Source organism: Saccharothrix mutabilis subsp. mutabilis (assembly GCF_039521145.1).
In the GTDB taxonomy this organism is placed as follows: domain Bacteria; phylum Actinomycetota; class Actinomycetes; order Mycobacteriales; family Pseudonocardiaceae; genus Actinosynnema; species Actinosynnema mutabilis.
This window is the reverse complement of the sequence record NZ_BAAABU010000016.1, coordinates 115343-172740: the sequence shown is the minus strand read 5'-3', so window position 1 is coordinate 172740 and position 57398 is coordinate 115343. Positions and strand designations below refer to the sequence as shown.

52 protein-coding genes and 1 tRNA gene (2 of these 53 running past the window's edge) are annotated in these 57398 nt (G+C 73.9%); 27 read left to right on the top strand and 26 right to left on the bottom strand.

Features of this window, described 5'->3' with window-relative positions; all coding sequences use genetic code 11:
* From ABD126_RS27915 to ABD126_RS27900, 4 genes are all read left to right on the top strand, one after another.
* On the top strand, nt 1-62 hold the 3' end of the coding sequence (locus tag ABD126_RS27915) for a cellulose binding domain-containing protein (protein WP_343936932.1). It extends 1219 nt beyond the left edge of the window; the window shows 62 of its 1281 coding nt (coding positions 1220-1281); its start codon lies beyond the left edge, outside the window; it ends in the stop codon at nt 60-62.
* 98 nt (nt 63-160) lie between these two features.
* Nucleotides 161-2539, top strand: a complete 2379-nt coding sequence (gene yicI, locus ABD126_RS27910) for an alpha-xylosidase (protein WP_343936931.1) — start codon at nt 161-163, stop codon at nt 2537-2539.
* A 129-nt stretch (nt 2540-2668) separates the two neighbouring features.
* On the top strand, nt 2669-3532 hold the full coding sequence (locus tag ABD126_RS27905; RefSeq protein ID WP_343936930.1) for a universal stress protein: 864 nt from the start codon (nt 2669-2671) through the stop codon (nt 3530-3532).
* A 25-nt stretch (nt 3533-3557) separates the two neighbouring features.
* Complete coding sequence (locus tag ABD126_RS27900; protein WP_343936929.1) at nt 3558-6203, top strand: cation-translocating P-type ATPase; 2646 nt, start codon at nt 3558-3560, stop codon at nt 6201-6203.
* A 114-nt stretch (nt 6204-6317) separates the two neighbouring features.
* Here ABD126_RS27900 and ABD126_RS27895 read toward each other — a convergent pair whose 3' ends face one another.
* The gene (locus tag ABD126_RS27895; protein ID WP_343936928.1) at nt 6318-6692 is read right to left on the bottom strand and encodes a CBS domain-containing protein; all 375 of its coding nucleotides are present in this window, start codon (nt 6690-6692) and stop codon (nt 6318-6320) included.
* A 170-nt stretch (nt 6693-6862) separates the two neighbouring features.
* On the opposite strand from ABD126_RS27895, the gene ABD126_RS27890 reads away from it, so the two are divergent.
* The 3 genes from ABD126_RS27890 to ABD126_RS27880 all read left to right on the top strand — a co-directional run bounded on the left by ABD126_RS27890 (nt 6863) and on the right by ABD126_RS27880 (nt 10284).
* Nucleotides 6863-8032 (top strand): globin domain-containing protein, encoded by a 1170-nt coding sequence (locus tag ABD126_RS27890; protein WP_343936927.1) that lies wholly within the window; start codon nt 6863-6865, stop codon nt 8030-8032.
* 25 nt (nt 8033-8057) lie between these two features.
* The gene (locus tag ABD126_RS27885) at nt 8058-8846 is read left to right on the top strand and encodes an alpha/beta fold hydrolase (protein ID WP_343936926.1); all 789 of its coding nucleotides are present in this window, start codon (nt 8058-8060) and stop codon (nt 8844-8846) included.
* 394 nt (nt 8847-9240) lie between these two features.
* Nucleotides 9241-10284, top strand: coding sequence for a hypothetical protein (locus tag ABD126_RS27880; protein ID WP_343936925.1), 1044 nt, complete (start codon nt 9241-9243; stop codon nt 10282-10284).
* A 208-nt stretch (nt 10285-10492) separates the two neighbouring features.
* Here ABD126_RS27880 and ABD126_RS27875 read toward each other — a convergent pair.
* The 3 genes from ABD126_RS27875 to ABD126_RS27865 form a co-directional block, all read right to left on the bottom strand.
* Nucleotides 10493-10565, bottom strand: a tRNA-Gln gene (locus ABD126_RS27875).
* A gap of 469 nt (nt 10566-11034) precedes the next feature.
* Complete coding sequence (locus ABD126_RS27870) at nt 11035-12009, bottom strand: BtrH N-terminal domain-containing protein (protein WP_343936924.1); 975 nt, start codon at nt 12007-12009, stop codon at nt 11035-11037.
* Between the two features lie 141 nt (nt 12010-12150).
* On the bottom strand, nt 12151-13290 hold the full coding sequence (locus ABD126_RS27865) for a BMP family lipoprotein (RefSeq protein WP_343936923.1): 1140 nt from the start codon (nt 13288-13290) through the stop codon (nt 12151-12153).
* 532 nt (nt 13291-13822) lie between these two features.
* On the opposite strand from ABD126_RS27865, the gene ABD126_RS27860 reads away from it, so the two are divergent.
* The gene (locus ABD126_RS27860) at nt 13823-14281 is read left to right on the top strand and encodes a hypothetical protein (RefSeq protein WP_343936922.1); all 459 of its coding nucleotides are present in this window, start codon (nt 13823-13825) and stop codon (nt 14279-14281) included.
* Between the two features lie 3 nt (nt 14282-14284).
* On the opposite strand, the gene ABD126_RS27855 is transcribed toward ABD126_RS27860, so the two are convergent.
* The gene (locus tag ABD126_RS27855; protein WP_343936921.1) at nt 14285-14713 is read right to left on the bottom strand and encodes an SRPBCC family protein; all 429 of its coding nucleotides are present in this window, start codon (nt 14711-14713) and stop codon (nt 14285-14287) included.
* A 114-nt stretch (nt 14714-14827) separates the two neighbouring features.
* Here ABD126_RS27855 and ABD126_RS27850 point away from each other — a divergent pair, with 114 nt between their 5' ends.
* Genes ABD126_RS27850 through ABD126_RS27835 form a run of 4 tightly spaced genes read left to right on the top strand, consistent with a single transcriptional unit; the run spans nt 14828 to nt 17721 of the window.
* Nucleotides 14828-15172: a lycopene cyclase domain-containing protein gene (locus tag ABD126_RS27850; RefSeq protein WP_343936920.1), complete on the top strand. Its 345-nt coding sequence runs from the start codon at nt 14828-14830 to the stop codon at nt 15170-15172.
* Complete coding sequence (locus ABD126_RS27845) at nt 15165-15482, top strand: lycopene cyclase domain-containing protein (RefSeq protein ID WP_343936919.1); 318 nt, start codon at nt 15165-15167, stop codon at nt 15480-15482. The genes ABD126_RS27850 and ABD126_RS27845 overlap by 8 nt, the downstream gene beginning before the upstream one ends.
* A 5-nt stretch (nt 15483-15487) precedes the next feature.
* A complete protein-coding gene (locus ABD126_RS27840) occupies nt 15488-16192 on the top strand; it encodes a class I SAM-dependent methyltransferase (protein WP_343936937.1) in 705 nt (234 codons plus the stop codon).
* Entirely contained in the window at nt 16192-17721 is a 1530-nt protein-coding gene (locus ABD126_RS27835; protein ID WP_343936918.1) for an FAD-dependent oxidoreductase, read from the top strand. The genes ABD126_RS27840 and ABD126_RS27835 overlap by 1 nt, the downstream gene beginning before the upstream one ends.
* 42 nt (nt 17722-17763) lie before the next feature.
* Here ABD126_RS27835 and ABD126_RS27830 read toward each other — a convergent pair whose 3' ends face one another.
* Together ABD126_RS27830 and ABD126_RS27825 are read right to left on the bottom strand one after the other, a co-directional pair.
* Nucleotides 17764-18726 (bottom strand): Rieske (2Fe-2S) protein, encoded by a 963-nt coding sequence (locus tag ABD126_RS27830; RefSeq protein ID WP_343936917.1) that lies wholly within the window; start codon nt 18724-18726, stop codon nt 17764-17766.
* Between the two features lie 22 nt (nt 18727-18748).
* Nucleotides 18749-19669 (bottom strand): phytoene/squalene synthase family protein, encoded by a 921-nt coding sequence (locus ABD126_RS27825; RefSeq protein WP_343936916.1) that lies wholly within the window; start codon nt 19667-19669, stop codon nt 18749-18751.
* A 146-nt stretch (nt 19670-19815) separates the two neighbouring features.
* On the opposite strand from ABD126_RS27825, the gene ABD126_RS27820 reads away from it, so the two are divergent.
* The 4 genes from ABD126_RS27820 (at nt 19816) to ABD126_RS27805 (ending at nt 23978) form a co-directional block, all read left to right on the top strand.
* Nucleotides 19816-20919, top strand: a complete 1104-nt coding sequence (locus tag ABD126_RS27820; RefSeq protein WP_343936915.1) for a polyprenyl synthetase family protein — start codon at nt 19816-19818, stop codon at nt 20917-20919.
* A 2-nt stretch (nt 20920-20921) separates the two neighbouring features.
* Nucleotides 20922-22358, top strand: coding sequence for a phytoene desaturase family protein (gene crtI, locus ABD126_RS27815; RefSeq protein WP_343936914.1), 1437 nt, complete (start codon nt 20922-20924; stop codon nt 22356-22358).
* Between the two features lie 43 nt (nt 22359-22401).
* Nucleotides 22402-23625 carry an NAD(P)/FAD-dependent oxidoreductase gene (locus ABD126_RS27810; protein ID WP_343936913.1) on the top strand — a complete coding sequence of 408 codons (1224 nt, stop codon included), beginning with the start codon at nt 22402-22404 and terminating at the stop codon, nt 23623-23625.
* A gap of 146 nt (nt 23626-23771) precedes the next feature.
* Nucleotides 23772-23978 carry a hypothetical protein gene (locus tag ABD126_RS27805; protein ID WP_343936912.1) on the top strand — a complete coding sequence of 69 codons (207 nt, stop codon included), beginning with the start codon at nt 23772-23774 and terminating at the stop codon, nt 23976-23978.
* A gap of 27 nt (nt 23979-24005) precedes the next feature.
* Here ABD126_RS27805 and ABD126_RS27800 read toward each other — a convergent pair whose 3' ends face one another.
* Nucleotides 24006-24854 (bottom strand): hypothetical protein, encoded by an 849-nt coding sequence (locus ABD126_RS27800; protein ID WP_343936911.1) that lies wholly within the window; start codon nt 24852-24854, stop codon nt 24006-24008.
* A 121-nt stretch (nt 24855-24975) separates the two neighbouring features.
* Between ABD126_RS27800 and ABD126_RS27795 the strand changes: the two genes are divergently transcribed.
* Entirely contained in the window at nt 24976-26664 is a 1689-nt protein-coding gene (locus tag ABD126_RS27795) for a serine/threonine-protein kinase (protein ID WP_343936910.1), read from the top strand.
* Between the two features lie 17 nt (nt 26665-26681).
* Here ABD126_RS27795 and ABD126_RS27790 read toward each other — a convergent pair whose 3' ends face one another.
* The 6 genes from ABD126_RS27790 to ABD126_RS27765 form a co-directional block, all read right to left on the bottom strand.
* Nucleotides 26682-29249 carry a CHAT domain-containing protein gene (locus ABD126_RS27790; RefSeq protein WP_343936909.1) on the bottom strand — a complete coding sequence of 856 codons (2568 nt, stop codon included), beginning with the start codon at nt 29247-29249 and terminating at the stop codon, nt 26682-26684.
* A gap of 40 nt (nt 29250-29289) precedes the next feature.
* The gene (locus tag ABD126_RS27785; RefSeq protein ID WP_343936908.1) at nt 29290-30651 is read right to left on the bottom strand and encodes a GH1 family beta-glucosidase; all 1362 of its coding nucleotides are present in this window, start codon (nt 30649-30651) and stop codon (nt 29290-29292) included.
* Nucleotides 30648-31523 carry a carbohydrate ABC transporter permease gene (locus ABD126_RS27780; RefSeq protein WP_343936907.1) on the bottom strand — a complete coding sequence of 292 codons (876 nt, stop codon included), beginning with the start codon at nt 31521-31523 and terminating at the stop codon, nt 30648-30650. The genes ABD126_RS27785 and ABD126_RS27780 overlap by 4 nt, the downstream gene beginning before the upstream one ends.
* Nucleotides 31524-31533: 10 nt before the next feature.
* On the bottom strand, nt 31534-32457 hold the full coding sequence (locus ABD126_RS27775) for a carbohydrate ABC transporter permease (RefSeq protein WP_343936906.1): 924 nt from the start codon (nt 32455-32457) through the stop codon (nt 31534-31536).
* A complete protein-coding gene (locus ABD126_RS27770; protein ID WP_343936905.1) occupies nt 32454-33695 on the bottom strand; it encodes an ABC transporter substrate-binding protein in 1242 nt (413 codons plus the stop codon). Before ABD126_RS27770 ends, ABD126_RS27775 begins: the two co-directional genes overlap by 4 nt.
* Nucleotides 33696-34085: 390 nt before the next feature.
* Nucleotides 34086-34676 carry a MerR family transcriptional regulator gene (locus tag ABD126_RS27765; protein WP_343936904.1) on the bottom strand — a complete coding sequence of 197 codons (591 nt, stop codon included), beginning with the start codon at nt 34674-34676 and terminating at the stop codon, nt 34086-34088.
* Nucleotides 34677-35083: 407 nt separating this feature from the next.
* On the opposite strand from ABD126_RS27765, the gene ABD126_RS27760 reads away from it, so the two are divergent.
* The gene (locus tag ABD126_RS27760) at nt 35084-35473 is read left to right on the top strand and encodes a hypothetical protein (protein ID WP_343936903.1); all 390 of its coding nucleotides are present in this window, start codon (nt 35084-35086) and stop codon (nt 35471-35473) included.
* 60 nt (nt 35474-35533) lie between these two features.
* On the opposite strand, the gene ABD126_RS27755 is transcribed toward ABD126_RS27760, so the two are convergent.
* The 4 genes from ABD126_RS27755 to ABD126_RS27740 form a co-directional block, all read right to left on the bottom strand.
* Entirely contained in the window at nt 35534-36793 is a 1260-nt protein-coding gene (locus ABD126_RS27755; RefSeq protein ID WP_343936902.1) for an ABC transporter permease, read from the bottom strand.
* Nucleotides 36790-37470: an ABC transporter ATP-binding protein gene (locus ABD126_RS27750; protein ID WP_343936901.1), complete on the bottom strand. Its 681-nt coding sequence runs from the start codon at nt 37468-37470 to the stop codon at nt 36790-36792. The genes ABD126_RS27755 and ABD126_RS27750 overlap by 4 nt, the downstream gene beginning before the upstream one ends.
* Complete coding sequence (locus ABD126_RS27745; protein WP_343936900.1) at nt 37467-38450, bottom strand: peptidoglycan-binding protein; 984 nt, start codon at nt 38448-38450, stop codon at nt 37467-37469. Before ABD126_RS27745 ends, ABD126_RS27750 begins: the two co-directional genes overlap by 4 nt.
* A 143-nt stretch (nt 38451-38593) precedes the next feature.
* A complete protein-coding gene (locus ABD126_RS27740; RefSeq protein ID WP_343936899.1) occupies nt 38594-39109 on the bottom strand; it encodes a hypothetical protein in 516 nt (171 codons plus the stop codon).
* 126 nt (nt 39110-39235) lie between these two features.
* On the opposite strand from ABD126_RS27740, the gene ABD126_RS27735 reads away from it, so the two are divergent.
* The 6 genes from ABD126_RS27735 to ABD126_RS27710 all read left to right on the top strand — a co-directional run bounded on the left by ABD126_RS27735 (nt 39236) and on the right by ABD126_RS27710 (nt 44043).
* Complete coding sequence (locus tag ABD126_RS27735) at nt 39236-39895, top strand: response regulator transcription factor (RefSeq protein ID WP_343936898.1); 660 nt, start codon at nt 39236-39238, stop codon at nt 39893-39895.
* Between the two features lie 50 nt (nt 39896-39945).
* On the top strand, nt 39946-41025 hold the full coding sequence (locus ABD126_RS27730) for a sensor histidine kinase (RefSeq protein ID WP_343936897.1): 1080 nt from the start codon (nt 39946-39948) through the stop codon (nt 41023-41025).
* Nucleotides 41026-41143: 118 nt separating this feature from the next.
* The gene (locus tag ABD126_RS27725; RefSeq protein WP_343936896.1) at nt 41144-41674 is read left to right on the top strand and encodes a hypothetical protein; all 531 of its coding nucleotides are present in this window, start codon (nt 41144-41146) and stop codon (nt 41672-41674) included.
* Nucleotides 41675-41777: 103 nt separating this feature from the next.
* Nucleotides 41778-42464 carry a response regulator gene (locus ABD126_RS27720; protein WP_343936895.1) on the top strand — a complete coding sequence of 229 codons (687 nt, stop codon included), beginning with the start codon at nt 41778-41780 and terminating at the stop codon, nt 42462-42464.
* Nucleotides 42461-43831: a HAMP domain-containing sensor histidine kinase gene (locus tag ABD126_RS27715; RefSeq protein ID WP_343936894.1), complete on the top strand. Its 1371-nt coding sequence runs from the start codon at nt 42461-42463 to the stop codon at nt 43829-43831. Before ABD126_RS27720 ends, ABD126_RS27715 begins: the two co-directional genes overlap by 4 nt.
* Nucleotides 43828-44043 (top strand): hypothetical protein, encoded by a 216-nt coding sequence (locus ABD126_RS27710; protein ID WP_343936893.1) that lies wholly within the window; start codon nt 43828-43830, stop codon nt 44041-44043. The genes ABD126_RS27715 and ABD126_RS27710 overlap by 4 nt, the downstream gene beginning before the upstream one ends.
* Here ABD126_RS27710 and ABD126_RS27705 read toward each other — a convergent pair whose 3' ends face one another.
* Nucleotides 44044-44253 carry a hypothetical protein gene (locus ABD126_RS27705; RefSeq protein ID WP_343936892.1) on the bottom strand — a complete coding sequence of 70 codons (210 nt, stop codon included), beginning with the start codon at nt 44251-44253 and terminating at the stop codon, nt 44044-44046.
* Between the two features lie 458 nt (nt 44254-44711).
* On the opposite strand from ABD126_RS27705, the gene ABD126_RS27700 reads away from it, so the two are divergent.
* Nucleotides 44712-46445, top strand: coding sequence for a S9 family peptidase (locus tag ABD126_RS27700; RefSeq protein ID WP_343936891.1), 1734 nt, complete (start codon nt 44712-44714; stop codon nt 46443-46445).
* On the opposite strand, the gene ABD126_RS27695 is transcribed toward ABD126_RS27700, so the two are convergent.
* The 3 genes from ABD126_RS27695 to ABD126_RS27685 form a co-directional block, all read right to left on the bottom strand.
* A complete protein-coding gene (locus ABD126_RS27695; RefSeq protein WP_425542893.1) occupies nt 46349-46969 on the bottom strand; it encodes a hypothetical protein in 621 nt (206 codons plus the stop codon). The genes ABD126_RS27700 and ABD126_RS27695 overlap by 97 nt on opposite strands.
* Before the next feature lie 625 nt (nt 46970-47594).
* Nucleotides 47595-48878: a DJ-1/PfpI family protein gene (locus ABD126_RS27690; protein WP_343936890.1), complete on the bottom strand. Its 1284-nt coding sequence runs from the start codon at nt 48876-48878 to the stop codon at nt 47595-47597.
* Nucleotides 48875-49798 (bottom strand): GlxA family transcriptional regulator, encoded by a 924-nt coding sequence (locus tag ABD126_RS27685; RefSeq protein WP_343936935.1) that lies wholly within the window; start codon nt 49796-49798, stop codon nt 48875-48877. The genes ABD126_RS27690 and ABD126_RS27685 overlap by 4 nt, the downstream gene beginning before the upstream one ends.
* Nucleotides 49799-50047: 249 nt before the next feature.
* Here ABD126_RS27685 and ABD126_RS27680 point away from each other — a divergent pair, with 249 nt between their 5' ends.
* Nucleotides 50048-54016 (top strand): hypothetical protein, encoded by a 3969-nt coding sequence (locus ABD126_RS27680; protein WP_343936889.1) that lies wholly within the window; start codon nt 50048-50050, stop codon nt 54014-54016.
* Between the two features lie 22 nt (nt 54017-54038).
* On the top strand, nt 54039-54515 hold the full coding sequence (locus tag ABD126_RS27675; protein ID WP_343936888.1) for a hypothetical protein: 477 nt from the start codon (nt 54039-54041) through the stop codon (nt 54513-54515).
* 138 nt (nt 54516-54653) lie between these two features.
* Here ABD126_RS27675 and ABD126_RS27670 read toward each other — a convergent pair whose 3' ends face one another.
* The 4 genes from ABD126_RS27670 to ABD126_RS27655 form a co-directional block, all read right to left on the bottom strand.
* Nucleotides 54654-55490: an SDR family oxidoreductase gene (locus tag ABD126_RS27670; RefSeq protein ID WP_343936887.1), complete on the bottom strand. Its 837-nt coding sequence runs from the start codon at nt 55488-55490 to the stop codon at nt 54654-54656.
* 19 nt (nt 55491-55509) lie between these two features.
* The gene (locus tag ABD126_RS27665) at nt 55510-56430 is read right to left on the bottom strand and encodes a GNAT family N-acetyltransferase (protein ID WP_343936886.1); all 921 of its coding nucleotides are present in this window, start codon (nt 56428-56430) and stop codon (nt 55510-55512) included.
* Nucleotides 56427-57023, bottom strand: a complete 597-nt coding sequence (locus tag ABD126_RS27660) for a dihydrofolate reductase family protein (protein WP_343936885.1) — start codon at nt 57021-57023, stop codon at nt 56427-56429. Before ABD126_RS27660 ends, ABD126_RS27665 begins: the two co-directional genes overlap by 4 nt.
* A gap of 141 nt (nt 57024-57164) precedes the next feature.
* On the bottom strand, nt 57165-57398 hold the end of the coding sequence (locus ABD126_RS27655) for an error-prone DNA polymerase (RefSeq protein ID WP_343936884.1). It continues 3084 nt past the right edge of the window; the window shows 234 of its 3318 coding nt (coding positions 3085-3318); the start codon falls outside the window, past its right edge; the stop codon is at nt 57165-57167.

Below are 57398 nucleotides of genomic sequence, written 5' to 3'. Positions count from 1 at the left end.
TCCTCGACCCGTCGGGCCTGGCCGCGAAGTACCCGTGGACTGTGTCGAAGAAGAACGTTTGAGCGCTTCACCTGAGCAGTGCAGCGCTATTGCGCACCACTCGCCGTCTCTTCTACGGTGATGAGTCGAAGCGCTTCGACATCGCAGGCGGGAGCGGCGTGTGAAGTTCAGTGACGGGTACTGGTTGCTGCGGCCCGGGGTCGAGGCGGCCCACCCGACGGGCGTGCACGACGTCACCGCCGGCGACGGCGAGGTCGTGGTGCACGCCGCCACCCACCCCGTCCGGCATCGCGGGGACATGCTCAAGGGCCCGATGGTCACCCTCGGGTTCAGCTCGCCGATGCCGGACGTGGTCGGGGTGCGGATCACGCACTTCGCCGGCGGAGCGCCCGAGCACCCGTCGTTCGGGCTCTCCGCCGACCCCGCGCACGAGGCCAAGGTGGTGGAGGACGACGCCGGGGTGGCGCTGACCTCCGGCTCGCTGACCGCCCGGGTGCGCCGGGGGTCGGAGTGGCGGGTCGACTTCACCGCCGACGGGCGGCTGTTGACCAGCAGCGGCGCCAAGGGCATCGGGTTCATGACGCTCGACGGCGTGCACCACGTCCGCGAGCAACTGGTGCTGGGCGTCGGGCACGCCGTGTACGGGCTGGGCGAGCGGTTCGGGCCGTTGGTGAAGAACGGCCAGACCGTGGACGTCTGGAACGCCGACGGCGGCACCAGCAGCGAGCAGGCGTACAAGAACGTCCCGTTCTTCCTGACCAACGCCGGGTACGGGGTGTTCGTCAACCACCCCGGGCACGTCTCGTTCGAGGTCGGCTCGGAGGCGGTGTCCAAGGTCGGGTTCAGCGTCGAGGGGCAGTCGCTGGAGTACTTCCTGGTCTACGGGCCCACGCCGCGGGAGATCCTGCGCAAGTACACCGCGTTGACCGGGCGGCCCGCGTTGCCGCCGGCCTGGTCGTTCGGGCTGTGGCTGTCCACGTCGTTCACCACCTCCTACGACGAGGCGACGGTGACCGGGTTCATCGACGGGATGGCCGAGCGGGACCTGCCGCTCAGCGTGTTCCACTTCGACTGCTTCTGGATGCGCGAGTTCCACTGGTGCGACTTCGAGTGGGACCCGCGCACGTTCCCCGACCCGGCGGGGATGCTGGCGCGGCTGCGCGAACGCGGCCTGCGGGTGTCGGTGTGGATCAACCCCTACATCGCGCAGCGGTCGCCGCTGTTCGCCGAGGGCGCGGCCCACGGCTACCTGCTGCGGCGGCCGTCCGGCGAGGTGTGGCAGTGGGACCTGTGGCAGCCGGGCATGGCGCTGGTGGACTTCACCAACCCGGCGGCGCGGGCGTGGTACGCGGCGAAGCTGGAAGCGTTGCTGGACCAGGGCGTGGACTGCTTCAAGACCGACTTCGGCGAGCGCGTCCCGACCGACGTGGTCTACCACGACGGGTCCGACCCGCACCGGATGCACAACTACTACACGTTCCTCTACAACCGGACCGTGTTCGACGTGCTGCGCAAGCGGCACGAGGACGCCGTGGTGTTCGCCCGGTCGGCCACCGCCGGGTCGCAGCAGTTCCCGGTGCACTGGGGCGGGGACTGCGAGGCGACCTACGAGTCGATGGCGGAGAGCCTGCGCGGCGGGCTGTCGCTGGGCCTGTCCGGGTTCGGGTACTGGAGCCACGACATCGGCGGGTTCGAGGGGACGCCGACGCCGGCGTTGTTCAAGCGGTGGATCGCGTTCGGATTGTTGTCCTCGCACAGCCGGTTGCACGGCAGCGGGTCCTACCGGGTGCCGTGGCTGTTCGACGAGGAGTCCGTCGACGTGCTGCGCCGGTTCGCCAAGCTCAAGCTGAGCCTGATGCCGTACCTGGACGCGGCGGCGCGGCAGGCCGCGGCCGAGGGCGTGCCGATGATGCGGGCGATGGTCGTGGAGTTCCCGGACGACCCCGGCTGCGCGCACCTCGAACGCCAGTACATGCTCGGCGACGACCTCCTGGTGGCACCGGTGTTCTCCGACGAGGGCGACGTGTCGTACTACGTCCCCGAGGGCGCGTGGACGCACCTGCTGACCGGCGAGGTCGTGCACGGCCCGCGCTGGGTCCGCGACCGCTGCGACTTCCTGACCGCGCCGGTGCTGGTGCGGCCCGACACGATCCTGCCCGTGGGCGCGGTGGACGACCGCCCGGACTACGACTACGCGGAGGGCGTCACGCTGCGGGCGTACCAGCTGGCCGAGGGGTCGCACACGACCGTCGTCGGCGGCACGACGTTCCGCACGGTCCGCGCGGGTGACCAGGTGCGGGTGGAGGCGGAGAACGCGCCGTCGCGGTGGCGCCTGCTGCTGGTCGGGGCCGGGTCGGTCGGGGCGGGGTCAGGCGGGGCCGGGTCGGGCGGGACCGGGTCAGGCGGGGCCGGGTCGGGCGAGGCCGGGTCGGGCGGGGCGGGGTCGCTTGAGGTGGCCGGCGGCGAGGTCATCGCCCACCCCGACGGCGTGCTGGTCGAGGTGGGCGGTGCCGCCGTGACCGTGCACGGCGTGCGCTGACGCCGTCCCCCGGGACATAATGCCCTGTCCGTTCGTGACCTCCGACCACGGATTTCCGGAACCGGTGCGAAAACACTGGTGACCGAGCCCAAGTGGTGGGCGCGGATCCGAGCACGGGGAGAAAAGGGCATGGCGGAGAAGTCGGTCGTGGTGGGGGTCGACGGGTCGTCGTCGGCCACGGCGGCGGTGCGGTGGGCGGCTCGGGAGGCGCGGCGGCGCGGGGTGGCGTTGTCGGTCGTGCACGCGTGCCTGCTGGTGCCCGCACGCGTGCCGGACCCGATCGCGCTGCCCCGCACCTACCACGAGGCGGTGCTGGAGCAGGGCCGGCGGTGGCTGGCCGAGGCCGCCGAGGAGGCCCGTCGCGTCGCGCCAGACCTGGCGGTGGAGACCGAGCTGGCGTCGGGGGACGCGGCGGAGGACCTGGTCGGCCGGTCGGCGTCGGCCCAGCTCGTGGTGCTGGGCTCGCGCGGGCTGGGCGGGTTCACCGGGCTGCTCGTCGGGTCCATCGCGGTGGCCGTGGCCACGCACGGGCACTGCCCCGTCGTCGTGGTGCGCGGCGCCGAGACCGGGTCGGGCGTCGTGGTCGGCGTGGACGGGTCGGCGGCCGGCGAGGCCGCGCTGGCGTTCGCGTTCGCCCAGGCCGCGGCCACGAGCGCGGAGCTGGTGGCGGTGCGGACCTGGTCCGACGTCTTCGTGGACACCGCGTGGCACCAGGGCCTGGTGGTGGACTGGGAGCCGATCGAGGCGGCCGAGCGGGAGCTGCTGGAGCGGCAGGTGGAGCCGCACCGCGCGGCGCACCCCGACGTGGCGGTGCGGCTCGTGGTGACCCGCGACCGGCCGGCCCACGCCCTGGTCGCGCACTCCCGCGACGCGGCGCTGGTCGTGGTCGGCTCCCGCGGGCGCGGCGGGTTCCGCGGCCTGCTGCTGGGGTCCACCAGCCAGGCGCTGATCCACCACGCCGAGTGCCCCGTCGTCGTGGTCCCGCACCACTGAGCCCGGCGGCGACACCGTGATCTCCGTGACCGCGCCCTGGCGGTCGGACACCGACGAGGTGGCCTCCGCGCTGAACGCCGACCCGCGCCGCGGCCTGGCCCCGGCCGACGCCGAGCTCAGGCTGGCCCGGTTCGGGCCCAACCGGCTGGCCGAACCGCCGGGCCGGCCGTGGTGGCGGGCGCTGGCCGCGCAGGTGGCCAACCCGTTGAACCTGGTCCTGGTCATCGCGGCGGCCCTGGCCGGAGCCGTCGAGCGCTCCTACAAGGAGGCCGTGGTCATCGGCGTCGTCCTGGCCATGAACGGCGTGCTGGGCTTCGTCCAGGAACGCCGGGCGGACCAGGCGGTCGCGGCGCTGCGCGGGATGCTCAGCCCCACCGCCAAGGCCCGGCGCGCCGGCGTGGTCGTGGAGGTGCCCGCCGACCGGCTCGTGCCCGGCGACGTCGTGCTGGTCGAGGCCGGCGACCGGGTGCCCGCGGACGGGCGGCTGGTGTCGGCGGTGAACCTGGAGGTGGACGAGTCCGGCCTGACCGGGGAGTCGTCGCCGGTGGCCAAGTCCGTCGCGCCGGTGGCCGACGTGGGGCTGCCCGACCGGTCCTGCATGCTGCACATGTCCACCACCCTGACCCGCGGCCACGGCGAACTGCTGGTCACCGCGACCGGCATGGGCACCGAGATCGGCCACGTCGCCGCGCTGCTCGAACGCACCGACACCACCCGCACGCCGCTCCAGCGGCAGCTCGACCGGCTGGGCGTCCGCCTGGCCTACCTCGCGGGCGCGGCGGTCCTGCTCGTCGCGGTGACGCGGCTGGCCACGGGCGGCAGCCTCGGCGAGGTCATCACGCTGGCGGTCGCGCTCGGGGTCGCGGCCATCCCGGAGGGCCTGCCCGCGGTCGTCACGGTCACGCTGGCGCTCGGGATGCGCCGGATGGCCCGGCGGCGCGCGATCGTCAAGCGGCTGACCGCCGTGGAGACGCTCGGCGCGACCACGGTCATCTGCACCGACAAGACCGGCACGTTGACGCTGAACCAGATGACCGCCCGCGCCCTGTGGCACGCCGGCCGCCGGTACGCGGTCAGCGGCGAGGGCTACGGCCACGACGGGACCGTCACCGCCGAGGACGGCGGGCCCGTGGGCGACCTGCGGGACGTGCTGCTGCCCGCGGTGCTGTGCAACGACGCCGTCGTGCGCGAGGGCGTGCTGGTCGGCGACCCCACCGAGGGAGCGTTGCTGGGGCTGGCGGGCAAGGCGGGGTTGGACGTGCAGGCGCTGCGGGCAGAGTTCCCGCGCGTCGCCGAGATCCCGTTCGACTCCGCTCTGAAGTACATGGCGACCTTCCACCGGCACGGCGCCGGCACGCGCGTGTACCTCAAGGGGGCCACGGACGTGCTGCTGGACATGGCCTCCCACGTGCGGCTGGCCGGCGGGGACGTGCCACTGGACGAACAGCGGCGCGCGGCCGTGCAGGAGGAGCTGCACCGGATGGCCGGGCAGGGGCAGCGGGTGCTCGGCGTCGCCGTCGGCGAGACCACCGAGGCCGACCCGACGCCGGAGGTGCCGTCCCGGCTGGTGCTCGTGGGCGTGGTCGGCCTGCTCGACCCGCCGCGCCCGGAGGCTCGGGCGGCGATCGCCGAGTGCCGCAGCGCGGGCATCGACGTCAAGATGATCACCGGCGACCACCTGGCCACCGCGACCTCCATCGCCGACACCCTCGGCATCACCGGGCGCGGCATGTCGGGCGGCGACCTGGACCGGCTCGACGACGACGGCCTGGACCGCGCCGTCGAGACGACCGACGTGTTCGCCCGCGTCGCGCCGGAGCACAAGATCCGCGTGGTGGCGGCGTTGCAGCGCCGCGGCGAGGTCGTGGCGATGACCGGCGACGGCGTGAACGACGCGCCGGCGCTCAAGGGCGCGGACATCGGCGTGGCGATGGGGGTCACCGGCACCGACGTGGCCAAGGAAGCCGCCGCGATGGTCCTCACCGACGACAACTTCGCCACCATCGTCGGCGCGGTCCGCCAGGGCCGCACGATCTACGACAACATCGTGAAGTTCGTCCGGTTCCAGGTGGGCACCAACGTGGCGGCGATCCTGACCATGGTCGCCGGCTCGGTGTTCTTCCTGGGCGACGCCGTGGTGCTGACACCGTTGATGCTGCTGTGGATCAACGTGATCGCCGACGGCCCGCCGGCCCTGGCGCTGGGCCTGGAACCCGCGCGCCCGTCGGTGATGCGCGAACCCCCGCGCCCGCCCGGCGCGCACATCCTCACCAGCGCCCGCCTGACCCGGATCGCGGCGACCGCGGCGGTGATGGTCGTCGGCACCCTGCTGGTGTTCCAGTACGGGGTGGACCGGGGCACCGCGACCGCGCAAACGTTGGCGTTCACCACTTTCGTGCTGTTCCAGGTGGTCAACATCTTCAACGTCCGCGACGAACGGGCGTCGGCCTTCGGCCCGCTGCTGCTGCACAACTGGCGGCTGTGGGCGGCGCTGGCGGCGGTGCTGGTCCTCCAGGCCTGCGCGGTCCACGTGCCACTGGCGCAGGAACTGTTCGGCACCACCGCGCTCACGCCCGCCGACTGGCTGCTGGCCGCCGGCACCGCGACCACGGTGCTGTGGGTGGAGGAGGCGCGCAAGGCGGTCGTCCGACGGCGATCCGCCGCGCTTTAGCTCCGGTGCGGCCGGCAGCGAACCGTCGCGCTTCAGCTCCGGTGCGGCCGGCGGCGAACCGTCGCGCTTCAACTCCGGTGCAAACCCTTGGGCGGCCGGGTCCCACCCGGCCGCTCAGGGCCGGTCGGATCGCGCCATCGCCCGGAGCACGTCCCGGCGCGTGACGACCCCGACCAACCGGTGGTCGGACACGATCGGCAGCCACCGCACGTGGTCCTCCAGCATCACGCGGGCGATCATGGTGACGGGCGCGTCGGGGTCCATGCACAGCACCGGCGTGCTCATCACCCCGCCCGCCGTCGTGGCGGCGCCGGCGTACCCGCCGCGCACCACGTCCTCCTCGCTGACGATCCCGACCAGCCGCTCCGCGGCGTCCACCACCGGCACCGCGGTGAACCCGCGGTCCGCCAACAGCGCGGCCACCTGCCGGATCGGCACGTCCGCGGTCACCGCGACGACCGGGCTGGTCATGACGTCCTGAGCACGCATGGGACACCTCCTCCCCCGAGGGTCCACCCGAACGGGGCGGCGCGGACAGCGTCCGGAGGCCCGCGAGCCAGGACCTCCGGGCCCGGCTCGGGCGGGACCTTGGACCCTGTCCGGTGACCGGTCCCGCGCGTCAAGGTCAACACCAAACCCCTTGTCAGGAGGACCTTTCCGTGTTGTCCGTCGGCTCCACCGACATCGTGCGCGCGACCCTGCCCGTCGTCCGCGACCACGCCGTCGAGATCACCAGCGCGTTCTACCCGTCGATGTTCGCCGCCCACCCCGAGCTGCTCGACCTGTTCAACCAGGGCAACCAGGCCGACGGGCGGCAGCGCGTCGCCCTCGCCTCCGCCGTGGTCGCCTTCGCCGAACACCTGCTCGACCCCGACGCGACGCCGTTCGACGCCATCGCCGAGCGCATCGCCCACAAGCACGTGTCGCTGGGCATCCGCGCCGAGCAGTACCCCGTCGTCGGCCGGCACCTGCTGGGCGCGGTGGCCACCGTCCTGGGCGACGCCGTCACGCCGGAGATCGCCGCCGCGTGGGACGAGGTCTACTGGCTGCTGGCCTGCCGGCTCATCGCCGCCGAAGCCCGCCTGTACCAGCGCGGCGACATCGACCCCGAAACGCCGTGGCGGCGGTGGCGGGTCGCCAAGCGGCAGGACGAAGCGGTCGACACCGTCTCCTTCACCCTGGTGCCCGACGACGGCGGCCCGGTCCCCGAGTTCCTCGCCGGCCAGTACGTCTCCGTCGCCGTGGACCTGCCCGACGGCCACCGCCAACCCCGCCAGTACACGCTGTCCCACGGGCCCGGTCGGGGCTCGCTGCGCATCACCGTGCGCCGCGTCCCCGGCGGCGCGGTGTCCAACCACCTGCACGACCACCTCCACGCCGACGACACGCTCCTGGTCGGCCCGCCCGCGGGCGACCACACCCTCGACCCCGGCACCGGCGCGGTCCTGCTCGTCAGCGCCGGCATCGGCATCACCCCCACCGCCGCCATCCTCGACCACATCGCCCGCACCCAGCCGACCCGCCGCGTCGTCGTCGCCCACGCCGAGCGCACCCCCGACCGGCACGCGCTGCGCGCCGAGGTCCTGCACACCGCCTCGAACCTCGCCGACACCGACCAGCTCACGTGGTACGAGACCGGCGGCGACGAACACCACGGCCGCATCGACGTCGACGCCCTGCCGCTGGACGACGACACGACCGCCCACCTGTGCGGCCCCGTCCCGTTCATGCGCCACATCCGCGCGGGCCTGCTCCGCCGAGGCCTTGCCGACCACCGCATCCGGTACGAGGTCTTCGGCCCCGGCATGCTGGACGACCGGGTCGGCTGAGGGCACACGACAGGAGGTGGGCCGGGTGGTCGAGACGGGCACGGTGGCGGGAGGGATGCCCTACCTGCGCACGGGATCGGGCCCGCCCCTGGTGTTCCTCCCCGGCATCACCGCCCACCACCGCGTGCCCGCGGGACCGGACCTCCGCTTCCAGCTCGCGCAGGTGCGGCCCCTGGCCCGGACCCGGGAGGTGTGGTGGCTCAACCGCCGCCCCGGCCTGCCGACCGGGACGAGCATGGCCGACCTCGCCGCCGACCACGCGGCGGCGCTGCGCGGGCTGTTCGGGGACGCCGTCGACGTCCTCGGCGTGTCCACCGGCGGCAGCGTGGCGCTCCAGCTCGCGGTGGACGCCCCCGACGTGGTGCGCCGGCTGGTCCTGGTCTCGGCCGCCTGCACGCTGGGCGAGCGCGGCCGTCGGGCGCAACGCGACGCGGCCCGCCACCTGCGCGCCGGTCGCCCCCGCCGGGCCGCCGCGGCGATGATGGGCATCATGGGCGCGGGCCCGCTCACGCGGGGTGCGGCCACGGCGGCGGGGTGGCTGCTGGGCAGCACGTTCGTGGGCCGGGGCGACCCGGACCTGCAAGCCGTGATCGACGCCGAGGACGCCTTCGACCTCTGCGACCGCCTGCCCGCCATCACCGCCCGCACGCTGCTCGTCGGCGGCGCGCACGACGGCTGCTACGGTCGCGCCCTCCTCGAACGCACCGCCGCCCGAATCCCGGGCGCCCGCCTGATCCTGTTCCCGCACAAGGGACATCTCGGCATCGGACCGGCCACGGCACGACCGGTGCTCGCCTTCCTCGACGAGCCGTGACCCCGGCGGGGCTCAACCCCGGGGCAGGATGAAGCGCCGGCCGTCCGGGTGCCGGATGGTCACGTGGGTGCCGACGAACCCTCACAACGGGTACGGGCCGAGGCGGCCCCAGGCGACCAGGACCGGGGCCGCCGCGAGACCGAGGGCACGGTCAGGGAGGCCATGACCCACTGGAGCACCCGCAACAGCGTGTCCACCGCCATCACCCCCGCGAGCGACCACACCGAGGGACGCCCGGAAGTGGTCGCCCGATCCGCCCGCCACCGAGGACCACGGCGCGTGACGCACCGGTCGGGACCGGGTCACACAATCGCATGGATGATCTTGAAATCCGTCCAAATGAGACGGTCGGGACCCCAGAATGGCCGCTGTCACCACGAAAGGCGGTCACCCCATGCGCACTCCCACGCCCGTGCACCTCGTCGGCTCACTCCCCGGACCCCTCTGCGACAAACCCGCCACGGCGATGGAGTGGTTCCTGAGCCACAGCGACGACGCGCCGTTGACCGGCCTGCCCTGCGACCGCGACCCGCGGTGGATCATCGACTGGCTGGACCACCTCGCGACCGTGCCCGCGCTGGAGCCCGTGCGGACCGGGGCCAGCACCGGCTACCACGACATGCCCACCTACCGCCTGCGCCCCGGCCACCACCTCGCGCCCGGCGACGTGGCGTGGGGCATGCCGGCCCACGTCGAGGACGCCTTCGCCGCACTGGACGCGTTGCGCCCCGGTTCACGGCTGCGCCTCCAGGTCGGCGTGCCCAACGCCTTCGACCTGGCGCTGTTCGCGTTCGGCTCGGTCGAGGACGCCCTGCGGCACCTGCCGGTCGTGCGCGGGGCGGTCAACGGCGAGGTCGCGCAGGTCGCCGCCCGGTGGGGCGACCGGGTGCAGTTCCAGCTGGAGACGCCGGCCGTGCTGGTCTCCTACCACCGCACGCCGCGCGAGGGGTGGCCCGGCCTCACGCAGCTGCTGGTGGGCGAGGTCGCGCGGGTGTTGGACACCGTGCCGCACGGGCGGTGGGTGCTGCACCTGTGCTACGGCGACCTGGGGCACGTGCCGGTGTTCCTGCCGACCGACCTGGAGCCGGCCGTCGAGTTCGTCAACGCCCTGGCCGACCACGAGTCCGACCGCAGGCTGCCGGTCCCGACCGTGCACCTGCCCGTGACCGCGGGCGACGCCGCGCCGCCCACCGACCCGGAGTTCTACCGGGCCCTGCGCCGGCTGCGGCGCGGGGTGCGGGTCATCGCCGGTGTCGTGGCCGAGAACCACCCGAGGGAGAGCCGGGAAGCGCTGGACCTGGTCGTCAACGCCCTCGGCGGCCCGGTGGCAGGCGTCGCCGCGGCCTGCGGGTACGGCCGCCGCACGCCCGAGGCGGCAGCGGCCAACCTGGCGCTCGCGGTCCGCCTGGCCCGGGAGATCAGCCCTCCCGGGGTGTGATCACCCGACGACCACGAGCCCGGCCCGAGCCGGCACCGGTCCCCGCCCAGGAGGCGAACGACCGTTCCGGCGCGACCCGGGTCGTGGACGCGGTCGGCACACCGTGACCGCACGCGGTCGCCCCGACTCGGTGAGCCGGGGCGACCTTGCCTCTCGGCCGGCCCTCCTCCGTCGCACGGACCTGGTGCCCGTCGCGTCGGCTGCCCGGCTCCCGGTCCAGGGTTCGAACCTGGGCTGGCCGGATCCAAAATCCGCCGTGCTGCCGACTACACCAACCGGGACCGTGCGTGCCGGCACCGACCCGACCGGGGTCGGCGCCCGACGTCGGATGCCCGCGAGTCGAACGCGGTGCGTCCTGATCCCAAATCAGGTGGGGTCGCCGTGCCCCTCGCATCCGTGGTATTCACAAATGATTTCGCGCGCCCTCAACAAGAAAGCCGCCCGAATCGGTTTCCCGATGGGCGGCTCCCTGTCCACAAGACCTCAAGCACAGGTCAGGGCGGGGAGTCCGCGCAGCTCAGCGGCGATTGCCGCTGGAGCGGGGATGAACCGGGCCGACTGGAGAACACGCGCAGAGCGGCACTCGCGGCACTGAGCCACGAACGGTGCGACACCCGCTTCCCCATGTCCCCGATCCTTTCTCTCGCGTTGTGACTCAAGTATGCCCGCCTGGAACTCAATGCCGCAATGCTTTTCTCGAATACTTCGAAACCGGGTCCCGCGGACGTGAATCCCGCGCCGCGGCGGGGGTCAGAGGTCGGCCAGGACCTGCATGGCGTGACGCTCCCGGTCCGCGAGGTCGGCGAGGAGCGTCGCGGCGTGGGCCAGGTGGTTCGGGTCGCGGGTCTCGCCGGCGGCGGCGATGTGGTGGGAGACCTCGGTCCACAGCGGGGCGATCTCGGCGTAGAGGCGGTGGCCGAGGCGGAGGTCGTCGGCGTCCACGATCGTGGCGGACTCGGCGAGGAAGTCGCGGTACAGGGCGCGGAACAGCGAGCCGCCGGTCCCGCCGCGCTCCATCAGGGTCGCGGCCAGCGGGAGGTCGCGGGCCGGGTCGCTTGAGCGGTCGAGCCAGCGGGTCACCTGGTGGGCCGCCTTCGCGATGCCGCGGTGGCCGAGGTTGGCGATCGGCGGGTTGAGGAAGGCGCGCGCGTTGGCGGTGACGGCCGTGCGGATGGCGGTGGCCAGGTCGGGCGGGGTGGTGGGGGTGACGGTGTAGGAGAGGTTGCGGGCGGTCATCGGGCCGCGCTCGTTGCGGGCCTGTTCCAGGCTCTTGAGGGTGGTGGTCACCTTGCCGCCCTGTTGGGCGGTGTCGATCAGGTGGGCGTGGGTGTCGTCGTAGCCGTGCATCGCGACGAAGTGGCCGCCGAAGTGGACCTTGGTGGTGAAGTAGTCGAGGTGGTAGCAGTCCAGTTGCAGGCCGACCGGGTGTCCGGCGGCGAGGGCGTCGGCGACGTTCTGCCAGGCCTTGCGGGGTGAGGCGGTCTCGTGGACGTGCAGTGCCAGGCCCAGCCGGTCGGCCGCGGTCCGGGTGAGCGCGAAGGGTTTGACGCGCCCGCCGAGGAACGGGAAGTCCAGGTTCTTGGCGTCCCAGTAGACGAAGCCGAGCCCTTCGCCGAGGCCGAACAGCATGGGCTCGGACAGGTCGAGGCCCCCGTGGCGCAGGAGAGCGCCGAGGGTGGTGGTCTCGCAGTGCTGGCCGGTGTACGAGACGTTCTCGATGATCATCGGTCTCCCGGGGGTCGCGGGGTCGGGCCCTGGCGGACCGACAGCCTGGACTCTCCCACTGTGGGAGGGTCAACCCCGAGCGACCGTTCCGGAATGAGTGAGGCGGCGGCCCGGTGAGCGCACACCGGGCCGCCCGCGCGGTCACCGCTTGTCGGCCACCTGGATCTTGCCCTCGATGATCTGGGCCTTGAAGGCTTCCAGGATGCCTTGCAGCTTCGCGTCGACCCTGCCGCCCGACGTCGCGTACCCGATGCCGTTGACCTTCAGGTCGAACACCTTCGGCAGCGACGCCAGGTCGTTCCTCGCCGCCGCCCGCACGAAGTCGTACACCGCCACGTTCACGCGCTTCAGGCTCGACGCCACGATCACGTCCCTCGAATCCGCCAGCGCCGGCTGGTGGTACTGGTCCGCGTCGCACCCGATCGCCAGCACGCCCGCCTGCTTCACCGCCGCGAACACGCCGATCCCCGACGCGCCGGCCGCCGGGTACAGCACGTCCGCGCCCTTGTCGATCAGGCCCTTCGCCGTCTCCGAGCCCTTCGCCGGGTCCTGGAAGCCCGAGAAGTCCGTGGCGGGGGTGATGTACTTCCGCTCCACCTCGATCTTCGGCGCGGCCGTCCGGGCGCCCTGCACGAAACCGGCCTCGAACTTCTGGATCAGCGGGATGTCCACGCCGCCGATGAAGCCCACGTGGCACTTCTTGCTCTGGTACGCGGCCACCACGCCCGCCAGGAACGCGCCCTCCTGCTCGGCGAACACCAGCGGTGTCACGTTGGGCGCGCCGTCCACGGCGGAGTCCACCAGGCCGAACTCCACGTCCGGGAACTCCGGCGCGACGACCCGCAGCGCCTCGGTGTAGGCGAACCCGACGCCGATGATCGGGTTGAACCCGTCACGCGCGAGCTGCCGCAGCCGGGACCGCTTCACCGACTCGTCCTCGTGCGGCGCGGCGGACAGCTCGCGGGTGTTCTCCTTCCGCACCCCCATGTCCTTGATCGCCTGGTCGAACCCGGCGGCGGCGAGGTCGTTGAACGACGCGTCGCCGCGGCCACCGATGTCGTAGGCCAGGCCGACCTTCAGCGCGCTCCCGTCGACCTTCTCCCCGGCGGGCCTCTCACCGGCCGCGCTGGTGGTCGAGGCGACCGGCGGGCTGGGCGCCGGCGCGAACTCGCACGGGGCGCCCCCGGTCGACGCGGCGGTGCTCCCGCCGGAGTCCTTCGCGCAGGCGCTCACCACCAACAACCCGGTCAACGCGATCGCGGCAAACGCGGTGCCACGCATACGACGGCGCACGGCTCGTCCCCCTCCCTGCTCACCGAGCAGACACTCCCCCTGATGGCCGCATCAGGGCCGGCGCTCGGGACGGTACCCCGTCGCCGCCGCCGTCCCGGCCAACGCTCACCTGCTGGGAACGCACCGGCTCCACGTCAATCCGCCAGTCCGAAGTGGAACCGCAGGACGCGGATCACCTCGGGCTCCAGGACGGCGTCGGCGAGCAACCCGGACAGCTCGGCCGCGCGTGCCGCGGGCGGCGTGGAGCACGTGGTCGCGGCGTCGTGCTTGAGCCACGCGGCGAGGTCGGCGCGGTCGCGCGCACGAGTGCGCCGCGGTCGGTCAGGGCTGCCGTGGCGGGGACGAGATCACCGGCCGACGCCAGGGCGCGCACGGCTTGGGCTCGGACGGCGGCGCTGCCGCCGGCGGTCTCGGCCACGGCCCTGTCGAGCCGCCCGCGTGCCCGGTCACCGAGGAAACCCATGGCCGCCATGGTCCCGACATCCACCACCGGAGGCACCTGATTTGGTGGGATGCGGGGGTGACCGTCGAGATCAACGTTGGTGGACGCGCCCACGGGCGGCTGGTGGTGGCCGTGCTGGTGCCCGCGCTGGTGGTGGTCGTCGCGCTGGTCATGCTGGTGCGCGGGCTGTTCACCGGGAGTCGGGCGGAGTGGCTGGTGGGGTCGGCGCTCTGCCTGGGCGTCGTCGTGGTGGCGCCCAGGCTCATCCAGTGGGTCGCTCAGCGACTGGAACGCCCGCAGAAGTTGATCATCGGGTCGGACGGCGTGCGGTGGGACGAGCCGAAGGGCGCGTCCTGGGCGTACCGGTGGGCCGACGTGGACCGGCTCGTGGTGGTCCGGAACGGGTCGCGGGTCGTCCTGGAGGTGGCCGCCCGCGACGGGCGTGGGCAGCGCCAAGCCGTGGACGGCGACTTCACCACCACCATCGACCTCGCGTTGCGGCAGTTCGCCGGTGACCGTTACGAAGGGCTCCGATGAGGGTCAGAACCAGTCGTCGCCCTTCTCGGCGGCCTCGGTGTCGTTCTCGGCCGTCGCGCGGTGGGTCAGGACCGCCACCGCCTCCTCCAGGCCGCGCTGGACCTCCGGCCCGCCCTCCCGCTCGGTGTGCAGGGTGATGGCGACCTCGCTGCGGCCCGCGCCGTGGTCGGACACGGTCAGCTCGCCGTGGTAGTCGTCCTCGCCGGGCGTGCCCCACGACAGGGTGCGCCGGTCGCGGTCCACCCGCAGCCAGCCCTCCGCCTCGACGTGCCGGCCGCCGACCTCCGCCGCCACGTGCACCCGGTCCCCGCCCACCGGCTCGACCTCGGTCAGCTCCGGCAGGTAGCGGGGCAGGGTGCGCGGGTCGGCCAGGAAGTCGAACAGGCGGTCCGCGGCTAGGTCCACCTCGGCCCGGTGCGCATAACTGGTCACGGCTCCGCTCCCCTCACGCTGGACCCGTCGGGTACCCCGCGCCCGAGCCCCCACACCCCGCCGTCATGCGAACCCGCCCGGCGGGCCATACGGTCGGACGCGTGGAGGTGGCTCGTGGGTGACCGCTGGCAGTACCTGGCCGTGCTGGCGGCCTGCGTCGTCGTGACCGCGCCGTTGGAGTTCCTGGGGTCCGGGGTGTACCGGCGGCTGGGCACGCTCGCCCGCGCGCTGCTGCCCGTGCTCGCGGTGTTCGCCGCGTGGGACCTGGTGGCCATCGCCCGGGGGCACTGGTCGTTCAACGAGGCGTTCACGCTCGGTGTGGTGCTGCCGGGCGGGATGCCGGTGGAAGAGGTGTTGTTCTTCGTGGTGGTCCCGGTGTGCGCGGTGCTGACCTACGAGGCGGTGGGGGCGCTGTCGCGGCGGCCCGCCGACCGGCGGGAGCGGGTGGGCCGTGGTTAGGGAGTACCTGCTCGCGGCGGCCGTGGCCGCGGTGCTGACGGTGCTGTGGGAGCTGCTGGTGCTGCGGACCGGCCTGTTCAAGCGGCCCGCGTACTGGATCACGATGGGCGTGGTGTTCGCGTTCCAGGTGCCGGTGGACGGGTGGCTGACGAAGCTGTCCGCGCCGATCGTCGTCTACGCGCCGTGGGCGATCAGCGGCACGCGCGCCCCGTGGGACATCCCCGTGGAGGACTTCCTGTTCGGGTTCGCGATGATCACCGCGACGCTGCTGCTGTGGCAGCGGCACCGCGACCGCGAGGTGGCGTCGTGACCGGGCTGCGGGCGCGGGAGGTGCCGGCCGCCTTCGACTCCGCCGCCACCGGCTACGACCTGCTGGTCGGCCTGAACCCCGGCTACCACGCGGCGTTGCGCCGCTCGGCCCGCGCGCTGGGGTTGCGCCCCGGGCAGCGGGTGCTCGACCTGGGCTGCGGCACCGGGGCCTCGACGGCGGCGCTGCTGGCGGTGGCGCCGGAGGTCGAGGTCGTGGCGGTGGACGCGTCGGCGGGCATGGTCGCCGAGGCGCGGGCCAAGCGCTGGCCGTCGTCGGTGCGGTTCGTGCACTCGCGGGCCGAGGACCTGGACGCGGCGGGCGTGGAAGGCCCGTTCGACGCTGTCTTCGCCGCCTACCTGGTGCGCAACCTGCCCGACCCGGACCCGGCGCTGCGCCGCGTCCGCGAGCTGCTCCGGCCGGGTGGCCGGTTCGTGGCGCACGAGTACTCGGTGCGCGACTCCGCGCTGCGCACGGCCGTCTGGACCGCGTTGTGCTGGGGTGTGGTCATCCCGGCGGGCCGGCTGGTGACCGGCGACCACCGCCTCTACACGTACCTGTGGCGCAGCGCGCTGCGCTTCGACAGCGCCCGCGAACTGCGGGACCGCCTGCGCCGCAACGGTTTCACCGGTGTGCGCAGCGCGCCGCTGTCAGGCCTGCAAATGGGCGTCGTGCACACGTTCGTCGGCCACGCACCACTAGAGGAGCGCTGATGCGCGACCGTGCCGCGGTACGGATCGAAGGACCAACCGGAAGACCGTCGTTCAACGGCGACGCGCCCGTCGTGGTCGTGGTGGGGGCCGGTATCGCCGGTCTGGCCGCGGCGACGATCCTGGCCGAGCGCGGCGCGCGGGTGGTGCTGTGCGAGCGCGAGAACCACCTGGGCGGCCGGGTCGGCGGCTGGGACACGGTGCTGGCCGACGGCAGCCGGGCCACGATGACCCGGGGTTTCCACGCGTTCTTCCGCCAGTACTACAACCTGCGTGCCCTGCTGCGCCGCGCCGACCCGCACGGCACGGCGCTGGTCGGGCTCCCGGACTACCCGCTGTGGCACCGGGGCGGCCACCGCGACGGGTTCGCGGGCCTGCCGCGGACGTTGCCGTGGAACGCGCTGGCCTTCCTGTGGCGCAGCGAGACCTTCGCGTGGCGCGACCTGCTGGACGTGGACGCCCGCGCCGCGCTGCGGTTGCTGGACGTGTCGGTCCCCGCCACCTACCGCGAGCTGGACGCGCTGAGCGCCGCCACCTACCTGGAGCACGTCCGGTTCCCGAAAGCGGCGCACGCCCTGGCGTTCGAGGTGTTCTCGCGCAGCTTCTTCGCCCACCCGGACCGCATGTCGGCCGCGGAGCTGGCGACGATGTTCCACATCTACTTCCTGGGCTCGGCCGAGGGCCTGCTGTTCGACGTGCCCACCGACCCGTTCCCGCACGGCCTGTGGAACCCGCTGGCCGAGCACCTCACCGCGTTGGGCGCGGACGTCCACACCGGCGAGCCGGTGCTGGAGGTGGTGCGCGGCGGCCGGCGGCGGTTCACCGTCCACCTGGCCACCCGCCCGGTGGAGGCCGACGCCGTGGTCCTGGCGCTGGACGTCCCGGGCCTGCGCGCGCTGGTCGAGGCCTCGCCGGACCTGGGCACCGCGCCGTGGCGGGCGGGCATCGAGCAGCTGGCCACCGCGCCGCCGTTCCTGGTGTCCCGCTACTGGCTGGACCGCCCGGTGGCCCCCGACCGGCCGGGTTTCGTCGGCACCAGCGGCTACGACCTGCTGGACAACGTCACCGTCCTCGACCGGTACGAGCACGAGGCACGGGCGTGGGCGGCGCGGACCGGCGGTTCGGTGGTGGAGCTGCACGGCTACGCCATCCCGTCCACGGTGGACGAGCACGAGGCGCGGCGGCGGCTGCTCGACGCGCTCCACGAGGTCTACCCGGAGACCAAGGCCGCCGGCGTGGTGGACGAACGCCACGAGCTGCGCGCGGACTGCCCGCTGTTCCCGCCGGGCGGTTTCCAGCGCCGCCCGACGGTCACCACGCCGGAGGACTTCCTGGTCCTGGCGGGCGACCTGGTCCGCGTGAACCTCCCGGTCGCCCTGATGGAACGAGCCGCGACCACCGGCTTCACCGCGGCCAACCACCTGCTGTCCCGGTGGGGCGTGGCGGGCACTCCACTGTGGACTGTCCCGACCGCCGGCCGCAACCCGCTCCTGCGCGCCGTCGCGCGCAAGTGGGGCCGGGTGCCGGGCTAGCCGTCGGACCGCTCACCCGGCCCCCGCACCACCGGACCGGCGCTAGTCCGGCCACCGCCCGGTGGTCCGCAACGCGTACCGGCGCTCGGCGTAGGCCAGGTCGTCCCGCCACAACCGCGTCGCGGCCCACCGCATGGCGGGCCGGATCAGCGGCGCGGCCAGCCCCGCCACCGCGAACCCGCGCCGCTCCGAGTGCGCCACGGTGGCCTCGATGACCGCGGTCCGGCCGGCGTCCACGGGGGTGGCGTGGGTTTCCACCACGCTGCCCACGCCCTCGCCCTCCACGATCCGCATCAGCACCGTGCGCGGCTCGGGGCAGGTGAACTCCGCGAGCACCGGCACGCCCACCCGCCCCGCCACCTTGAACGTGACCTCCACGGTGAACCGGTCGTCGGCCTCGCTCGGCGTCTCGACCACCCGCAGGTTGGCGAACGAGTACGGGTGGAACCACGCGCCGTGCCACGGGTCCAGCCGGTTGGCCACCACGTCCTCCGGCTCGCACCGGCCCACCACCGTCGTGACCGCGTCGATGGCGCCCCGCGTCGGGCGCGGCGCCACCACCGGCCGCTCCAACGGCTCCTCACCGCCCACCGCGTCCAGGCGCACCCAGGCCAGCACACCGTCGTCGAACGCCGGGTAAGGGCTCCAGGCCCCGAACCGCCTGCCGCGCAACGCCAACCCGTGCCACCGGCACAACAGGTTGCCGTCGTCCACCACCCCGTCACGCAGCGGCGCGCCCAGGTGCGGGCAGGCGCCGGGACCGGCCAGCAGACCGCCGTCGGACCCGCGCCACACCACGACCTCGCGCCCGGCGACGGTCCGCCCCACCGGCCGGTCCGCGCGCACCTCGCGGCTCGACCCGACCACGAACCAGTTGCCCGACGGCCGCGCCTGCGCCCGCTTCAACGCCGCCTCGATCAGCGCGGGCTTGGCGTCGGCCCACGTGGGTTCCTGCTCGGCCCACGGGCGACTCCGGAACACCCGCAACGGCAAGCGCGCCACCATCCACCACTCCATTCCCGAACGCTCAGGCGGACCGGGCCAGCGCGGCCCGCGCGAAGACCACCAGCCGCCGACCGGTGGACACCACCACCCGCCGCGACAGCACGTCGTAGTCGGCTTCCTCGATCAGGTCCAGGATCCGGCCGTAGAGCCGGTAGGCCGTGGCCACGCAGGGCCGGGAGCGCGGGGCGAGCATCCCCACCCCGGGCGCGGCCTGGGCGTAGACCGCCCGCGCCCGCGCGACCTGGTCGGCCAGGGCGCGCCTGATCCGGGCGTCGGCGCGGCCGGTGTCGCGCGACCACCGCAGCAACGCGCGGTCCACGCCGTGCGCGGCCAACTCGTCGGCGGGCAGGTACACCCGGCCCCGGTCCAGGTCCTCCCCCACGTCCCGCAGGAAGTTGGTGAGCTGGAAGGCGATCCCCAGCGCCGCCGCCGCGGGCTCGGCCTCGGCGCGCGGCACGCTGGTGCCCAGCACGGGCAGCACCTGCAACCCGATCACCGCCGCCGAACCGTGCACGTACCGCGCGAGGTCGCCGTACGTGGCGTAGTCGGTGACGGTGAGGTCCATCCGCATCGACGCCATGAAGTCCCGGAAGTGCCCCTCGTCGATGCCGTAGCGGCGGATCGTGTCCAGCAGGGCCATGATCACCGGGTCGTCACTGGTCCCGTCGACCAGCCCGGCGCGCAGCCGCCGCTCCACCTCGGACAGCTCCGCCGCCCGCTGCTCCGGCGTGCGGCCGTCGTGCACTTCGTCCACGATGTCATCGACCCACCGCGCGAACCCGTAGAGGGCGTGCACCGCGGGCCGTTGGGCCGGGCGCAGCAGCTTGGTGGCCAGGTAGTACGTGCGGCCGTGCACCGCGTTGAGCTCCCGGCAGCGCCGATAGGCGTTGCACAGCACGGGATCGACGATGCCCGCGGCATCGAGTTCTCGCTCGACCGACATCCGCCGGACAGCTCCTTCCCGTTGACGACGGGGACAACGCTAGGGCCGCGCGCACGCCTCCGCATGACGGACGCGCCCGTCATGCGGAGCGCGCACCACGCTGGTTGACTCGTCAGCGCGAACCCTGCGACCGCGAGGAGACCACGATGACGCTGGCCACCGGTCACGACACCGACGCGACGGCGTCGTCGACCGCTGACCTCGCCCCGCGCCTGGCCGACGAGCTCGACCGCTACCTGCGCGACCGGTGCGCGCCCGGCGTGGCCGCCGAGATCTCCGCCGCGCTGGCCGACTTCGTGCGTCGCGGCGGCAAGCGGCTGCGCCCCACCTTCGCCTGGTGGGGCTGGCGGGCCGGCGGCGGCGCGCCGGACGGGCCGGCCGCGGACACCGCCGTCCGGGCGTTCGTCGCGCTGGAACTGCTCCAGGCCTGCGCCCTCGTGCACGACGACGTCATGGACCGCTCCGCCACCCGGCGCGGCCGGCCCGCCACGCACCGCGCGTTCGCCGCCAAGCACCGCCGCTCGTGCTGGGCGGGCGACTCCGCCGGCTACGGCGACGCCGCCGCGATCCTGGTCGGCGACCTCGCGCTGGCGTGGGCCGACGACGCGCTGGTCACCGCCGGGCTGCCCGCCGACGGCCTGGCCCGCGCGTGGACGCCGTGGCAGGCCATGCGCACCGAGATGATCGCCGGGCAGCACCTGGACCTGCTCGCCGTCGCGCGCCGCGAGGAGTCGCTGGAGGAGACGCTGCGGGTGGCCCGCTACAAGACCGCCGCCTACACCGTCGAACGGCCCCTGCACCTGGGCGCGGCCCTGGCCGACGCCGAGCCGGCGGTGATCTCGGCGCTGCGGGTGTTCGGCCACGACATCGGCATCGCCTACCAGCTGCGCGACGACCTGCTCGGCGTGTTCGGCGACCCGGAGGTGACCGGGAAACCCGTCGGCGACGACCTGCGGGAGGGCAAGCGCACCCCATTGATCTCGGTCGGGCTGTCGCTGGCCCGGGAGCTGCGCCGCGACGACGTCACCCGCCTGTTGCGCCGCTGCCTGGACGACCGCCGGACCGACCCGCGCACCCTCGCCGCGGTCGCGGACGCGTTGCGGGAGATCGGCGCGGTGGCCGCGCTGGAGCAGCAGATCGCCGCGCTGACGGCGAGCGGGTTGCGGGCGTTGGAGCACCCCGGCGTCGATCCGGACGCCCGGCGGGCGTTGACGGCGTTGGCCGCGCGCGCCACGAGCCGGCTGAGGTGACCGTGCGGACCGTCAAGGGGCGGGTGGACTCCGTCGTGGTGGTGGGTGCCGGGCTGGCCGGGCTGTCCGCCGCGCTGCACCTGCGGGGCGCGGGCCGGGAGGTCACCGTCGTGGAACGCGGCCCCGGGCCGGGCGGGGTGGCCGGGCGGCTGGAGGTCGCGGGCCACCACCTCGACACCGGCCCCACCGTGCTCACCATGCCCGAGCTGCTGGAGGAGGCGCTGGCCGCCGTGGGCGACCGGTTGGCCGACCGGCTCGACCTGGTGCCGCTGCACCCGGCGTACCGGGCGGTGTTCGCCGACGGGGCGGCGCTGGACGTGCACACCGACGCCGAGGCGATGGAGGACGCGGTCCGCCGGTTCGCCGGTGACCGGGAGGCGGCCGGGTACCGGGCGCTGCGGGAGTGGTTGACGCGGCTGTACCGGGTCGAGCGGGACCGGTTCGTCGGGGCGAACTTCGACGCGCCCTGGGACGTGCTGGGGCGCGACTTCGCCACGCTGGTGGCGATGGGCGGCTTCCGCGCGCTCGACCCGGTGATCGCCCGGTTCCTGCGCGACCCGCGGCTGCGGCGCGTGTTCACCTTCCAGTCGCTTTATGCGGGCGTGGCGCCACGACAGGCCCGTGCCGCTTATGCCGTCATCGCGTACATGGACACCATCGCCGGCGTGTACTTCCCGCGCGGCGGGATGCACGCGGTGCCCCGGGCGCTCGCGGCGGCGGCCGAGGACGCGGGTGTCGTGTTCCGCTACTCGACCGAGGTCACCGGCTACGAGCGGAAGGGCTCGCGGGTGACCGCCGTCCGCACCGCCGACGACCGCATCCCGTGCGACGCCGTGGTGGTCACCGGCGCGCCACCCCGCCGACGCCGCACGCGCTGGTCGCCGTCGGCGGTCGTGGCGCACCTGACCTCCACCGCCACCACCGACGACCTCGCCCACCACACGATCTCCTTCGGCGAGCGGTGGGACGAGACGTTCCGGGAGATCATCGACGACGGCCGGCTGATGACCGACCCGTCGCTGCTGCTGACCACCCCCACCCGCACCGACCCGGACCTGGCCCCGCCCGGCCGGCACCTGCACTACCTGCTGGCGCCGTGCCCGAACCTGGAGTCCGCGCCGCTGCGCTGGGACACCCTCGCCCGCCCGTACGCGGAGGAGCTGGTGGGACTGCTGGCCGAGCGCAAGCTCGTCCCGTCCGACGCCGAGATCGGCGAGCTGGCCCTGACCACCCCCGACGACTGGGCGCGGCAGGGGCACCCGGCCGGGACCCCGTTCTCCCTGGCGCACACGGTCGCCCAGACCGGTCCGTTCCGGCCGGGCAACCTGCCCGACCGCGACGGCAACGTCGTCCTGGCCGGCGCCGCCACCACCCCGGGCGTGGGCATCCCGCCGGTCCTGATCTCGGGCCGGCTGGCCGCCGCCCGGCTCCGCGCCTGACGCCTGTCGTGCGGCCCCGTCCCGGCGGACTTACGGTCGGAACGTGATCGGAGTCGTGGTGGTCGGGGCCGGGCTCGCCGGGTTGAGCGCGGCGCGGGTGCTGGCCGGGGCCGGGGTCTCGGTGACGGTGGTCGAGGCGGCGGACGACGTGGGCGGGCGGGTGCGCACGGACGTCGTGGACGGCGTGCGGCTGGACCGGGGTTTCCAGATCCTGCTGCCCGCCTACCCGGAGCTGGCGGCGGCGGTGGAGGTGGAGGCGTTGCGGCTGCGGCACTTCCGGCCCGGGGTGCTGGTCCACGACGGCGGCCGGCGGGACCTGCTGGCGGACCCGCGGTCCGGGGTGCGGGCGTGGGGCGGGATGCTGCGGCAGCGGGTGCTGTCGCCGCGGGACGCGCTGGCGCTGGGCGCGCTGTCGACGCGGGTCGGGTTCGGTCCGGTGGCGGCGCTGAAGGGCTCCGATCGGAGCACGCGCGAGGAGCTGCGGGCGAGCGGGTTGTCGGAGCGGGCGGTGCAGCGGGTGCTCAAGCCGTTCCTGTCCGGGGTGTTCCTGGAGGGCGAGCTGGCCACGTCGTCGCGGTTCTTCCAGTTGGTGTGGCGGTGCTTCGTGCGGGGTGGGGCGGCGGTGCCGGCGGACGGGATGGGCGCGTTGCCGCGTCTGTTGGCCGCCGGGCTGCCCGCGGTGCGGTGCGGGGTGCGGGTGGTCGCCGTGCGGGACGACGGGGTGGATCTGGCGGACGGGACGCGGCTGGACGCGGACGCGGTGGTGGTCGCCACCGACGGCACCACCGCCGCCGCTCTCCTGCCGGGGCAGCCGGAACCCGTCTGGAACGGGGTGACGACCTGGTACTTCCGGCCGCCGGAGCCGCCGTTGCGGGACGGCGTGCTGCTGGTGGACGCCGAGGGCGGGCCGGTGGTGGACACCGCTGTCATGTCCGAGGTCGCGCCGTCGTACTCGCCGGACGCGCCGCTGGTGCAGGCTTCCGTGCTGGACGCGTCGGTTCCCGAAGTGGAAGTTCGGGCGCACTTGGCGCGTTTGTACGGCGTTGACACCGGGCGTTGGGAGTCGTTGGCGCGCTACGACATTCCGCACGCGGTGCCGGCTATGCCTCCGCCGCACCCGTTGCGTTCTTCGGTGCGTGCGGGTGGGCGGCGGTACGTGTGTGGCGATCATCGTGACACCAGTTCGATCCAGGGCGCTTTGGTGTCCGGCAGGCGCGCCGCCCAGGCCGTGCTGTCCGACCTGCGCGTCGGGGTTCCGCCTTCATGAGGTGGTGATCGCGTCCAGGCTCACGATGGCGGCGGCGCTCCTGCTCACCGTCCGCCGGATTGGCCTAGACCACCCGGGCCGATCGGCGGTGTCCCCCGACCACGGCGCTCCGGCACGATGACGACGACCGAGCCGAGGAGCCGTCCATGCGCGTCGTCCCCGCCACCCTGGCCGCCGCTCTGATCACCCTGGCCGCCCCCGCCGCGGCCGAGGCGACGAACTGGATCACCGTGGGCCCGTACCCGTCGAAGGAGACGTGCCAACCGGACAAGGAGCGCTACCACCAGATCTACCCGGCGTGGGGCTGCTACGAGTCGGGCGGCGGCTGGTACTTCCAGTACAACAAGGTCTGACCCGCGCGCCACCCCGACCGCTCACGGTCAGTGCTCGGCGGCCAGGTCCGCCAAGCCCGCGCGGTCCAGGATGTCGACTCGTTGGGCGGTCTGCGGGCCGGAGCGGGTGACCAGGCCCCGGCGTTCCAGCGCGCCCATCGCCTTGCGCAGCCGCTCGGTGACCAGCGAGCCCTTGCCCTTGGCCGCGAACTCCGCCTTGTCCTCCTGCGTCAACGTCGGCGCGACCTTCCGCTTCCACACCTCCAGCAGGTCCGTGCGAAGGATGGAATCGGCGTCCTCCGCCAGGTCCAGGACGATCGCGGCCAGCACGCGGGCGTGGTCGTCCTGTTGCGCCGAGTGCCGCTGGACCAGCTCGGCCAACGGGGTGCGGTTCGGCCCGGGGACGTCCAGTGTGGTCAACCGGTCCCACAGGGCCTGGTCGGCGGGCCTCGCGACGCCGCCGCCGGACAGGACCGCCGAACGGTGCGCGTCGATCGCGGCTCCCAGGGCCACGACCAGGCTCATCAGCTCGTCCCGGACGTCGTCGCCGCGCAACCTCCGCGCCTGGGCCACGACGAGGCGGTGGTGGTCGCGGACCAGCGCCTCGAAGTGGGCGGTGCGGCGGGTGCGTTCTCCGGACTCCGCCACGTCGCGCTCGTAGTCCGCCCGGCTGATCTCCCCCGCCGACAGGCGCACGCGGGCGGTGTCGCGTTCGGTGGTGCGGTGGACGCGGTCGGCCGCGATGCGGTCCAGCATGCCGCGCAGGACCCGTTCGGTCTGCTCCACGTGCTCGTCCGACGACAGCAGCCGCCACGTCTCCGGGTCGCGGTTGCGCAACGCTTCGTTGACGAACCGGCTCGCCGCCTGGTCGTCGTCGGGCCCGTAGGGCAGTGGCACGGTGTCGGTCCTCCGGAGCAACGGCGCTGGTCGGTGACATCATCCCAGCTCGATGGACCGCCCGCGCACCGACCTGCCTCCTTCTGCTCCGCCGCCGACGACCGGTTGCTAGCGTGACGCGGTGTCTGAGCGAGAGCACAGAGGGCGGATCGTCGACGGCCGGTTCGAGTTGCTGGAACGGCTGGGCAGCGGCGGCATGGGCACGGTCTGGCGTGCCATGGACCTGGGGCTGCACCGCGAGGTCGCCATCAAGGAGGTCCGCCCGGCCGACGCCGACCAGGTCGAGAGCACCCCGGCGATGGCCGCCCAGCTCCGGGAGCGCGTGCTGCGCGAGTCCCGCGCGCTCGCCCGCCTCCAGCACCCCAACGTCGTGTCGATCTACCAGATCATCGACTCGCCGGACTCGCCGTACCCGTGGATCGTCATGGAACTGGTCCGCGGCACCTCGCTGGACGCCCGCCTGCGCGAGGGCGTGCTGAGCCCCGCCGAGGCGGCCCGGGTCGGCCGCGACGTGCTCGCCGCGCTCCGCTCGGCCCACTCCGCCGGCGTGATGCACCGCGACGTCAAGCCGGGCAACGTCCTGCTGCGCACCGACGGCAGCGCCGTGCTCACCGACTTCGGCATCGCCGCCCTCCAGGGCTCGACCCAGCTCACCGCCACCGGCGACGTCATCGGCTCCCCCGAGTACATCGCCCCCGAACGGCTGCGCGGCGACGAGACGCAGACCGCGTCCGACTTCTGGTCGCTGGCGATGCTGCTCTACGTGGCCGTCGAGGGCTACCACCCGATGCGCCGCGCGAGCACGATGGCGACCCTGGCCGCGGTGATGACCGAGCCGGTCCCGCCGCCGCGCCGCGCGGGCGCGCTCGCCCCCGCCCTCAACGCGGCCCTGCGCGCCGACCCGGCCGAGCGCCCGACCGGCGAGGTGCTGGACCGGATGTTCGCCGCCGCCGAACGCGACCAGGCCGCGCAGGGCTTCCCGGTCACCGGCCCGCCCACCCCGGGCGGCCTGCCCGTCACCGGCCCGCCCACCCCGCAGGGCTTCCCCGTCACCGGACCGCCCAGCGGCCCCCAGCCCGCGTACGCGCACTGGCCGTCCGGGTCGACGCCCAACCCGGTCGGCACGCCTCAGTACGACCCGAAGTCCTACCCGGTGCCCAAGCCGCGCGGCCGGACCGGGTCCGTGGTGCTCTCGCTGGTCGGCGTGGCGGTGGTCGTCGCGATCACGGTCGTGGTCGTCAAGCTGACCGGCACGACCGGCTCGGCGGACCCCGGCGGCAAGGGCACGTCCACCGCGCAGCAGGCCGGGCAGCCGACCGTCGGCGGCCAACCCGCCGGCCCGACGACCACCCCGGCCGCCGCGGCGAAGGACGACCTGCTCACCCCGGCCGGCGCGCGCAAGGCGGTCGCCGCGCTCAGCGAGGTCATGGGCGGCACGGAGGTCTCCGAGCTGACCCTGTGGCCCGACCGCGCCACCGCGACCGCCCGCACCAAGGCGGTGGCGAACGGCTTCGACAACTTCGAGTACCGCAACGGCCGGGCGAACCGCGAGGGCGCGGACGGTGTGGACGCCGACCGCGCGGTGCTCAACCTCAACGACGTCAACTGGGACGCCCTGCCCACCCTGATCGAGCAGGCGAACAAGGAACTCGGCGTCCCCCAGCCGACCGCCCGCTACGTGATCATCGACACCGGCCTGATCGACAAGAAGGCGTCGATCCGGGTCTACCTGGCCGACGAGTACGGCGGCGCGTACCTCCAGGCGAACCTCCAGGGCGAGATCCAGAAGACCTACCCCCGCGACAAGTGACCCGCGCCCGCACCGCGTCAGGGACCGGTGTGGGTGTAGGCCGCCCAGGCGGTCGGGGTGCCGGGGTGGCGGGCGCGGAGGGTTCTCGTGGCCTCGTGCAGGGCGGACGCGCTGCGGGCCGGTTCGGGCGGGGCGGTGCCGCCGTCGGTCAGGCGGGTGTAGAACTCGGTGGCCAGTTCGGCCGCCGTGGTGTCGTCGATGGGCCACAGGGTGCCGACCACGTGGCGGTAACCGGCCAGGTGGAAGGCGCCGGTGATGTGGACCGACTCGTCGGCCAGTTCGGGCGCCGTGACGCTCGTGTCGCACGCCGACAGGTAGGCCAGGTCCGCCGACAGCCGCAGGGCCGCGACCTCCGTGACCGTCAACGGGTTCGTGGCGTGGTCGGCGAGGACGAGGCGGCTGCGGCTGGGGTCGGCGCGGTCGGCGTGGCCGTGGCAGGCGAAGTGGGCGATGTGGTGGCCCGGCAGCGCTTCCAGGACCGCGTCCCGGGTCGGGGTCCGGAGCAGGCGGGCGTCGGGCACCAGGCGGCGGATCGCCTCGGCCTCCCGGCCGATGCCCGGCAACGCCTCCTCCGGCACGGGTACGACCAGGGTTCCCGTGCCGGTTCGGCGGTGGTTCGTGTGGCTCAACGCGCGCACGGTCGTCGTGTAGGACGACACCACTCGGTCCAGGGCTGAACCGGCGGCGTGCAGCGGCAGGAACGCCATCGCGCCCACCGGGCACCAGCACACGGTCGGCCACGTGCCCTGTGGGGTGGCGGTGTGGCCCAGGTGGGTCAGGACGGGGTCCACGACCGCGTCCCCCAGCCAGGACAGGACGTCGCGGACCTCGTGCTGCGCGGAGCGACCGGCGGCGGGCGCCACTTCGCGCACGCCCGCGGCCCGGCACGCGGTCAGGAGCCGGTCGGTCTGCTCGCCGGCGGCGGCCGGGGTCAGGCCGGGCAGCGGGACGACCCCGACGGGACGGCCCTCGGCCAGCACCAGCGCCCGACCCGCGGTGACGAAGACGACCGGCCGGTCACGGGCGTGCGCGGCGAGGTGCTCGACGCGCGGGGCGCGGAAGAAGCCCGCGAAGCCCGGCAGGGCGCGGATCTGTTCGACCAGGCGCTGCCGGGCCAGGTGCGTGGCGCGGCGTTCGTCGGCCAGGCGGGGGTTCCGGTCCGAAGGGGCGCGGTCGAGGTCGTCCAGCCGCGCGCGCAGCTCGTCCAGCCGGTCGGCCAGGTCGGGCCGCCGGTCGCGCAGCCGGTCGTAGTCCGCGCCGCGCATGCCGACGGCGTCGGCGGCGAGGATGCCGCGGGTGCGTTCCAGCAGTTCGACGGCCCGCTCCGGCCGGCCTGCGGCCAACGCCGCCGCGGCGGCCTCGTCCGCGAGTCGGCCCAACCGCCCCAGGTCGTGCTGGCGGTCGGCACGGGCTCGGCCGTCCGAGGTGAGCGCCTCCACCAGGTCGATGGCCGCCTCCACGGCCCGCAGCGCTTCCCCGGGGGTGTCGGCCAGGGACGCCAGCCGGCGGTGGGCGCGGATGCGAACGGTCGTCTTGCCGGTCGTGGACTCCGCGGCCGCGCGGTGGCAGCGGCGTGCTTCGTCCACCGCCTCGGGCGAGGACAGCTCCCGGAGTGCGGCACCGAGGTTGTCCAGGAACAGGGACCGGTCCGGGTCGTCCGGCGGACTCGCCGCCACGGCCTCGCGCCCCGCCCGCACCGCCTCGCGCAGCGCGTCGACGTCCCCCCGGAGCCGGAACGTCGCCAGCAGCATCGACCCCAGGTTGTTCAGGTGCATGGCGCGGTCGGGACGGCCCGGCGGGGTCGCGGCCACCGCCGAGCGCGTCACCCGCACCGCCTCCCGCAGCGCACCCGCGTCGCCCACGCGTTCGGACCACAGGGCCAGCACGCCCGCCATGCTGCCGAGCATGGCGGCCCGTCCCGGGTGGTCCGGGTGCGCGGCGGCCACGGCCTCCCGCGCGACCCGCACCGCCTCGCGCAGCACGTCGAGGTCCCGGCCGCGGTGGTGGAGGTGCTCCAGGGTGCCGCACAGGTTGTGCAGGTAGACGGCGCGGTGCTGGTCGTCGGGTGGACACGCCGCCACCGCCTCCCGTCCCACCCGTGCGGCCTCCCGCAGCACGTCGAGCTGCGCGGTGCGGTCGTACCGGGCTTGGAGCGAGGCGCCGAGGTTGCTCAGGAACGCCACGCGCTGCCGGTCACCCGTCGGCGTGAGCGCGACGGCGTCCCGCCCGGCCCGCACCGCCTCGTCGAGGAGGTGCGGTTCCCCGGTGCGCGCGAACAGGCCGCGCAGCACGCCGCCGAGGTTGTCCAGGTACCGCGCCCGCGCCCGGTCGCCGCCCGCGCTCGCGACGGCCTCCCGCCCGGCCCGCACCGCCTCCCGCAACACCTCCGGATCGCCGTCGTGCTCGGACAGCATGCCCAGCGCGGCCACCAGGTTGTTCAGGTCGCCGGCCCGCCGCCGGCCCGCGACCACCTCGCGGAACAGCGCGACGGCCTGCTCGACCAGGTCGCGCCGCCCGGTCAGCGGGTACGAGCTGAGCAGACCGATCGCTTCGTCGCGCAGCGCGTCGGGGTCTCGGAGCGGCACCCCGCCGAGCGTAGTGACCGGGCGGCGGCGGCGCGGCCCGTCAGTCGGTCGAACGGCGTTGCCGGGCCAACACCTCCCGGTACCAGTGGTAGCTGGCGCGGGGAGTCCGGTCCTGGGTCTCGTAGTCCACGTGGACCAGGCCGAAGCGGTGCTTGTAGCCGTGCGCCCACTCGAAGTTGTCCAGGAACGACCACACGAAGTACCCGCGCAGGTCCACCCCGGCGGTCATGGCCTCCCGGGCGGCGGCCAGGTGGTCGCGCAGGTAGTCGATGCGCTCCTGGTCGGCGAAGCCGGGGCGGTCGGGGTAGGCGCAGCCGTTCTCGGTGAGGTAGACCGGCGGCAGGTCCGGGTAGCGGTCGCGCAGGCCCAGCAGGGTCTCGGTCAGGCCCGCGGGCTCGACCGGCCAGTTCATCGCCGTGCGCGGCACGTCGGGCAGGCGGGTGGTGTCGATGCCGATGTCGATGGCCGTGCGGGTGGCCGGGTCCGGGTCGCGGTGCGGCGCGTCGGCGACGTGCTGGCGGTAGTAGTAGTTGATGCCGACGTAGTCCAGCGGGACGCCGATGGCCGCCAGGTCGCCGTCGTGTCGGAACGACAGGTCCGTGACGCCGGCGAACACCTCCTCGTAGTCCTCCGGGTAGCGACCGCCGAACAGCGGGTCGGTGAACTGCCTGCGCAGCAGCAGGTCGTGCCGGCGGGCGGCGGCGACGTCGCGCTCGGACGCGGACACCGGCACCGACGGCGACTGGTTGAGCACGATCCCGAACTCGTGCCCCTCGACGCCGCGCATCTCCCGAACGGCCAGGCCGTGCGCCAGCAGCAGGTGGTGCGCGGCGGCCAGAGCGCCGTGCCCCTCGCGGGCGCCCGGCGCGTGCCGTCCCTCGCCGTAGCCGACGATCGAGGACACGTACGGCTCGTTGAACGTGGTCCACTTGGTCACCAGGTCGCCGAGCGCGTCGTGCACGACCGTCGCGTACTCGACGAACCGCATCGCCGTGTCACGCGACCGCCAGCCGCCCCGCTCCTCCAGCGCCTGCGGCAGGTCCCAGTGGTACAGCGTGGGGAACGGCTCGATGCCGCGTTCCAGCAACGCCTCGCACAGCCGCCGGTAGAAGTCCAGGCCGCGCCGCTCCACCAGGCCCGCGCCGGTGGGCTGCACGCGGGGCCACGCCACGGAGAAGCGGTAGGCGTCCACGCCGAGGTCGCCCAGCAGCGCCACGTCCAGGGGCCACCGGTGGTAGTGGTCGCACGCCACGGCCCCGGTGTCCCCGCCCGCGACCGCGCCCGGCACCTCGCAGAACGCGTCCCAGATGGACCGGCCGCGGCCGTCCTCGGCCACCCCGCCCTCGATCTGGTACGAGGACGTGGCCACGCCCCAGCGGAACCCGGAAGGGAAGTCGGTCATCCTTTGAGTGCTCCTTGCATGATCCCGCCCACGATCTGGCGGCCGAACAGGAGGAACACCGCGAGCACCGGCACGGTGCCGATGGTGGCCGCGGTGAGCACGAGGGTGTAGTCGGTCGTGTAGCCGCTGGCCAGTGTGGACAGTGCGGTTTGGACGGTCGGGTTCTCCGGCACCAGCACGACCAGCGGCCAGAAGAAGTCGTTCCACGCCTGCATGAACGTGAACAGCCCCAGCACGGCGGCGGCCGGCCGCGCGGCGGGCAGCACCACGTGCCAGTACAGGCGCAGGGAGCTGCACCCGTCCATCCGGCCGGCCTCCAGCAGCTCGTCGGGGACCGCGCGCTCGAAGTACTGCCGCATGAAGAACACGCCGAACGCCGTGACCAGGCCGGGCACGATCACCGCGTGCACCTCGCCCGCCCACCCGAAGTCGCTCATCATCATGTAGAGCGGGATGACGCCCAACTCGGTCGGGATGGCCTGGGTGGCGATCACCAGCAGCATCAACGCGTTGCGGCCCCGGAAGCGCAGCTTGGCGAAGGCGAACCCGGCCAGCGTGGAGAAGAACACCACCGACAGCGTGATGGTGCCCGACACCACCAACGAGTTCGTCAACGCCAGCGCGAAGTCCGTGGTGTCGAAGACGCGGGCGATGTTGGCGAACAGGTGGCCGCCGGGCACCAGCACCGGCGGCACCTGGTCCACCTTGTCGGGGGTCTGCGACGACACGACCAGCGACCAGTACACCGGGAACGCCGACCCGGCGAGCACCGCGATCAGCGCGGCGTAGGTCCACGGACCGGGCAGCGGCACGGCCCGCCGGCGCCGCACCGGCGGCGCGACGACCGGCGGGCGGTCCAACAGGGTGGTCATGGGTGGCCTCTCAGTCCGTCCGGATGCGGCGCGCCGCGAGGTAGCTCAGGCCGGTGACCAGCACGGTCGCCAGCACCAGCAGCCACGCGATCGCCGAGGCGTAGCCGAAGTCGTACTTCGTGAAGCCCTGCTCGTAGAGGTAGAGCGCCGCGGTCTGGAACTGCCGGTCCGAGCCGCCGGTGGCCGCCGCGGCGCCGGGGTTGAACAGCAGCGGCTCGGCGAGCAGCCGCATGTTGCCGGTCGTGGCGATCACCGTGGAGAAGATGATCTGCGGGCGCAGCATCGGCACGGTGATGCGCCAGAACTGCTGCCACTGGCTCGCGCCGTCCAGCCGGGCCGCCTCGTACACCGAGGTCGGCACGGCCTGCATGGACGCCAGGAAGATCAGCGCGTGGTAGCCGGTCCACCGCCACACCACCATCGCCGCGATGGCGGTGTGCGAACTGGCCGTCCCCGCCTGCCAGTCGACCCGGCCCGCGCCGAACAGCTCCAGCACCCAGTTGACCAGGCCGAAGTCACGGCCGAACAGCTGCGCGAAGATGATCGTCACGGCGGCGACCGAGGTGATGTTGGGCAGCAGCACGCCCATCCGGAACAGCGTGCGGGAGCGGATGCGCCGGTTGAGCAACTGCGCGATCCCCAGGGCGAACAGGATCTGCGGCACGGTGGTGAGCAGCCACAGGCTCACCGTGTTGCCCATGGCGTTCCAGAAGTACGGATCCGCGGTGACGAGCCGGACGTAGTTGCCCAGCCCCACCCACGTGGCCGCGTCGCCGTCGAGCAGGTTGCGGTCGTGCAGGGACACCCAGGCGGTGTAGCCGAGGGGGAACAGGCCGAACACCGCGAACAGCAGGAAGTACGGCGCGATGTAGGCGTAGGGCGCGTACCTGGTGTCCCAGCGGTGGCGGCGTTCCCGCCAGTCCGCGGTCGTCATCCGGCGAGCCGCCCGGCGTCGGCGACGAACTGCGCCCACGACTCGTCCGCGCTCTGCTTGCCCTGCTCGACGCGCTGCATCGCGTTGCCCAGCTCGGTCTGGATGTCACCGGCCTTGGGCCCCTGGTACTGCGGCCGCAACGAGCGGGCGGCCTCGATGAACACCTTGCCGACCGGGGCGTTGTTGAAGAACTCGGAGGTCATCTGGTTGATCGACTGCTCGCCGTAGACCTTGGGCGTGGAGGGCAGCAGGCCCGCGTTGGCGAAGACCTTGGCTTGCTGCTCGGGCGCGGTGAGCCACTTGGCCAGGGCGTGCGCCTTGTCGGTGTTCTTGCCCTGCTTGGGAACCGTCAGGTACGAGCCGCCCCAGTTGCCGCCGCCGCCGGGCACCGCGGCGAGGTCCCACTTGCCCTTGGTGTCGGGCGCCTGGTCCTTGATCTTGGCCATCTGCCAGGCCGGGCAGGCCATGGTGGCGAACTGGCCCTGCTTGATGCCGGTGTTCCACTGCGGGGTGCTGAACAGCAGGCCCGCCGACAGGCCGTCGGCGACGGCCCCGGTGACGAGGTTCCACCCCTTGCGCAGGTCGGCGTTCTCGCCCACGACGATCCGGTCGGTCTTGTCGTAGTAGCCGACCGGCGCCTGCCCGACGATGGCGTTGAGCACGGTCGGTCCGCCGTCGAAGAACTTGACGCCCTGCGGCGCGGAGGCCTGGAACCGCCGCCCGGTCTCCACGAACTTCTCCCACGTGGGCCAGGACGCGCTCACCGCGTCGCGGTCGGCGGGCAACCCGGCCTGCTCGAACAGGTCGCGCCGGTAGCAGATGGCCAGGCCGCCCACGTCGGTGCCGTACCCGATCTGCGTGCCGTCCTTGGCCAGCGAGGCCTCCCACTTCCACGCCAGCCACTGGTCCTTGAGCCCCTGGTCGAGCGCGACGAACTTCTCCGGGTTCTGCTTGAACTGGTTGACGTACCCGGTGTCCACGGCCTCGATGTCGGCCGCGCCGTTGCCGGTGGCCAGGTGCGCGGCGAGGTTCTTGTGGTGGTCGGAGTAGGAGGCGGTCCGGTCGGTGATGTCGATGTCGGGGTGGTCTCGCTCGTACTCCTCGAACAGCTGCTGGTAGCCGAAGTTGCCGAACAACCCGATGGCGATCCGGGTCTTGCCGTCCCCCGCTCCCCCGCAGCCCGCGACCAGGCTCCCGACGAGCAGCGCCGCGCCGACCAGTGGCCCGGTACGTCCCATTTCCGGCCCCTTCCGTTTTTCGGGCACGCCGGACACCCGTTTCGAGAAGTGGGCTTTCCGACGAATGCGGCCGGATCTCGCTCCGGCCCGGTTGGTGCCTCACATGACAGCCGTTTCACGCTCGGACCGTCAAGTAACGAAGAGGTAACCCGGCCCGGCGGGGTGCTGCGCGTTTCCGCAGGTAGTGGCACATCCGAGCTGGTCAGCGGAGTCTCGGTGGCCGATGTAACCGGTTACAAAGCGGGTGGCCGGCGCGGGCGGGCGGAGAGTCGGGCCCCGGCCGTGATCGGAACGGCGTCCAGGGGCGGGCGAGAACGCGGTTCCGATGGGCGGGAGATCGTTTCGCGGAGAAGTCGACGCGCTTTCAGGACAACGCGGGGCGGAACGGTGTCAGTTGTCGCGGGTGGGCGTCGTGCAGCCGAGGGTGCGCCTTATCCGGGCGCGCACGACTTCGAGCACGAGATCGGCCAGGTCGTCTGGCACGGTCGGTTTGGCCAAATTCGCGCACGCCGTGGACCGGCGGACCGCTTCGACCGCTTTGTCCACGTGCGGCGCGACCGCGTCGGCCATTTCCGCGAGCAGCCCGAGCGCGTGGGCCACCGAAGTGCCCCGGCCGCCCGCGGCGAAGACCGCGCGGACCGCGTGGACCTCGACCGTGCCGTCCGGGTGCTGCGAGATGATCCCGCTCTCCACGCCGGCCGCCAGCAGGTCCGGTTTGCCGCGCAGCGCCTCGGCGACGGCCGGTCCGACCGGCACGACCTGCCCCAGCGTGGCGTCGGGCTCCAGCAGCGCGCCCACCGCGTCCAGGGACAGGCCCCGCCGCTGGAGCCACAGGACCTGCCGCATGCGGGTGAGGTGGTCGTCGAGGTAGTGCGGCGTGCGGCCGATCCGCACCGGCGGCGGGAGCAGGCCGCGCGCGTGGTAGGAGCGGATCGTGCGCGCGGACAGCCCTATTTTTGCGGAGAATTCACCCGCATTCATCAGTCGGGGTCCGTCGGTCCTGCGCCGGGCCGACCGGACGTGTGCCACCAGAGTCGCTTCGTGCACTGCAGTCCCCCTTTCAGCCGTGCAAACTCGCGCCCTCCCGGGGGGAACCCGACGAAAACCCCACACGCTGCGCGATACATTGTTCGGCGTCAGTGTGCCACCGGCGCGATAAGCAAATCATAAGTTGGCTGTTCGCCACCCCTTCGGTCTAGCGGGACCCGAGTGGGCGGCAGCCTTCTCTTCCAGGACTTCCCGGCCGGGCGATCGCGTGCTATGCGCGAAAACGGCGGCTAAAGCGATGTCAGCCGGCAGTCTTCGCTTCCATTCCTCTCGATCCGCGTCCGGTGCGACAGATGCTGCATGGCGTCCGAACCACCCACGAGAGGAAAGACAGGCCGCCGATGTCCGAAACACCCACGTTCACCGCGCACCGCGGGCTGAGACTGTTCGCGATCGCCTTCGTGTTCCTCGCCGCCACGCTGGGCCTGGCCCAGACCGCGTCGGCCGCACCCGCCCCCGCGCCGCAGGCGGCGGTCCAGGCGCTCGCCGCCGCCCCGCAGGACGCGTCGGGCCCCAGCGTCGCCGCGTCGTGGAGCTGCACCACCTACTTCTACTCCAACGCGATCGACCGCTACTGCACCGTCTACTCCGGTTACCTCCGCTCCTACATCTCGTGCAGCAACGGCTGGACCTACTACTCGCCGTGGGTCGGCCCCGGCCGCTGGCGCATCCTCCAGATCTGCCCGAGCGGCACCTACCGCACCGGTTCGGGCGTCCAGACCGTCGGCTGATCCGGCGGCGGAACCCCACGGGGCCCCGGCGACCACGGTCGTCGGGGCCCCGGCCCGTCCTCACACGTCGGCCAGGGCGGCGGCCGGTGCGAGCCGCGCGGCCCGCACCGCCGGGTACACCCCGGCCAGCACGCCGATCACGACCGCCGCGCCGACCCCGCCGACCAGCACCGGCACCGGCAGCACGGCGGGCCAGCCCTGGCTGACCGCGTAGGCCGCGGTGACCGCCGTGCCCAGCAGCACGCCGATCCCGCCGCCCAACCCGGCCAGCAACGCCGACTCGGCCAGGAACTGCGTGCGCACCTGGCCGCGCGTGGCGCCCAACGCGCGGCGCAACCCGATCTCGCGCCGCCGCTCCAGCACCGAGATGACCATCGTGTTCGCCACGCCGATGCCGCCCACCAGCAGGGCGATCCCGCCCAGTCCGAGGAACAGCGCCGAGTACGCCCGTTCGGTGAGCCGCTGCGCGGCGAGCGCGTCCGAGGGCCGGCTCACCAGCACCTCGTTGGGGCGCGCGGGGTTCGCGGTGCGGCCGAGCACCGACTTGACCGCCTCCAGGGCGTGGTCGCGCACCCGGACGTAGATCAGGCCGGGGTGCCCGTCGAACCCGAGGTAGCGCTGCGCCGCCGCCCACCCGACCAGGGCCGACCCGTCGACCTCCGGGGCGAGCGCCACCGGCTCCAGCACGCCGACCACCCGGAAGGGCCGGTCGTCGATCCACACCAGCGGCGCGGGCCGGTCGGCCGCCAGGGACACACCGAGCTGGTGCGCGGCCCGGTCGCCGAGCACCACGGTCGGGTACTCGGCCCCGCCGGGCGACAGGAACGTCCCCGCCCGCACCCGGCCGCGCAGCACCTGCAACAGGTCGAGCCGGCTCGCGGACACGCGGATGCCGCCGGTCTCCTCCGCCGGCACCTGGTCGCTGCGCCGCACCGAGGCCGTCGTGACCCCGGTGGCGCTGACCGCCTCCACCGGCGCGATCCGGCCGATCATGGCCACCGACTCGGTCGGCAGCTTGGCCTTGGCGGCGCTGAACAGGTCGTTGCCGGGCGCGACGGTGAGCAGGTTCGGGCCCAGCGCGGCGATCTGCTCGCGCAGCGCGGCCTGGTTGGACGCCGGGACGCCGACCACGGCGACCAGCGCGCCGATCCCGATCGCGATGCCCAGCGCGGCGAGAACCGTCCGCGCCATCCGCGTGCGCAACCCGACCGTGCCCAGCCGGGCGACGTCGGCGAGGCTCAGCCGCGTGGCGCGGGGCGGCGGGGTGCTCGCCGCGTCGGCCGGGTCCGGGTGCGGGGTGCGGGGCGGCGGGGCGGTCATCGCCGCCACCCCGTGTCCAGCCGGACCCGCCCGTCCAGCACCTCGATGCGCCGCGGCGACGACCCCGCCACCGCCGGGTCGTGCGTGATCAGCACGACCGTCGTGCCCTCGGCGTTGAGGTCGCGCAACAGCGCCAGCACCTCGCCGCCGGAGGTCGAGTCGAGGTTGCCGGTGGGTTCGTCGGCGAGCACCACCACCGGCCGGTTCACCACCGCGCGGGCGATCGCGACCCGCTGCTTCTCCCCGCCGGACAGCTCCGCCGGCAGGTGGTCGGCGCGGTGCGCGAGCCCGACCCGCGCCAGCGCACCGTCCGCCGCCCGGCCCCGCTCCCGCGCCGGCACCCCCCGGTACACCAGGGCCGCCACCACGTTCTGCCGCGCGGTGAGCCCCTCCACCAGGTGGAACTGCTGGAACACGAACCCGATCCACGACGCCCGCAGCGCCGACAGCCGCCGGTCCGGCAGGCCGCCGACGTCGTGGCCGTTGACCAGGACCCGCCCGGTCGTGGGCCGGTCCAGCGTGCCGAGCAGTTGCAGCATCGTGGACTTGCCCGACCCGGACGGCCCGACGATCGCCACCAGCTCCCCCGCCGCGACCCGCACCGACGCCTCGCGCAGCGCCACCACCCCGCCGGGGTGCACCTTCGACACCCCGTCCAGCTCCAGGATCGCCGTCACGCCGTCGTCACCACCTCTTGGCCCTCGGCCAACCCCTCGCCGGACACCTCGACCAACCCCGCGGCGAACAGGCCCGGCGTCACCGGCACCAGCCGCCGCCCGTCCACCAGCTCGACCGCGTACCCGCCCTCGGCCAACGCCACCAACGCCTGCACCGGCACCGCGAGCACCCCTTCCCTCCGCTCGCCGGACAGCACGACCCGCACCCGGCCCGACTCGGGCGCGGCGGCCGGGTCGTCCAGGGCGACGGTGAGCAGCAGGGTGCCGCCGTCCTTGGCGTCGGCCTTCTCCGCGACCGCGCGGACCTTCCCCGGCGCGGTCCGCCGGTCGGGCAGCACCACGTCCACCTTCGCCCCGGCGACGGCGTAGGGCCGCCGCGAGTCGGCCAGTTCGACCGAGACGAGCCGTTCGACCCCGGTCACCGTCATCAGGTCGGCCTCGCCGGGAGCGCCCAGCCGCGCGGTCAGCGCGTGCACCCGCACCGCGCCCGGCAGCACCAGCACGTCACCCGGGGCGAGCACGCCGTCCACGGCCAACCCGGCGGCCTTCTCCCACTTGCGCAACGCCCGCGCGGTGCCGGCGGTGAACTTGTCGTCCGGGGTGGAGTCGGCGTGGCCGAGCGCGGCGAGGTTCTCCTCCAGCACCAGCACGTCCGGGCCGGCCGGGACGCCCTCGCGCAACTCCCGGTACAGCGGGGTCGCGCCGAACAGCACCGGCACGGCGACCGCGTCCACGGCGTAGAGCGCTTCACCGCGGCCGACCTGCCGGCCGGGTTCGGGCAGCCAGGTAATGGTGCCGGCGCGGCGGCCGGTGATCGCGGTGGCGGGGCCGTGGCCGAGTTCGCCGTCCACCTGGACGCGGTCCACCAGGTCGGTCCGGGTGACCTTGGCCGTGGCGGGCGGACGCGCGGGCGCCGCCGGCTCGGGGTCGGCCCCCGTCGCCGACCGCGTGGCCACGACGACCCCGGCGGTGGCCGCCACCAGGAGCACCGCGGCGGCGGCCCACACCCGCCGCCGACGCCGCCGCCGAACCGCTCCCGGCCCCGCCCCGCGCTCAAGCCCCGCGCTCGGTCCCGCCTCGCGATCGCGCCCCGCACCCGCTCCGGAGCCCGGCCCCGGATCGGTCACCGCGGGCTCCCCGACACGACCCCGCCGGTCTGCCGCGAGCAGTCCGCCATCTTCTCGCGCGTCGCCGGGTCGTCCACGTCCAACCCTTCCGGCAACGGCGTGACGCCTTCGCCACCGCCCTTGTTCGGATCCGGGTCGGGGTAGTCCACACCCTTTTCCCGCATGCATTTCGCGAAATCGCGCGCCTGCCGCAACGCTTCCTCGCCCGGCGGTTTCGGCGCGCCGCCGTCGGGCAGGTGCGCGCGGCACTTCTCCAGCGCTTCGCGCTGCGCGCGCTGGTCGGCGGGGCTGGCGGAGCCCTGCGTGCTGCCCCTCCCCTCCTCGTCCGGCGTGCCGCCGAGTTCGAGGTCGACCCCGTTCTCCTTCATGCACTTGGTGAACTCGTCCTGGCCGCCGGCCGGTGGCGCGGCCGACGACGACCCGGACACCGAGGCGACCTCGGGCTCGCGGTCCGCGTTGCCGCAACCGGCGGTCAGGACCGCGCAGGCCACGCCGAACGCCAATACAGCCATTCGGGCATTCATGGTTCGCCTCCCGGTGTGAATGAGCGGTATCGCTGTTGTACCGGGAGCACTATCTGTGGGCCGTAAGGGTCGTCCTTATGGCGTGCTTATAGGCAGTTGCGCACAATGGCAGCCATGCGCGTTCTGGTGGTGGAGGACGAGGTGCTGCTCGCGGAAGCGATCGCCGAGGGCCTGCGCCAGCAGGCGATGGCCGTGGACGTGTGCTTCGACGGCGCCGACGCGCAGGACCGGGTGGCGCTCACGACCTACGACGTGGTGGTGCTCGACCGCGACCTGCCGACCGTGCACGGCGACGAGGTGTGCCGCACGATCGTGGCCGGCGGGTGGGACACGCGGGTGATCATGCTGACCGCGGCCCGCAACGTGATGGAACGCGTGCACGGCCTCGGGCTGGGCGCGGACGACTACCTGACCAAGCCGTTCGCGCTGGCCGAGCTGGTGGCGCGGGTGCAGGCGCTGGGCCGGCGGGCGCGGCCCGCGGTGCCGCCGGTGCTGCGCTGGCGGGACGTCGAGATGAACGTGCCGCGCCACCAGGTGCTGCGCGAGGACCGCTTCGTCCACCTGTCCCGCAAGGAGTTCGCGGTGCTGGAGGTGCTGATGCGGGCGGAGGGCGCGGTGGTGAGCGCCGAGGAGCTGTTGGAGCGCGCATGGGACGAGCACGTCGACCCGTTCACCAACGCGGTGCGGGTGACGATCATGACGCTGCGCAAGAAGCTCGGCGCGCCGGCGGTGATCCGGACGGTGCCGGGCGTGGGGTACCAGCTGGCGGACTGAGACGCGGGCGGTTCACCGTCCGCACCAGGCTGTCCCTGCTCATCGCGGTGATGCTGCTGGGCAGCGGCGCGCTGCTGCTGGGCGTGAACTACCTGCTGGTGCGCGGCGCGCTGCCGGTGCCCACCGAACCGCCGTCGGCGAGCCCGCCCCCGCAGACCGGCGCGGTGCAGGTGTCGCCGGACACCGCCGTGACCGGGTCGCAGGTGCAGGAGGTCAACGTCGGGCAGTACCGCGCCGACGTGCTCAACACGCTGCTGGTGCAGTCGGGGGTCGCGCTGGCGGCGTCGGCGGTGATCGCGCTGCTGCTGGGCCGGTTGGCGGCGGCGGGGATGCTGCGACCGGTGCACGAGGTGGTCGCCACCGCGCGCCGGCTGGGCGCGGACGACCTGCACCGGCGCATCGGGTTGCGCGGACCGAAGGACGAGCTGACCGAGTTGGCCGACACGTTCGACCAGATGCTGGGCCGGTTGGAGCGGTCGTTCGACAGCCAACGCCGTTTCGTCGCCAACGCCTCCCACGAGCTGCGCACCCCGCTGGCGACGCAGCGGACGCTGGTGGAGGTGGCGCTGTCGCGGCCCGGGGAGAACGCCCCGCTGCGCGAGCTGTGCGAACGGCTGCTGGTCATGAACGCGCGCAGCGAGGCCCTGATCGAGGGCCTGCTGGTGCTGGCCGGCAGCGACCGGGGCCTGGAACGGCCCGAGGACGTGCGCCTGGACCAGGTCGTCGCCAGGGTCCTGGCGGCCCACGCGCGTCAGCTCGCGACAGCGGGCATCGCGGTCCGGTCGTCGCTGGCGCCGCGGGTGGTGCGCAGCGAACCGGTGCTGCTGGAACAACTCGTGACCAACCTGGTGGACAACGCGATCAAGTACAACGACGGCGGCGAGATCGTCGTGCGGGTGGACGCCTCGCCCGCGCTGGAGATCGCCAACACCGGCCCGGAGGTGCCGCCGGACCGGGTGCAGAGCCTGTTCGAACCGTTCGTGCAGCTGCGCCGGGAACGCCTGGCCACCAGCCAGGGCGTCGGCCTGGGCCTGTCCATCGTGGCCTCGATCGCCCGAGCCCACGGCGGCGCCGCCCGCGCCACCCCGCGCTCCGGCGGCGGCCTGGTGGTCGCGGTCACCCTGCCCTGACCCCGCGCCGGCGAACCGCGGAGACGCTGCCGACCACCGGCACGACGACCCAGCCCGATTGCGCCCCGAGCGGGTGACTCCGCATGCCGACGCGGCACGCGGGTGGTACTTGGACTGGATGGATTTCCCGAGCGACGAAGACCGGTCCCCGGCGACGGCGAGCCGGCGTGCGCTGCGCCTGTGGCGGGCTTACGCGTACCGCGACCCCGAGCTGGTCGCCACCCTGCTCGACGGCCTCGACACCGGCCAGGTCGAGCAGGTGGCCGTGGCGCAGGTCGCCGAGTACAACGACGCCCTGCGCACGCTGGCCGGGCGCAGGGCCGGGCTGCCCGCCGTGCTCGGCGAGATCGACCGGGTCGCCGCGACCGCCCCGCCCGAGCTGGAGTTCGCGATCACCACCGCCGTCCGCGCGGTCACCGGCGGCGCGATGGACATGGGAGCGGCGCTGCGCGGCCTGCGCCCCGTAGGCCGCGCGCACGCCCTGGCCATCTGCATCACGGCCGCGAACATCGCCGTCCACGGCCGGGCGCACTACCAGAACACCCTCGACGCCCTCGACGGCACGCGCCCCGCCACCCGGCCCTCCGCGACACCGCCCGGCTGCCTGCCCGACGGCCGCTACCTGCTGCCCCGGCCGCCCGCCGGGTGAGGCCGACGGCGCGCGGGGCGACCTTGCGATCGCCTTGCGATCCGGCCCCACCGGGACGGCCACCGCCGGCCGGCGCCACCCGGGCGGGGAGAATCGACGCGCCATGAACTACTCCGTACTGCTCGTCGAGGACGACGAACACATCCGGCAGGCCCTGGGCCTGGCGCTGGGCGACGAGGGCTTCACCGTGACCGACGCCGTCTCCGGCGAGGCCGCGCTGGACCTGCTCACCCGCGAGGACCCCGACGTCGTCCTGCTCGACCTGATGCTGCCGGGTGTGGACGGCCTGGAGGTGTGCCGCACCCTGCGCGCCCGCGGCGACCTGCCGATCATCATCGTGACCGCCCGCGCCGACGCCTCGGACGTCATCGCCGGTCTCGAAGCGGGCGCGGACGACTACGTGACCAAGCCGCTGATGGCCAGCGTGCTGGCCGCCCGCATCCGCGCCCTGCTGCGCCGCCGGGGCGCCGCCGACCGCACCGACGAGGTGCTGCGGGTGGGCGAGTTGGAGGTGCGGCCCGAGGTCGGCAGGGTCTACCGCGGCGGGGTCGAGGTCCACCTCACCCGCACCGAGTTCCGGCTGCTGGTGGAACTGGTGTCGGCCGCCGGGCGGATCGTGACCCGGGAGCAGCTGCTGCAGAAGGTCTGGGGCTACGACTACTACGGCGACACGCGCCTGCTCGACGTCCACATCCGCCGGCTGCGCCGCAAGGTCGAACCCGACCCGGACGACCCGACGCTCGTGCGCACCGTGCGCGGCGCCGGCTACCAGGTCGGGATGCTCCCGTGAACCCGCTGTCGCGGCTGTCGCTGCGCTGGCGGGTGGCGCTGGTGCTGGGCCTGGGTTCGCTGCTGATCACCAGCGCCATCGCGGTCGCGATCTGGAACCTGACCTCGGGGTACATGCTGCGCCAGCGCGAGCAGAGCGGGGTGCGGCAGGCGGAGGTCAACGCGCGGCTGATCGGCGAGTCGCTGCGGGCCGGCTCCACCGGCCTGGACGAGCTGCTCACCGGCCTGACCACCGGACCGGAGTCCACCGTGCTGCTGTTCCACGCGGGCCGCGTGGTCACCAGCGGGCGGCAGGTCGAGCCGACCGTGCTGCCCGACCGGCTGCTGGACCTGGGCCGCCGGGGCGCCCCCGCCGCCCAGCGGCTGGTCGTCGACGGTGTCCCGGTGCTCGCCGTTGTGCTGCCGATCACCTCCGCGCGCGCCACCTACGTCGAGCTGGCGCCCATGCTGCAACTGGACCGCACGCTGCGGTTCCTCAGCGGGCTGCTGGTCGCGGGCACCGTCCTGAGCGGGCTGCTCGGCGTCGCGCTCGGCGTGTGGGCCAGCGGACGGGCCCTGCGCCCGCTCACCGCGCTGACCGGGGCCGCGTCCCGGATCGCGGGCGGCGACCTGCGCGCCCGGCTGCCCGACCAGGCCGACCCGGACCTCAAGCCGCTGGCGGCGACGTTCAACGCCACGGCCGACGCGCTGGAGCGGCGGGTGCTGCGCGACGCCCGCTTCGCCGGGGACGTCAGCCACGAACTGCGCTCGCCGCTGACCACGATGGTCAACGCCACGGCGGTGCTGGCGCGGCGGCGCGCCGAGATCCCCGGGCCCGCCGGGAAGGCCGTCGACCTGCTGGCCTCCGAGGTGGACCGGTTCGCCCGCATGGTCGTGGACCTGCTGGAGATCTCCCGCACCGACCAGCGGGTGGACGACACCGCGCTGGAGACCATCGACCTGGGTTCGCTGGTGCGCAACGTGGTCGCCGCCCGCCCCGGGCCGGCCGTCCCGGTCGCCACCGACCAGCCGCCGCCGCAGGTGGTGGGCGACCGCCGCCGGCTGGACCGGGTGGTCAACAACCTGCTGGACAACGCCGAGCGGCACGCGGGCGGGGCGGTGGGCATCGCCGTGCGGCGGCGCGACGGCCGTGCCCGGCTGGAGGTGGACGACGCGGGCCCGGGTGTCCCGCCGGACGTGCGGGGGCGCATCTTCGAGCGGTTCGACCGCGGCAGCCGGGCGGGCAGCCGGGGCGGCGACACCGGCAGCGGGCTGGGTCTCGCGCTGGTGGCGCAGCACGTGCGGCTGCACGGCGGCAGCGTCGGTGTCGAGGAGCGGCCGGGCGGCGGCGCCCGGTTCACCGTGGAGATCCCGGAGGCCCGCCCATGAGGACCGCCGTGCTGGCGGCCGTGCTGCTCGGCGTGGCGGCGGGCGGGCTGACGGCGTGCGGGGTGACGGCCCAGGACGAGCCGCAGCCGCTCACCACGTCCCCGGCCGGCCCCGCGCCCACCCCGACGCTGACCCGACGCCCCGACCCGAGCACCACGCCGTCGTCCACGCCGTCGTCCGCTCCCCCGACGACTCCCGGTCCCGCGGGCTGATCACCACCGGCCGGCGCCGGTCGGCGCGCACCGCTCGCAGACGTGCGGCCCCACCGGGCGGTCGCGGCCCCGCCACCCGGCCTCCACCGCGTGGGTCCACAGCACCAGCCACTCCAGCGGCGACGGGTGCTCGACGGCGAAGGCGCGACCGCAGTCGTCGCAGATCAGCAGGGGTGAGCGGGTGCCGTCGGCAGGGGGGATCGCGGTCACAGCGGCAGGTGTCGACTTTCTCACGGGGCAGGGCGCACCAGGACCCTGGCACGGCACCGGCCCCATCGTGGCGGTGACAGGCGTCGGCGAACCTTGCGATCGCCTTGCGATCCGCGCCGCTCATCCCCGGCGGGCCCGGCGCAGGAGCGCCGGCTTTTCTGCACCTCGACTGGCCGGGCGCGTTGGGGTGTTGCACCGTCGGTGTGGCTGCACGTCTGGGCCGAGTGTGCCGAGCGCAGTGACTCGTCCACGTGGTGCGCTGTTGACGTTGGCACACTGATCACATGACAGGTTTGACGGCTGAACTCGTGGTCGAGGGTTGCGTCCCGCAGACACCGGCTCTCGCTCCGAACGGGCACCTGCTCTGCTACGTCCTCGCCCCCATCAGCCGAATCGGTGACCACCTCGACACCGCACTCTGGCTGGCCGACATCAACGGCGACGGTGTGTGGAGTCGGGTGACCGCCGACACCGCGACGGAGTCCAAGCCCCGCTGGTCCGCGGACTCGCGCACGCTGTATTTCCTGTCCGACCGCGCCGAGCGTGACAGCCCGCAGCTGCACCGGCTCACCCCCGCCGACGGCGTGGTGATCGCGTTGACCCGCTGGCGCGCCGGCATCATCGACCACCTGCCGCTCGCTGATCCCAACCTGATCGCGCTGCTCGCCAACGACGAGCCCACCGAGCAGGACATGCGCCGCGCCCGGGACCGCGACGACGCCGTTGTCGTCGGCGAAAGCGAACCGCGCGCCCGGTTGCGCCTGCTCGACCTGCGCACTGGCCAGGTCACCACCCCGAGCGTGTTCGACGGCCGGCACGTTGTGGAACTGCGGCAACGACCCGACGGTGGCCCGCTCGCCGTGCTCACCCAGGCCAGCGCCGACAAGGACTACGGCCCCCGCAGCGGCCAGTTGCACCTGTTCGACCCCGCCACGGGGACCGCGGAGGACCTCGGACCGGTCGAGGTCGACGCACAATCCCTGGCCTGGTGGCCGGCTGAAGACGGTTGGCACCTCGGTTACGTCGCCCTCACCCCACCGGTCCTCCACGCCGGCACCGCCGTGTTCGACCTGGCTATGGGCAGCCGCGTCCGCCGCAACCGCACCGCCGACCTGCCGATGTGCCCCCTCGAACTGTGCCAGACCGACGCCGCCCCGCTGGTGGTCTTCGCCAACGGCCTGAACACGACCCTGGCCCGGCTCGACCCCGACGGTCCCACGCCGCTGTCGCAGCACCCCGGCCACCTCGACGCCCTCACCACCACTCCAGCAGGCACGACGATCGCGGCACTGACCGGCACCCGTCACCAACCCACGAACGTTCATGTTGGGCCACCGACCGGGCCGCTGCGAAAGATCACGGACACCCGCCCCGAACTGGACGGCATCACGTTCGGTACCCAGCGACCGCTGGCCTATCGAGCCGCCGACGGTCTCGATCTGGACGGTCTGCTCGTACTGCCGGCCGGGAAATCCGCTTCGGACGGCCCTTTCCCGCTCGTCACGATCGTGCACGGTGGCCCCGACGACCGGTACGCCGATCGCCTCCAGTTGTTCTCGTTCCACAGTGCACGGCCACAATGGCTGGCCACCGCCGGATACGCGGTGTTCCTGCCCAACCCGCGCGGCGGCCAGGGCCACGGCCACGAGTTCGCGGCCAGCGTCGCGGGCAGGGTCGGCCGGGAGGAATGGACCGACATCCTGACCGGCATCGACCTGCTCATCGCCGAGGGCATCGCCGACCCCGACCGACTGGGCATCGCCGGCGGCAGCCACGGCGGATTCATGGCCGCCTGGGCGATCGGGCAGACAAACCGGTTTCGCGCCGCGCTGGTCGACGCGGGTATCACCGACTGGGGGATGCTCGCCGCGACCGGGGAGCACGGCCGGCTCGACGGCGCGCTGAGCGGCAGCATCGGATGGGAGGGGATCGGCCCACACCCGCACGACGCGGTCAGCCCGGTCTCCTTCGCCAGCCGCGTCCGCACCCCGGTGCTCATCCTGCACGGCGCCGAGGACACCAACGTCCCGCTCGGCCAAGCCGTGTACTTCCACCGGGCACTGCGCCACTTCGGCGCCGAGCACGAGTTCGTGATCTACCCCAGGGAAGGCCACTCGATCCGGGAACGCAACCACCAACTCGACATCCTGCATCGCACCCGTGCCTGGTTCGACCGCTGGCTCCAGCCCTGACCGGAGATGCCTGGTCCTGGCGTCGTTGTCCCCACACTGACGGCTGCAAGGAGCAAAGGCGGTCTCGGACAGACCGTGCCGCAAGAGGTGCTCGTCCACTTTCTCCGTGGATGTGACGTGGCTGCTGGTTGAGGAGGTGCGGCTCTTTCGTTCGCCTCCTTGGAAGTTGGGATGCCGAGGTTGACGGCGGGTCGGCGGAGCCGACGTTGGGTGTCGTCGCGCTTGGCGCGCAGGAAGGTGAGGGTCATGTCGATACCCTCGATCTCGCCGCCCCAGCCTTCGGCCTGTGCGCGCGTGCGGCGGGCGAGCAAGTCGGTTTCGAGTTCGTCGAGCCGGGCAAGCATCTTGGGGTTGGCGTGCAGCATCGGGCAGCGGATGCAGGCGTGTTCGTGCTGGCAGGGCGTGCCGTAGGGGCGCCCGCAGGAGCCGAGCTCGACCTTGCGCTTGTCGAAGACGGCGACGTAGCCGCGGGTGGTTTGGATGTTGAGGTGGCCGAGCAGAGCTGCGCCGATGTGGATGGGCAGGCCGCTGTTGACCAGCTCGGTGGCGAAGATGCGGCGGAAGTCGTGCGGTGTGAACCAGGTCGTGCCGAAGCCCGGGTGCTGCTCGGCCAGCTCGTCGCAGCGCCGTTTGATCCTGTTCAGGACGGTGCCTCCGGTTCACCAGCGGGCCTCGACCGTGATGGCCGTGGTACTCGTAGAACCCGCTCACCGAGGACAGCGCATGGTTGATCGTCGTGCGGGCGCAACCGGCCGCGAGCGTCGGCTTGCCGGTCCGCGGATTGATCCCGCCGGGCCCGGCAGTGCACAGTGTGCTCCGTCGGCCGCCGCGGGTTCGGCGCGGTACGCAACCAGCCGACGAGCACCGCCACCTCAGCCTCGGTCGCCGTCTCCCGGGCAACGCCCAACAGCCACAGCACCCGAAACCAGCGCAGCAACCCGAACGCGCAACTGCGGCCGGTCAGCGGACTGCCGTCGCCCAGAGCCAAGTCCCGCAAGTACTCCGTGACATCGACAACCTCAACGCCCCCCGAGTCGTGGACAACGAACGGCGGGTGGATTCGCTCCACCTTGACGACGGATCCGACTCGGGGCACGGACGTACGGCCTTCCATCAACTGGCGGCGAAGGTCCACTGGCTTCTCCTTGATCAACGAGAAGCGCCACGATCAACCAGTGGGAGATGGTGCAGACAACTGAGCAGCACCGCCACGCCCGTGGCGGCGAGCAGGGTCAGCACGAGCAGCGCCGTCGGACGCCACGGCCACGCCGGCCCGCTCAACGCGAGGTGACCCGCCGGGTACTCGGTGAACGTCGCCGCCGCCCGCGCGGTCGCCCGGTCCCCCGTGGCGGCCAGGTCGCGCAGGGCCGCGTCGAACGGCGACTCCCCGGCGGCCACCGCCAGGCGGGTGACCGGGACGCCGTGGGCCGCCGCCCAGCCGTCCAGCGCCGAGTCGAACGCGATCAGCCGGGTCAGGTCCGTGGTCCGCGAGGGCAGCAGCCGCAGGCCGTGGCGCGTGGTCGTCCGGTCCGCGGGTGCGACCGGCACGGTGGTGGCGGCGAACGACGAGCCCGAGTGGGTCTCCAGCACGGCGGCCAGCGCCAACTCGTCCACGCCGTCGGGCACCGCCACCCCGGTAGTCGGCCTGCCCCACGGGAAGGCGGCGTTCAGGGCGTACGGCAGGTCCGCCGGGGCGTAGGAGTGCGCCTCGATGTCCAGCGAGCCCGTGCGCGACCACCCCGGGTACGCCACCCGCCGGCCCACCGCATCGGCCTCGGCCGGTCCGGCGAGCCGCTCCACCACGCGCAGCGCGCCGACCACGCCCGAGGTGACGCCGGCCGTGGTGACGACCGGGCCGTCCTCGACGTACCGCTTGCCCGCCAGCCACGACGTGCGCGGGTAGTCCGACCGCATGTCCGGCAACGCGGACCAGAACGTCGTCGCCGACCGCCCGTCGAGCACCCCCGCCGCCGCCAGCATCTTGGCCCCCGCGCACACGCCCAGCACCACCGCGCCGCGCGCCGCCTGCGCCGCGACCCACGTGCGCAGCGCCGCCTCGCGCGGCCCGTTCCAGTCGACCACGGCGGGCACGACCACCACGTCCGGCGCCCGGTCCAGCCCGGTGAAGGTGGTGTCCGGCACGACGTGCAGGCCACCGGAGAACGTCACGGGCGCCAACGTCTCCGCCACCACCCGCACCGCGAACCGGTCGGACGCGGCGAACACCGCGTAGGGGGCCAACGCGTCCGCCGCCACCGTCCCCGAAGATCCCGCCGCGACGGCCACCAGCACCCGATCCGGATCGGCCGCCCGCGCCGCCGCAAGTTCCCCGCCGGGCGCGGCCGGGAAACTCCGCGCCATCGACACCCCGACACCGCCCGCGACGACCCCGCCGACGAGCAGCACCGCCGCGGCGACACCCACCCACCTCATGCCCGCCCCCGCACACCGCTGGGCGAGACCCCGTACCGCGCGCGGTAGAGCCGGCGCAACTGCCGGGCGTCGCGGAACCCGGTCCGACTGGCCACTGTGGACACCGGGAGGTCGGTGGCGGTCAACAGGTCGTCGGCCAGCGCCAGCCGCAGGCGCTGCTGGAACTCCAGCGGCGTGATCCCGGTGGCGGCGGTGAACGCCCGGCTCAACCCGCGCGGCGACAACCGCACGCGGGCCGCCAGGTCGGCCAACGTGTGCCGTCCGGACAGGTTCTCCGCGATGTGGTCCTGCACCACGTGCACGGCGTCGTCCACATGCGACCGATGTTGCAGGAAGGGGCTCAACTGCGCCCCCGACCCCGGCCGCCGCAGGTACACGACGAGGCTCCGCGCGACCGCCGCCGTCACCGCCGACCCGTGGTCGCGGTGCACCAGCGACAGGGCGAGGTCGATCCCGGACGCGATCCCGGCACTGGTGCTGACGGGCCCGTCGTGCACGAACAACACACCGTCCTGCACCCTGGCCCGCGGATACCGCCGCCGCATGGCGTCGAGCAGCTCCCAATGCGTGGTGCACCGCCGCCCGTCCAACAACCCGGCCTCCCCCAACGCCGCCGCCCCACTGCACACGGCCGCGAACGAAGCCCCGGACCCACTCACGTCCCGCAACCACCGGACCACCCGGGGATCGACCAGGGGTCCCCGGGCGTCCAGCCGGGTGCCAGGCACCAGCACGAGGTCCCCAGCGGACACATCCGGCAGCGGACCGAGATCCGCCAGCCGCAACCCCTGCGCACTGACGACCCCGGCCTCAACCCCGACGAACCCGACCCGGTACCGCCCGCCGTGCTCGGCGGCGGCATCGAACACCTGCACAGGCCCAGCCAAATCCAGAAGGTTGACAGCCGCCTGCACGACCACCACGACCCGACCATCCACACCCCGAACCTACGCGGCCCGACACCCCGGACATCAGGCCGCAACCGGTCGAGCTGCGGACGGATCAGGCACTCGGCCCGGGCAACTCCCCGGCCCGGGCCGAGCCACCCGCCCGGTCGTCGAGCCGGAACCGGGGCGCCGTGACCGCATTTGTGCGTTGTGGGAACCCGAGGTCCGGGGTTCTCGTGTGGGGTGATCGGCTGGGCGTGACCGCGTGGATGGGCTGCTTCCTTGGCGAACGGTGGTGACGAGGGCGACGGCGCCCGGACCGCTCAGACCGGCGTCGCGTCCGACGCGGGGATCGTGGTGCAGGCGGGCGGGGACGTCACGTTCGTGCACAACGGCTCGTTCCGGCCGGGCGCCGGCCCCGCTCGCGGACCGAGCGCCCCGGGCGGCCCGCGGTCGACCCGACCGATGTACCTGCGGCAGGTCGACCGGATCGCCGCCCCGCGGCTGCTGGACCGGGAGCGCGAACTGGCCGAGCTGGAGGACTTCTGCCTGCGCGAGGACCGCGGCCCGTACGTGTGGTGGCAGGCCGGTCCGTGGGCGGGGAAGTCCGCGCTGCTGGCCGCGTTCGTGTCGGACCCGCCCGAGTCGCTGGCCGGTCGCGTGTGGCTGGTGTCGTTCTTCGTCACCGCCCGCCTGGCCGCGCAGGACACCAGTGACGCCTTCACCACGGCGGTGACCGCGCAGCTGTGCGAACTGCTGGGCGAGGAACCGGCCCTCGGCGTGGACGAGTCGGTCCGCGAACTGCTCATGCTGGACCTGCTGTCCCGGGCGGCGGCGACGTGCCGGGCGGCGGGCGGGCGGCTGGTGCTGGTGGTGGACGGGCTGGACGAGGACCGCGGCGTGACGACCGGTCCCCACGCGCACAGCATCGCCGCGCTGCTGCCCGGCCGGCCCGAGCACGGGATGCGGGTGGTCGTCGCCGGCCGGCCGAACCCGCCGATCCCCGACGACGTGCCGGACTGGCACCCGCTGCGCGACGCCGCCGTCGTCCGGCCGCTGTCGGGCTCCCCGCACGCCCGCGACCGGCAGCGGCTCGGTCAGTCGGAGCTCAAGCGGCTGCTGCGCGGCGGACCGGTCGAGCAGGACGTGCTGGGACTGCTCACCGCCGCCCGCGGCGGGCTGTCGCGGTCGGACCTGCGCGTGCTGACCGGCGCCGGCCTGGTGGAGGTGGAGGACGTCCTGCACACGGTGGCCGGGCGGACGTTCACCCGCCGGCCCGGCATCGCCGGTCCCGAGGTGTACCTGCTGGGGCACGAGGAACTCCACACCGCCGCGTGCGACTACCTCGGCCCCGAGCGCCTGGCGGCCTACCGCGCCCGCCTGTTCGCCTGGGCCGACGGCTACCTCGCGCCCGGCGCGGGCCGCGCGGCGTGGCCGCCGGAGACGCCGGAGTACCTGGTGACCGGCTACCCCCGCATGCTCGCGACCATCGGCGACGCGGCCCGCCTGACCGCGCTGGCCACCGACCGGGTCCGCCACGACCGGATGCTCGACGTGAGCGGCGGTGACGCCGCCGCCCTGGTCGAGATCACCACGTGCCAGGACCTGCTGCTCGCCGCGCCCGGCGCCGACCTGCTCGCGCTCGCCCGCCTGTCGGTGCACCGCCACGAGCTCCAGACCCGCAACTCGCACATCCCGACCGAACTGCCCGCAGTCTGGGCGGTCCTCGGCCACACGGCGCGCGCCGAGGCGCTCGCCCGGGGCGTCACCGACCCGCACCACCAGGAGCTTGCCCTGGAACTGCTCGCCGACGCGGTGGCGGCGACGGGCGACGCCGGGCACGCGGAACAGATCGTCCGCGGCCTGCCGGACGTGTCGCAACGGGCCCGCGCGCTGGCGCGGGTGGCCGCCCGGCTGGGTGCGACCGGGCACGCCCGGTCGTTGGCGGGCAAGGCCGACGTCCTCCTCCGCACGATCACCCGCTGGCACGAGCACACCGCCACGCTCATCGTGCTGGCCGGGACGTGGGCCGCGTTGGGCGAGCACGACCACGCCGTCCGGCTCGCCCGCGCCATCCACGACGACCACGAGCGGGCCCGGGTCCTGACCACCCTCGCCCGTGCGGCGGCCGTGGCCGGTGACCGGCGCGGCGCACGCCGACTGGCCGCCGACGCCGAGCAGATCGCGCACCGCACCACGGACGACGAACTCCGCGCGACCCTGCTGGCCGGCCTGGTCGGGGTCGCCGTCCGCACCGGCGACCACGAGCGGGCCCACGACCTGGTCGCCGAGGTCGACCGGATCGCCGGCCGCATCACCGACCCGCGCGACCGGTCCTGGGCGCTGGTGGGACTGGTCGAAGCGCTGACCGCGATCGGCGACCACGACCGCGCCCGGTCGGTCGCCCGGGCCATCCCCCGCCCCGGCGACGGCGTGCGGGCGTTGAGGCTGGTGGCGCGCGACTCCGCCCACCCGGCGGCACCGCACCCGGCGCACGACGCGGAGCGCCTCGCCCGCACCATCACCGACCCGCTCGACCGGGCCCGGGCGTTGACCGCGCTGGCCCGGGACGCCGCCGACACCGACCCCGGTTCGGCACGCCGGCTGGCCACCGAGGCCGAGCAGCTGGCCCGGGCCATCACCAACCGGTACCGGCACACCCGGACCCTCACCGCGCTGGCCGGCGCGTTGGCCGCCATCGGCGAGCACGAGCGCGCGAACCGGACCGCCCACCGCATCACCGACCCGACCGACCGCGGGCGGGCGCTGCTCGACCTGACGCGGTCCGCCGTGGCCGCCGACGTCCCGGGTGTGGCGCACCGGCTGGTCGAGGAGGCCGAACAGCTCGCCCGGGAGATCACCGACCCGCAGGACCGGGACCGGCACCTGGTCGAACTGGCCAAGGCGGCGTGGTCGGCGGGCCTGCCCGAACGCGCGAGCCGGATCGCCGACGCCGTCGCGGATCGGGCGGCGCGCACGGAAGTCCTGTCCACCCTGGCTTCGCTGATGTCGGCGTCCGGTGACCACGCCCGCGCGGCCCGGGTGGCGCGGGGCATCCCCCGACCCGACGACCGCGCCCGAGCGTGGGTCGAACTGGCCCTGGCCCGCGTTCGCGCGGGTGACCCGCCGGCAGCGCGGCGACTGGCCGAGGACGCCGCCGCGACCGCCCGCGAGGGCAGCGATGTGGCGCAGAAAGCGCATGTGCTGGCACGACTGCTCGAAGCCCTCACCACCAAGGAGCGCTACCGCGCCAGTCGCCTGTCGGACGTCGCCGCGGAGATCGCGGCGGAGGGGTTCACGCCGACCCGAGCCAGGACGACGGCGGAATTCATCGAAGCCCTGTCCGCCACGGCTGACGAGCGGTCCGCCCACCGCCTGACCGTCAGGGTGGCGCGGCTCGCCGGGACCATCCAGCACACCACCTCGCTGGAGCACATCGCCCACGCGTTCGCCGTTGTCGGAGCGGAGGAAGAACTCCGGACGGTCGTCGACCGGTTGGCGGCCCGCAACGGCTGGACGTCCGCGTGGACGGAGGTCGTCGAGGCGTTGATCACGAGCGGTCATCCCGAGCGCGCGGTGCGGATCGCCTTCGACATGTCCCGCGACCACGTGCAGGCGGTCACCTTGTCCCGGCTGGCCGAGTCCCTGGCCGACCGGAACGAGCACGCCCTGGCGGGCCAGGTGGCGATCAAAGCCGCGCGGAAGGCCCGGTACACGCTCGACCCGGACGTGCGGGCCGCTGTTCTTGCCGAATTGTCCGACACGCTCGTCGCGGCAGGAGACCACGAGCGAGCACGCCGGTTCGTCACCGAGGCCGCGCGCATCACCCCGCGCCACTACGGACGGGCCGCCGGGCTGGCCAGGACCTTCGCCGCCGCCGGCGACCTCGAACAAGCACGCCTGCTCGCCACCGAAGCCGCCCGCCTCATCCGCAGCACCGGCGACCCGGACGGCCAGGCCGCCGCACTCGCCGGGCTGGCCAGGACCTTCGCCACCGCCGGCGACCTCGAACAAGCACGCCTGCTCGCCGAGGAGGCCGCGCGGATCGTCCACCGCGCCACCCGCCCCGACCGGAAGGCCAAGGCGCTCACGGCGCTCGCGGTGGTGGCCGACCTCTACGGCGTCGAGCGGTTCCTGGGCGAGGCGTTGGTGACCGGCGCGTGGCCGACGATCCTGCCCGTGCTGGCCCGGCTCGACCCGCGGGTCGTGGTGGAGATCGCCGACGAGTTGGAACGGTCGGACACCGGCTGACCGCTTTGGCACACTGTCGGTCATGACCACGACACGGACCGCGATGACCGCGGTGGCCCTGTCCTGCGTGCTGTTATCCGCGTGTGGCAGCGGTGACCGCCCCGGGTTGGACGAGGACGGCGAGCTGGGGTCGGTCGGCACCGCCGCCGGTGAGCAGGGTGCCCGCGAAGCCGTCCGCGCGTACCTGGACGCCTGGGCGTCGGGCAACCGCGCCATCGCCTGCGGACTGCTGACCGCTCAGAAAGCACGCGCGTTCGCCGCGAGCGCCGGTGACGGCGACTGCCCCTCCGCGTTCACCAACGTGCACACCCGCATGAGCGAGGAGTCGCGCAAGACGTTCGAGGACGCCCAGGTCGTCGAGGTGAAGCTGAGCGCCGGCGACAAGATCGCCCGGGTGCAGCTGTCCCAGAAGCTCGAAGGCCCGCTCAACGGCGACGACGACATCCGCTTCGAGTACACCACCGGCCGCTGGCAGACCGAGGAGTACCCCAAGGGCTGACCGCCGGCACCGCCAGGACCGCCAGGACCGCTAGGACCGCCGGCACCGCAACGACCGCCACGGCCGCTCGACGCGCGCACCCCGATCCGCGCGTCGAGCGGTCGCGTTCGGCCGGGCCCGCGCGTCGAGCGGCCTGGCTCAGGGCTTCGGGATCGCCTTCTCCGCCGCCCGGCTGACCTCTTCCCACCGCGCCCACGTCTCCATGCGCCGCCTCGAAATGTCGAAGGCGACGTCGTAGACCATGCTGCCCAGCAGCAGCCGCAACGGCGGGTCGTCGCCGGCGACCAGCTTCAGCACCGCCTCGGCGGCCAGGCGCGGTTCGCTGTCCGCCGACCCCTCCGCCCACTGCTTGGCCAGCTCCTCGCGCAACGGGTCGTAGACCGGGTTCGCGGTGGCCTGCCGCATGCTGGTGTAGAGGTCCGTCCAGTACTCGCCCGGCTGGACGATGGTCACCTTCACACCGAACCCGGCGGCCTCGGCGGCCAGCGCCTCGCTGAGCCCCTCCAACGCGAACTTGCTCGCGCTGTAGAGCCCGGTGCTGGGGAACCCGCCGAGCGCGCCGATGCTGGACACCTGCAGGACGTGCCCGCCGCCCTGCGCCCGCAGCACCGGCAGCACCGCCTGGGACACCCACAGCGCGCCGAAGAAGTTGATCTCCATCTGCGCGCGGGCGTCGGCTTCGGAGAACTCCTCCACCATCCCCATGAACAGCGCGCCCGCGTTGTTGACGACGATGTCCAGCCGCCCGAACTCGCGGGACGCCTCGCCCACGACGTCGAACACCGCCGCGCGGTCGGTGACGTCCAGGCGCAGCGCCCGCAGCCGGTCCGGGTGGCGCTCGACCAGGTCGTCCAGCGGGGTGACGTCCCGCGCCACGCCGACGACCCGGTCACCGGCGGCCAGCGCCGCCTCGGTGAAGGCGCGGCCGAGCCCGCGCGAGGCCCCGGTGATGAACCAGACCCTTGACGATTCCATGTCTCCCCCAGTGGTGTCGCTAGTTCCAGGCCATGTTGATGGCGCGTTCGAAGGTGACGTACCCGGCGCGGGCGAACGCGGCGGCCATCGGCGTGTTGCCGACGTCGGTGGCGGCGCGGACGCGCGGCACGTCCTGTTCCGCCAACACGCGGGTGCCCTCGGCGAGGATGCCGTCGACGTGGCCCTTGCCGCGGTGCTCGGGCAGGACGCCGAGGTAGGCGATGATGGCGTGGTAGGAGTTGCGGGCGGGGAGGACGAAACCGACCGGCTCGCCGTCCACCGTCGCCACCCGCCACCACTCGCGCGGGCTGGAGAAGGTCGCGAACTCCTCCTCGTAGTGCTTGACCGCGGCGTCGTGCGGCGACAGTTCCGCCAGGTCGGCCCGGCTGTGCGCGTCGAGGGTGCCGTCCAGGGCGCGGGCGGTCAGCGCGATCAGCTCGTCGTGGTCGGCGAAGGCGCGGAAGGACAGGCGCGGGTCCGCCGCGGGCACGCCGGCGTCCGGACGCCATTCCAGGCGCAGGCGTTCGACGGTCAACCGCGCACCGGCCTTCTCCAGCACGGACATGCGGGTGTGGACCGGGCCGGGGTCGTCGCGCCAGTCGGCGGGCAGGTAGCGGCCGTACTCGGGCGGCGTCGCGCCGGGCGGGAGGACCGCGGCGGCGGCCTTCTCGTACAGCGCCGAGGCGACCTCCGTCGCGTCGGGCACGTCGTCGTCCAGGTCGAGGACGTCCAGCAGCGACGGCGTCGGCTCGCCGCCGCGCCCCCACCAGGCGACCCGCGCCACCGGGCGGCCGTCGCGCAGCGCCAGCCACATCCACCCCGGCTGCCGGCGGCCTTCGGCGAGGTCGTCGGCCAGCTCGTGGTTGAGCGTGTAGGGCAGGCGGTTGAACAGGTCGATCTCGTCGGGCCCGGTGATCGGGCGGAGGGTCACGTCGGTCACGCGGCCCCCGTCGCGGCGCGGTCGTAGGTGAGGAACAGCGAGCCGCTGTCCAGGCGGACGTGGTCGGTCAGGGTCCAGTTCCGCACGTCGAACCCGGTGCCCGCGCCGAACAGCGGGACGCCCGAGCCGATGGTGAGCGGGGCGAGCTTGACGATCAGCCGGTCGATCTCGGGGTACAGGGCCCCGGCCAGCGCGCCGCCGCCGACCAGCCAGATGTCCTTGCCGTCCTCCTGCTTCAGCGCCCGGACCGCCTCGACCGGGTCACCGGCGACGACCTCGACGTCCGTGGTCCGCAGGGTGCGGGAGAACACGATGTGCCGCAGGTGCGGGTAGGCGTCCGGGACGCCGGCCCCGAGCCCGATCTCGTAGGACTTGCGCCCCTCCACCACGGTGTCGAACCGGGTCCCCTCGGCGGTGACCCCGAGCGCGTCCCGCGCCGGCCCCGGCAGGGTCTCGGGGAACTCGGCGACCATGTGCCGCAGGTAGTCCTCGGCGATCGGCCAGAACCCGCCGGGCCCGGTGGGGTCGGCCCCGTCGGGCCCGGCGATGAAGCCGTCGAGCGTCGAGGCGATGTAGTACACGAGCTTGCGCACCAGGTCTTCCCTTGCCGTGCTGGTCGGCCGGCGCCGGACGGGGACGCCCGACACCCATGCGGCCGAACGGGTGATGATCACAGCCTTCCCGCGCGGCGGAGAAATATCAACAACCGATGGTTCGCCGACCGCCGGCCGGGTTCACCGGAAGTCGCGGGATTTGAGGGCCAGGCGCAGGTCGAGGGGCCGGATGTGGTCGGCCACCAGGTTGATCGCGCCGGTCGCGTTCTCGACCTTGCCGCGGATCAAGAGGGCGTTGCTGTTGCGGGCCGTGTTCTTGTGGAGGTTCCACAGGCCCACGCTGACGACCACGTTCGTCATGCCCGTTTCGTCTTCCAGGTTCAGGAACGTGATGCCGCCGGCGGTGCCGGGGCG

Excerpts from the sequence above, each read along its gene's own strand:
- ABD126_RS27785 (WP_343936908.1), bottom strand. The coding sequence starts at position 30,651 with ATGACCGACTTCCCTTCCGGGTTCCGCTGGGGCGTGGCCACGTCCTCG.
- ABD126_RS27735 (WP_343936898.1), top strand. The coding sequence starts at position 39,236 with ATGCGCGTTCTGGTGGTGGAGGACGAGGTGCTGCTCGCGGAAGCGATC.
- ABD126_RS27865 (WP_343936923.1), bottom strand. The coding sequence starts at position 13,290 with ATGCGTGGCACCGCGTTTGCCGCGATCGCGTTGACCGGGTTGTTGGTG.
- ABD126_RS27725 (WP_343936896.1), top strand. The coding sequence starts at position 41,144 with ATGGATTTCCCGAGCGACGAAGACCGGTCCCCGGCGACGGCGAGCCGG.
- ABD126_RS27880 (WP_343936925.1), top strand. The coding sequence starts at position 9,241 with ATGCGCACTCCCACGCCCGTGCACCTCGTCGGCTCACTCCCCGGACCC.
- ABD126_RS27770 (WP_343936905.1), bottom strand. The coding sequence starts at position 33,695 with ATGGGACGTACCGGGCCACTGGTCGGCGCGGCGCTGCTCGTCGGGAGC.
- ABD126_RS27755 (WP_343936902.1), bottom strand. The coding sequence starts at position 36,793 with ATGACCGCCCCGCCGCCCCGCACCCCGCACCCGGACCCGGCCGACGCG.
- ABD126_RS27780 (WP_343936907.1), bottom strand. The coding sequence starts at position 31,523 with ATGACCACCCTGTTGGACCGCCCGCCGGTCGTCGCGCCGCCGGTGCGG.
- ABD126_RS27775 (WP_343936906.1), bottom strand. The coding sequence starts at position 32,457 with ATGACGACCGCGGACTGGCGGGAACGCCGCCACCGCTGGGACACCAGG.
- ABD126_RS27895 (WP_343936928.1), bottom strand. The coding sequence starts at position 6,692 with ATGCGTGCTCAGGACGTCATGACCAGCCCGGTCGTCGCGGTGACCGCG.
- ABD126_RS27835 (WP_343936918.1), top strand. The coding sequence starts at position 16,192 with ATGCGCGACCGTGCCGCGGTACGGATCGAAGGACCAACCGGAAGACCG.
- ABD126_RS27765 (WP_343936904.1), bottom strand. The coding sequence starts at position 34,676 with ATGAATGCGGGTGAATTCTCCGCAAAAATAGGGCTGTCCGCGCGCACG.
- ABD126_RS27710 (WP_343936893.1), top strand. The coding sequence starts at position 43,828 with ATGAGGACCGCCGTGCTGGCGGCCGTGCTGCTCGGCGTGGCGGCGGGC.
- ABD126_RS27870 (WP_343936924.1), bottom strand. The coding sequence starts at position 12,009 with ATGATCATCGAGAACGTCTCGTACACCGGCCAGCACTGCGAGACCACC.
- ABD126_RS27730 (WP_343936897.1), top strand. The coding sequence starts at position 39,946 with ATGCTGCTGGGCAGCGGCGCGCTGCTGCTGGGCGTGAACTACCTGCTG.
- ABD126_RS27905 (WP_343936930.1), top strand. The coding sequence starts at position 2,669 with ATGGCGGAGAAGTCGGTCGTGGTGGGGGTCGACGGGTCGTCGTCGGCC.
- ABD126_RS27675 (WP_343936888.1), top strand. The coding sequence starts at position 54,039 with ATGACCACGACACGGACCGCGATGACCGCGGTGGCCCTGTCCTGCGTG.
- ABD126_RS27805 (WP_343936912.1), top strand. The coding sequence starts at position 23,772 with ATGCGCGTCGTCCCCGCCACCCTGGCCGCCGCTCTGATCACCCTGGCC.
- ABD126_RS27720 (WP_343936895.1), top strand. The coding sequence starts at position 41,778 with ATGAACTACTCCGTACTGCTCGTCGAGGACGACGAACACATCCGGCAG.
- ABD126_RS27825 (WP_343936916.1), bottom strand. The coding sequence starts at position 19,669 with ATGTCGGTCGAGCGAGAACTCGATGCCGCGGGCATCGTCGATCCCGTG.
- ABD126_RS27690 (WP_343936890.1), bottom strand. The coding sequence starts at position 48,878 with ATGAGGTGGGTGGGTGTCGCCGCGGCGGTGCTGCTCGTCGGCGGGGTC.
- ABD126_RS27760 (WP_343936903.1), top strand. The coding sequence starts at position 35,084 with ATGTCCGAAACACCCACGTTCACCGCGCACCGCGGGCTGAGACTGTTC.
- ABD126_RS27830 (WP_343936917.1), bottom strand. The coding sequence starts at position 18,726 with ATGGTGGCGCGCTTGCCGTTGCGGGTGTTCCGGAGTCGCCCGTGGGCC.
- ABD126_RS27670 (WP_343936887.1), bottom strand. The coding sequence starts at position 55,490 with ATGGAATCGTCAAGGGTCTGGTTCATCACCGGGGCCTCGCGCGGGCTC.
- ABD126_RS27820 (WP_343936915.1), top strand. The coding sequence starts at position 19,816 with ATGACGCTGGCCACCGGTCACGACACCGACGCGACGGCGTCGTCGACC.
- ABD126_RS27740 (WP_343936899.1), bottom strand. The coding sequence starts at position 39,109 with ATGGCTGTATTGGCGTTCGGCGTGGCCTGCGCGGTCCTGACCGCCGGT.